This is a genomic window from Pantoea sp. YU22, from assembly GCF_003970755.1.
GTDB lineage: Bacteria > Pseudomonadota > Gammaproteobacteria > Enterobacterales > Enterobacteriaceae > Pantoea > Pantoea piersonii.
Genome location: NZ_RYDU01000008.1, coordinates 1 through 56,146 on the forward strand (window position 1 = coordinate 1; position 56,146 = coordinate 56,146).

Sequence of the window (56,146 nt, forward strand, 5' to 3'; positions counted from 1 at the left end):
ATGCGGGCGGTTGCCCGGCATCCAACGCCATTCATGGCCATATCAATGATTTTCTGGTGCGTACCGGGTTGAGAGGCTGTGTATGTGAACTGTAACTGCCATGTTTTACGGCAGTGAGAGCAGAGATAGCGCTGATGTCCGGCAGTACTTTTACCGTTACGCACCACCCCGTCTGTAGCTGAACAGGAGGGACAACTGATAGAAACAGAAGCCACTGGAGCACCTCAAAAACACCATCATACACTAAATCAGTAAGTTGGCAGCATCACCCAGGTTATCTATCATGTGGTGCGCTTAACCGATAATGTGACGTCGGGCATCTATGTCAATGTGAGATAGTCAGTCAGCGAAAGAACCGGCCAGCCAGGCCGGTTTTTTTTTCTGCCATTTTTGCGAGCCAGATCGCACTCCCTCCCCTCACCCTTTTCCTTTCTCTGCCGATGTTAGTCTCATAACCCCGACATGAGATCAAGGATATGAACACCTCACTAACGTCTTCTACGCCGTTCAAGGCTGGCCTGTGGCGCAACCTGCGCCTGGTGCCGCTCTTTAGTATGATTTTCGGCGGTATTCTGCTGCTGTTCGCCCTCTGTATCGCTCTTGCCAGTTACTTTCTGGTACAGAGTAACCAGTCGCTGCGGGACGCCACCGATGAGATCCAGGTACGCATGGGGATCTCCAACAGTTCAAACCATCTGCGCACCGCACGACTGACGATTATTCAGGCAGGCGCCGCCGCCCGCATCGGCGAAATGGATGAGTTCAAAGCCAGCATCGCCGCTACCGAGAAGCGCATTCAGCAGGCGCAGGAAGGCTTCAAGGTTTATCAGAATCGCAAAGTCAAAACGCCTGAGGATATCGCGCTCGACGGGCCGTTGACGGCGCGTTTCAACGACTATGTTGAGAAAGGCCTGAAGCCGATGATTAACGCCGGCAAGCAGGGCAGTTTTGAAGGCATCATTGCGCAGGAGACCGATGTTACGCGCAAACTCGACAATGCCTATAACGAGGTGCTGCTGCAGGCAATCAAGCTCCGTACCCAACGCGCTGATGCCATTAATGCTGCGGCAGAACACCAGTCGCGCCTCGGCTTTATTGCCATGGCGGTCGCCTTCGTCGCCGCCTTGCTGCTGACGCTGGTGACTTTCATCTTCCTGCGTCGCGTCGTGATCAATCCGCTGCGTCAGTCGGTAACGCGCATCGAGCGCATCGCTCAGGGCGATCTCACCGCGCCGCCAGAACCGCACGGCCGCAGCGAAATCGGTACGCTGCTGCATAATCTGCAGCTGATGCAGGATTCGCTGGTGAAAACGGTTGGTACGGTGCGCGAAGGCGCGGTAGCGATCTATCAGGGCTCCGGCGAGATCTCAGCCGGCAATACCGACCTCTCCTCCCGTACCGAGCAACAGGCCGCCGCGCTGGAGCAAACCGCCGCCAGCATGGAGCAGCTGACCGCGACGGTGAAGCAGAACGCCGAGAACGCCCACCACGCCAGCCAGCTGGCGGCAGACGCCTCTGGCAAGGCGCACAGCGGCGGCGAACTGGTGAACGGCGTGGTTAAAACCATGACCAATATCTCCGGCAGCTCGAAGAAGATCGCCGAAATCACCAACGTCATTAACAGTATCGCCTTCCAGACCAATATTCTGGCGCTGAACGCCGCGGTGGAAGCGGCGCGCGCCGGTGAGCAGGGTCGCGGCTTCGCGGTAGTGGCCAGCGAAGTGCGCAGTCTGGCGCAGCGCAGCGCCCAGGCGGCTAAAGAGATTGAGTCGCTGATTGCGGAGTCGGTCAATTTGATCAAAGACGGTTCGCATCAGGTGGGTGAAGCAGGTGAAACCATGGGCGAGATCGTCGAGGCGGTACGCCGCGTCACAGATATTATGTCGGAGATCGCCGCCGCCTCAGATGAGCAGAGCCGTGGCATTCAGCAGGTAAGCCAGGCCGTCACCGAGATGGATAACGTCACGCAGCAGAACGCCTCGCTGGTGGAAGAAGCCTCGGCAGCGGCCGCGTCTCTGGAGGATCAGGCAGGCAAACTGACCAAAGCGGTCGCCGCCTTCCGCCTGCAGGATACGCCTGCGAGTCCAGCCGCGTCGTCCGGCGCTGCCCTGCCCGCGTTAAAATCACCGCTCGCTACTCCGCGTCCGGCGCTGGCAACCGCAGGCAATGACAACTGGGAAACATTCTGACGCTGATAAGCAATAAGGATGCGTTTTAGTAAAGTAGATTAAGCATTAAATAAGGCGCCCGATGGGCGCCTTATTATTTGCAGTAAACAGGAGAGACAGGCGTAAATAGCGCGTTTACTTCTCCAGATAAGGCTCAACAAATATCCCTTCCGGATGGTCGCCCTCATTAAAAAACCAGATGCCTAACGGATAATCTTCCAGCGCCACCAGATACATGACGCCTTCATTAAACGGCTCTACGGCGAGGATAGTGCCGAGGCGGCGCGGGCCGCCATCGGTTTTCACGGTGACGCGGTCATTGACCTTCATGCACGTTGCTCCTGATGATTTTCCTGGCATCAGTGTAAACGAAGAGGCTCGCCTCAGCGACGCGCAATTACCCAAACCGCATGGACAATACCGGGAATATAGCCGCACAGCGTCAGTAAAATATTGAGCCAGAACGCGCCGCCAAAACCAACCTGCATAAATACGCCCAGCGGCGGCAAAATAATGGCGATAATGATGCGTAACAAATCCATGGTCTCTCCTTGTCGCGTCAGGTTTTAACTTCGCTGCTAACTATAGACGATGTGGCTGATTAGAAAGGAAAAATCAGGTAAATTTAAGTAAGTGCGCACTTTTTCGCTTTCTTTACGTTTCGCAACAAGACTTCTGACACGGCTACCTTTTACACTTTCCGCACTGCCCCACCCCAAAGGGGCAGTCAACCTAAAAGTAACAAGGATTTTGCCCGCGCAGCGCGGGCTTTTTTTTACCCGCCTTTCTCTCTTTCACAGATTCATTCGCCAGCCTCGCCCGCCAGCTATACTTAATCGATCCGCCGCAATTTGTGGTCGGAGAAAGCCTGTAAATCCTTTTGTTAAAAAGGAGAGCGATAATGGCACAGACAAACAAAAGCGGTACCGATCTTCAGCACGATGAAACACCTGACGTGGACTCGCTGCTGGAAAGCCTGCCGGGCAGCAGGCAGGACTCCCCCAAATCGCTTCCAGAGGCGGATAACAGCCGTCATCTCAGCACCGGCGGCCGAGCCTGGGGAAGCAGTATTGAGCTGGCAGATGAGTATGAACTGGATATTCGCGACTGCACCTGCAATGAAATGAATCGCTAACCGCGCGGCAAAAAAATACCCGGCAGGGAGCGCCGGGTAAACAACCACTTAATTCGTTACACCAGGAAATTCTTGACACCTCAGCAGAGTACGCTTGCCCTGCGTTAAGACAAGCGCTCCCTGTGCACAAGCCTGCTGCTTTTCCCGCCAAAGTCGCGCTTAAGTTACCGGGAACAGCCTGAATCCAGCGGCTTTCGTCCATGCACTCTTTGTGCATCCCGCCTCGCTTAACCGTTGCGTTTTAAGAATTATCCTGGAAGTGCTGCGCGACAGGCGAAAAGAAGGCGCAATCGTTCATCAACTATAATACTGAAAATCCGCCAGTTAATGTCGCAAGGAGCCTGCTATGCCCAGTTTGCAACAGCCGCTGTTAGTCATCACCGATCTGGATGGTTCCCTGCTCGATCACCATACCTACCGCTGGGACGCCGCCGCAGAGTGGCTGGCCGAACTGCAGCGTTACCAGGTGCCGGTCGTGCTCTGCTCCAGTAAAACCGCCGCTGAAATCGTGCCGCTGCAAAAGCGTATTGGCCTGACAGGTATTCCCTTTATTGCTGAAAATGGCGCGCTGGTGCAGATGTCAGCGCAACGATGCGTGCGCATTCCCCCTGAAAGCCCCGGCTACGACGCGATCTGTCAGACGCTCAGCACGCTGCAGCTACGCTTTCGCTTTCAGGGTTTCTGCAACTTCAGCCATGCTGAGGTGGCGGCAATGACCGGCCTTACCGAAGGCGAAGCCACGCTGGCGCGTCAGCGAGAGGCCTCAGAAGTGATTGTCTGGCGCGATGACGAAGAGAAGCTGGAGGCGTTTCGCGCCGCGCTGGCACAGCATCAGCTGCAGCTGACGCAGGGCGGCCGCTTCTGGCATGTGATGCCGACAGGCAGCGGCAAAGGCGAAGCGCTGCGCTGGCTGCTCGGCCAGTACGACCATGCCCCCACCACTATCGGCCTCGGCGATGGCCCCAACGATGCACCCATGCTGGATGCGGTTGACTACGCCGTCGTGATCAAAGGCTACAGCAAAACGCCAGTCTCGCTGACCAGGCAAGATACGCAGCAGATCTACCATACGGCGCATTACGGCCCCGAAGGCTGGAAAGAAGGCCTTGACTATTTTCTGAGCCAGCCAGATTAAGCCGCACCCACTGTTTATCAAAAGGATAGCGCGATGAGTGATTTTTATCAGAATGGCGTGATTACCAATTTCCATAATCTGACCGACCGCAGCGTAGAGTCGCTGGAAAAAGAGATGGTGCGCTTTGCGCGCAAACGCAAAATGGGGCTGATTCTGCCATCGCTCTTCTCAGAACTGGAAGGGCCGGCGCTGGGAAATATCGTCGATGAGCTGGCGAAAGTGCCCTATCTCGACGAGATCGTGATTGGCCTCGATCGCGCCGACCGCGATCAGTTTCTCTACGCGCGCGAATTTTTCTCGCGCCTGCCGCAGCGCCACCGTATTTTATGGAATGACGGCCCGCGCCTGAAGGCGATTGATGCCGAGCTGGATAAAGAGGGGCTGTCACCCTCCCAGCCGGGCAAAGGACGCAACGTCTGGTTCTGTACCGGGTTTACGCTCGCGTCGGATCGCACCCAGTGCGTGGCGCTGCACGACTGCGATATTGTCACTTATGAACGCGGTATGCTGGCGCGCCTGCTCTATCCGCTGGCGAATCCGGCGTTCCAGTATGAGTTCTGCAAAGGCTTTTACGCGCGCGTCGCCGACGGCAAGCTTAATGGCCGCGTAGGACGCTTGCTGGTGGGTCCGCTGCTGCGCTCGCTGCAGAAGGTCTATGGCCACTCCGAGTATCTCGACTATCTCGCCAGCTTCCGCTATCCGCTCTCGGGCGAGTTCGCCATGCGCACCCATGTGCTTAACGGCATTAAAATTCCCGGCGACTGGGGGCTGGAGATTGGCGTGCTGTCGGAAATTTACCGCAACTACACCACGCGCCAGACCTGCCAGGTGGAGATCGCCGACAACTATGACCACAAACATCAGCCGCTGGCTGAAGATGACGGCACCGGCGGCCTGAAGCGTATGAGCAGCGATATCGTGCAGTCGCTGCTGCGCAAACTGGCGACGATGGGCGTACCGCTCACCAGCGACTCCTTTCGCGTGCTAAAGGCGACCTACTACCGCAACGCGCTCGATATGATGGAGATCTACAACCATGAGGCAGCGATGAACGGCCTGAAGTTCGATCAGCACACCGAAGAGGCGGCGGTGGAAATGTTTACCCAGTCGATTCTGGAAGCGGGACAGGCGTTTATTGAACGCCCTAACGACAAGCCGTTTATTCCCAGCTGGAGCCGGGTCCAGTCCGCCTTCCCCGATATTCTGCAGCGTATCTATCAGGCGGTGGAAGAGGACAACGACGGCAAGGTTTAACCGTCAGCTACCACGCGGTTGCGGCCCTGACTCTTCGCCAGGTAGAGTCGGCGGTCCGCTTCCGCCTGTAAGCGCGTCGCCTGGTAATCCCCCTGCTCTTCGCTGCTGGCGACACCTGCGGAGAGCGTCACGCTAAAGCAGCGGCTGGCATTCACCAGAATGGTTTTGGCCGCCAGCCGCTGACGCATACGCTCCGCCACCTTTTGCGCATCTGCCAGCCCGGTATCAGGCAGCACGACGCAGAACTCCTCGCCGCCTACGCGCCCGGCCAGATCCTCTTTACGCAACGCCTGAGCGATAATCGCGGCGACGCGCATCAGCGCCTGGTCGCCAGCCTGATGGCCCCAGGTGTCATTGACAGATTTAAAGTGATCGATATCGAGCTGAATCACCGACAGCGGCGCATTGAGCTGCTGACAGCGCGCTGTCTCAGCCTCAAAGCGCTCAAAAAAGGCGCTGCGGTTGAGCAGACGCGTCAGGCCGTCATAGCTGGCGCGCCACTCCAGACGGGCAGAGAGCTGGCTCAACCGCCGCACCAGACGAACGATAACCTGATGCGTCACCAGCAGCAGCAGAATGAACAGCAGCCACATCGCGAGCATAAAAAGCATGGCGCGCCCCAAATCCTGCCGTAGCCCCTGCGCCAGCGTTTGCTGATTCAGCAGGTAGCCGTCCACGTTTTTCAGCCTGCGCCAGCTGATAAACTGACTCTCCAGCCGCAGCGCGCCCTGCGGCTGACGCGCCATTTGTGCGTAGAGCCGCCGTCGCGCGCCGTCGCTCAGCGCTTTACCGTCCGATGCATTGAGCGCCGCCAGGGGCTGTTGCGCTTTGTCCAGCAGCACCACGCTGCCCTGCAGCGCGCTGTGGCGCATACTGTTCAATAACCTGGCGATACGCTGCCGGGTAAAATCCATCGACAGCACGCCATACCAGTAGCCGTCGCTAAACACAGGTGTGCTGACCGTAAGCATCGCGCCCTCATCGTTCGCGCCCTGATAAACGCCGGACCAGCGTAGCTGCTGAGAAGAAGCCAGAGCCGAGATCGCACGGAACCAGGGACGCGATACGATGGTGGCATAGCTGGCGGAAATCGCCGACAGGCTCTGCGGCGGACGCGAACTGATAAAAAAACCGGCGCGCGAGGTGTACCAGAAGCGCGAATGGAAATCGGCCTCCGCATCGCTGAACTGCATAATAAAGCTGAACTCCAGCGCCGCGAGCAGCTCGCCGTCAAGGCGTGCCGGATCGCGTTGCAGCAGGTTATCCTGCGCCAGCCCGCTGTCGCCGACGCCGTTTATCGGCATGCTGCGCGGCATATTGAGCCGCAGCTGCCAGGCGGGCTGACGGCGCAGCTGATGAAACTCCGCCAGCGCGCGCCGGCCGTGATCGGCATCAAGCGGATGCGACAGCGCGTAAGTGAACATGCGGCGATAATAGATCAGCCCGTCGATGCTCTCCTGAAACTGGCTTTCCAGCCCGTTCTGCATATCTACCAGCGCGGCACGCTGCCGATCTTCATAGTTCGCATGCAGTGTATAGAGCTCGCGCAGAGTCAGAAAAAAGGAGAAAAGAAAGACCGCTAAAAACAAGAGGTGAACACGCAGCTCGGGGCGTAACGTTCGGACGGAGAGCGGCAAAACAGCCATCAGCAACGATGCTCCGAATAACAAAGATCAGGCGATTATAGCAGGCGTGGTGGATCAGAAAATGCGGGAAGTCACGGGGGATGAACAAAGCATCCCCGTTGGATGGGGCTTAGCTGACGAGCTGTGATTCAGGAACAGAGTGGCTAAGCTCGTCCTGATGAAAGGCTTCGCGGCGCACGGCATAGCCGTCATACCAGCGGCACTCTACCATTCCGCTGGCATAGCCAGTCACAACCATAGCGGGGCCGCCCTCTTTATGCTGAACTTCATCGCTAATCGTAAAGCTCATTTTGCATTCTCCTTTTGACCGTTAACAGAACCTTTCTATCTATAGCAGCCATCCGGACATCCTGCCTGTTAAGGCATGCAAAAAAGCGTAAATTCAGAATAAAGCAGTAAGATATGTTGAAAATAAAAAAAGCGGATAAAAATTATTATCCGCTTTTAACATCTGAAGGAGCTGAAATCAGATTTTGCAGCCTTCGCAATCCGCTTCGTCGCCTGCATCGTCCGGCACTTCATTGACCTTTTCCGCCGCTCTGGCTTCAGCCTGCTCCAGCTGGGCATCAATATCAAATTCAAACATATCGTCGTTCATCGCGTCTCCTCTTCAGACTACACATCATATGGCAGTGCGCTTTATACCGATTTACCGCGCAGTTTAGCAATCAGATTCACCGCCAACAGCACGATCGACCCAACGATAAAGCCGAGCACCAGGTTAGCGCCGTTGCTGAGCAGGCTGGCAACCAGCCCGTTCATATCGCCGGTGATCGCCTCGATCAGATGATGCAGCGGCTCCAGGCCATGTACGATAATGCCGCCGCCGACCAGAAACATCGCCAGGGTGCCGACCACCGTGAGAATTTTCATCAGCCAGGGGGCGAACCCCAGCAGAAAACGACCGATGCCCTGCGCGACCGCCGAAGATTTCTCATTCAGCCAGTAGCCGAGATCGTCGATTTTCACGATAGCGGCGACGATGCCGTACACGCCGATGGTCACCAGAATGGCGATGCCGGCGAGGATCAATACCTGATTCAGCAACGGAGCGTCAGAAACGATGCCGAGCGTAATGGCGACGATCTCCGCGGAAAGAATAAAGTCAGTGCGCACAGCGCCTTTGACCTTGTTCTTTTCAAATTCGCGCGGGTCCTGCTGCGCCAGCTTATCGAGCCGCTGCTGGCGCGCCTCCGGGCTTTTCTCCTGCTTATCATGCTGCAAACTGTGCAGCACTTTTTCCACCCCTTCATAGCAGAGGTAGGCGCCGCCTATCATCAACAGCGGCGTAATAAGCCAGGGCGCGAAAGCGGAAATCAGCAGCGCCAGCGGCACCAGGATCAGTTTATTAAGAAACGAGCCCTTCGCGACGCCCCACACGACCGGCAGTTCGCGATTGGCCTTTACGCCCGTTACCTGCTGCGCGTTTAACGACAGATCGTCTCCCAGCACGCCAACGGTCTTTTTCGCCGCCACTTTGCCCATGACGGAAATATCATCCAGAAGTGTTGCAATATCATCTAATAAAGTCAGTAAGCTGGATCCTGCCAAAATCTCTTCCTTATTCCGGTTCGTTATGTTGACAACAGGGACAGCGCTCCAGCGTCGCGGCGGTTATCTCAGCGATGCCGTCGCACTCCCACTCTACGCGGACCGCGCCTGACAGCTCGCCTGCATGCAGGTATTTGCTGACCGGGCTTTCCGTCATGCCGGTAATCTCCTCCGTCGCGACCAGCGTGTCGCCGACATAGACGCGCGCCGTCGCATGAGCATTGACCATGCGCTCGTCGCGCAGCTGATAGAGGCGTTTTACCGTCAGTTTAATACTGCTCATCCAGAACTCCTGCTCGCGGGGGAAGGCGAAATCTAACCCGGCGAAGTCGACAAGGCAAGGCGGCCTCAACGCGGGCGATAGTGCTGAATACCGTTGTGATCGATCTCCGCGCTCTGGTCCATCGCCAGCAGCCACTCCTCCAGTCGCTCCTGCAGATCGCTGTCGCTCAGCCGCAGCTTATTGCGCAGCGCGCACTCCCAGATAATCAGCACTTTCCAGCCGCTCTCCTGCAGCTGCCGCACATAGCGGTTATCGCGCTCTACGTTGCTGTTGATTTTGCCGACCCAAAATTCCGTGCGCGTCGCCGGCACCTTAAAGAGATAGCAGTTATGGTGATGCCAGAAACAGCCGTGCACAAAGATAATCGCCTGCTGCTCAAGCAGAACGAAATCGGGACGGCCGGGCAGGTTTTTATCCTGAACGCGGTAAGCAAAACCGCGATCCTTTAACAGCTGCGCCACCCGTAGTTCGATGGCGGTGTCCTGCTGGCGTATCGCACGCATATTTTTGCTGCGGGTCGTGCTGGAGTGTACATCGGCCATGGCGTCTCCTTTTTGCCCTATCTATCAACTTTAGTCGGACTCAATAAAAGCGAAAGCTTCCGCTGCGGTTAACGAGGCGGCGACCGGCGGGTAAAATCCCGACGATGCGTCATGCAGCCGGCCGTTAGGCATCGACCGCCAATTTCTTCGAAGCCAGAGGAGTGTTAGCATAGCCCGTTCACAGTTAAGGAAAAACGCATGCTTGCCGATGACGCCACCGCAATGACGGAACCCGCTTCTCCCCTGCTCTCTCCCGATAGCGAAACCGCTGACCTGATGCGCCAGGTGCTGGCGATTTATGCCGCGCGCGATTTAGCGGCGAAATTCCATCAGGCGGGCTTCCGCGACTGGACGCCGCAGCAGCTGACGCGGCTGCGGCAAAACAAAAGCGCGTTGCCGCCGCTGAGCGAAGGCGAATTAACGCTGTTGCGCAGCCTGCTGCCTGCGCGTCCCGCCCATTATGACAACCCGCAGTTTCGCTTCATCGACCTCTTTGCGGGCATTGGCGGCATCCGGCGCGGTTTCGATGCCATCGGCGGAAAATGCGTCTTTACCAGCGAGTGGAATAAAGAGGCAGTGCGCACCTACAAGGCGAATCACTACAGCGATCCGCAGGAGCACCGCTTCAATACCGATATTCGGCACATCACCCAGCCCGCAGGTCTGCGCGACGAGGCGGCCATCTATCGCCATATCGACGCGGAGATCCCCGATCATCAGGTGCTGCTGGCCGGTTTTCCCTGCCAGCCCTTTTCGCTGGCAGGCGTCAGCAAAAAGAATGCGCTGGGCCGCGCGCACGGCTTTGAGTGCGAAGCCCAGGGTACGCTGTTTTTCGACGTGGCGCGCATTATCGCCGCTAAAAAGCCGCCGATCTTCGTGCTGGAGAACGTTAAAAACCTGAAAAGCCATGATCAAGGCCGCACCTTTGCCGTCATTATGGCGACGCTGGATGAGCTGGGTTACGACGTGGCAGACGCCGATGCCGACGCGCCGGACGCGAAGATTATCGACGCGCGCCACTTCCTGCCCCAGCACCGAGAGCGCATCGTGCTGGTCGGCATCCGCCGTGACTATCCGTTCAGCAAAGCGCTGTCGCTGCGTCAGATCCAGCAGCACTATCCAGCCGCGGTGCCGAGCCTGCAAAGCCTGCTGGAACCCGAGCCGGAGGAGAAATATATTCTTTCCGCGCAGCTGTGGCGTTACCTCTACGACTACGCCAGAAAACACAAAGCGAAAGGCAACGGCTTTGGCTTCGGGCTGAACGATCCGCGTAAAGCTGACGTCTGCGTACGTACCCTGTCGGCTCGCTATTATAAAGATGGTTCGGAAATCCTCATCGATCGCGGCTGGGATCAGGCGCTGGGCGAAGCGGATTTCAGCAATGCGGAAAATATGGCGCGTCGGCCGCGTCGCCTCTCGCCGCGCGAATGCGCGCGCCTGATGGGCTTCGAAGCGCCAGGCGAGCACCAGTTCCGCATTCCGGTTTCCGATACGCAGGCCTATAAGCAGTTCGGCAACTCGGTTGTGGTGCCGGTTTTCGCCGCCGTGGCACAGCTGCTGCTGCCTATTATCAGGCAGTTAAATAACGCGTAACAGGACCAGAGTTTAGCTTAGTAACGCGCATTATGCTGTTTTTTCAGCAATGCGCCCTCTGTCACAAAGTTGTCACGCAACCGGCGAATACTCGCTTTTATTTTCGGGTTGCGCTATGTCCTCCATCACTCTTCTTAAACGCCGTTTTCGTCTGCGTAAGCCGGGGCTTCCCGGCTGGCTCAGCAGTCTGCGCGGCAACTTCACCCTGTTTGTTATCCTGTTCTGCCTGCTGCAGGCGCTGGGCGTTACGCTGCTCACCGCGCAGGTTAATCATACACAAAGCGCGCTGGTAGAGACCGCGTCGCTACGGGAAAGGCTGGCCCTGCTTGATAAAGCGCGTATTGAACTGCTGACCGCCAGCGACGACAGCCATCGCGCCGGTATCTATCTGATGCAGGACCAGCAGAGCGGCTCGGTAGACAGCTGGAAAAGTCTGGCCGACAGCGCCAGCGCGTCGCTGCAGCAGGCGAAAACGCTTTTCGCTGGCTATCACGCTGCGGACAACAGCCCGCTGGCGCAGGGCTTTACCCTGCTGGCGCAAGGGCTGGAAGAACAGCTGAAAGGATTAAAGGATAATCAGATCGACGCCTTTTTTATGGTGCCGATGCAGGCCTATCAGCAACAGTTCAATGACGCCTGGTTCGCTGAAATCGACGCGGCAAACAAAGAGCTCGGCGCGGTTAACCACAGCACGCTGGAGAGCATGACGCACAGCCGCAACCTGTCGCTCATCGTCAGCGCGCTGCTCTTCTCGCTGCTTATTACTGGCGGTGTGCTGCTGGCGCGCGGCGTGATTACGCCGCTGCGTCACGCCAGCCACCAGCTACAGCAAATTGCAACCGGCGATCTGCTGTCGCCGCCCGCCGCCGGACGCTTACAGGCGCGAGAAACGCAGCAGTTGTTCAGCGCCATGGCGGAGATGCGTCAGGGGTTACGCCATATCGTGCATGAGATTAATACCATTGCTGCCAGCGTGGCGGCAGGCGCGGGCGAGATGCAGCAGCATAACGCGCGCGTCAGCGAGCAGCATCAGGCGCAGAACGCCAGTTTCACCCATCTGTCGCAGCGGCTGCGTCGCGTCGCGGAAGAGGTGGAAACCAGCGCGCAGGTATCGCAGCAGGCGACGCAGCAGGCGTACGATGCCGATACGCTGATGCAGCAGTGCGTTTCGCGGGTGGATGAGATGGAGACGCAGATGCGTCAGATTGTCGACGCCTCAGGAGATATCGCCGGTATCGTGGAGATGCTGGAGAGTCTGTCGCTGCAAACGCGCCTGCTGGCGCTTAATGCGGCGATTGAATCCGCGCACGCCGGGGTTTACGGCCGCAGCTTTTCCGTGGTGGCGAAAGAGATCGGCATGCTCTCCAGCCAGAGCAGCGGTTCGACGCAGCGCATCGACGGGTTGATCCAGCATACGCAACAGCATGTCACGCAGGGTTTTAACAAGGTTAAGGTGCTGGAGAAGCTGTTTCAGACCATCAGCGGCGCCGTGGCCGCTATCGCCGGGCAGCTTCAGGCGCTTCAGCAGAACGCAACGGCGCAAAGCAAGCGGGTCAGCCATATCGCCGCCGAGATCCATAAGCTGGATGAGACGCTGCAGGCCAGCGCCGGACTCAGCACGCAGCAGCAGCGCGCGGCTGATACGCTTCAGCAGCAGGCAGCGCGGCTGGCGCAGAGCGTACAGCAGTTCCGCATCTGATATGCCCAATTAACGCCCATAAAAAAACCCGTCTTGCGACGGGTCTTATTTATTTCTTCTTCTTGCTCTGTTTCTTCAGTAGAGCACGCAGCTGCTTAACCTCATCCGCGGAAAACGCGTTTGACGCGGTCTCTTCCGTATCCTGGTTATCTACCGCCGATGCGGTGGGCGGCAACAGGCTCTCCTGTAGACGCTGAACAATCTCCTGACTCATTGAGATCTGATTTTCCAGCGCCAGCTGTTTAATCTGCTCCTTCAGCGCCGGATCAATCTTAATCGTCAAATTTACCGTATCAGTCATTCCGTTACTCCCTTCGTTATTTATCCACAACGTAGCGGAAGTCACTAACGTTTAACAGACTGTCATAAAAATTTAATATTAGGCGCGTATAGGGCTAAAATCGCGCAGCACCGATTCGTCGATGCTGGTGAGGTTGCCCTGCAGCTCCGCGCACAGCTTGGCCATATAGCGCACCAGGAAATCCGCATTATGCTGCGCCAGCGCCCTGCCCGCTTCGGTTTGCATCGTATCCGGCAGCCGCAGCAGCTTCTTCTGGAAGTGATCGAGCGTCCAGTTTACATCGTTAAGCTCGCGCATTTTGCCGAGCGGATCGTCACTGTCAAACAGCGGACGATTAAGCGCGCCGGCCGTGTAGAACACGCGCGCCAGGCCAATGGCACCCAGCGATTCGAGACGATCGGCATCCTGAACGATCTTCGCCTCCAGGGTTTCCGGCGCAATGGCGGCGCTAAAGCTGTGTGCTTTAACCGCATGGCTTACCGCCGGGATCAGCGCGGCGGGAAAATCGGGGAAATCCTGCGTCAGGATGCGTGCGGTCTCTTCTGCAGCATAAGTAGAAGCCAGATGGCGTTCGGGATGATTTTTCGGCAGGTTTACCACGTCATGAAAGTAGCAGGCGGTCAGAACCACCAGCGGGCTGGCGTCGCTACCTGCCATAATGCGTTGGGCGCTCATCCAGACGCGGCGCAAATGGGCGATATCATGCGCCTTGTCATCATGAACCCAGTTAATCTGAAACCAGCTTTCGAAGCGCGTTTGCCAGAGTGAGAGCGACATGGCTTATCTCCCTGTTAATGTTTGGGTATCGGTCTTTACATCAGACCGTACGCAGTGGGACGTCATCTTACCGAGTAGCTGATGACAAATTTTTGACACAGGGTGGTTTAAATTCGCTGTGATAAAACCGGTTTCGAAAAAAAATGAGACCGGGATCGAGTTATAGCGCTAATTCAAGCACTATCCCAGTTTTTAACAAACTTTCAGCATTAACCCATATCAATTATCTTAAGCAAATCTTATTAATATTAGGCGAAACGGCCTCGCTGAGTTCGTTTCTACATGTACAACCAGCGGCAGTATCGTCCAGGATGAATCAGTATATCTGCGCTTTGTGAAGGTTAAAGAATCTGAAAAGGTTTCAAAAACGCCCGATATAACGTACTGTATTCGGGTTATACCAGGTAAGGGACCACTTAGTAGACTCGGTCTGGTGCGTTTTTTGCATTTTCGCTTTTTCCTAAAGGCAAATCGTTGTGTTGCCGTTACTGTAAGGCGACAAATTGTTAAGCAGATTGATGTAAAGTCATCACGGCTGAGCGCAGGCGCAAGACAGCGATTGAATGTGTGTCAACCGGGTTCTATTTATATTCAGAGGTAATCAATGAAAGAACGGCCGATTCTTTTTTCCGAACAGCGGGTTCGCGCCCTGTTGGTTGGCCAGCAAACCCAGACCCGGCGCATCATGAAAACGCAGACTTTCGGACCAGGTCAGGATCATCATGAAGGCGTACACGCTTTCGACGTTAACGCTAACCATCTGCACGGCTACAAGCTTATGTCGATGGCCGATATCAGCCAGCACTGCCCTTATGGCAAGCCGGGCGATATTTTGTGGGTGCGCGAGACCTGGCGTGGACCTATCGTGCCTGAAAGCGATCTGGCAGAGTATGAACGCGATCCGTCGCCGTTCCGCCTGCCCGCGTTTTGCCAGTACCGCGCCGATAACAACGAGCTGGGGCATCATAGCCAGGGCGGACCGGAAGCCGATCAGTTCGGCTGGCAGACCGCCATCCATATGCCGCGCTGGGCCAGCCGCATCAACCTGCAAATCACCGCTGTACGTGCGGAGAAGATCCAGGATATCAGCGAAGATGACATTATGGCTGAAGGCGTGCAGACCGATTCGCACTTCCTGAATAACTTCTTCACCATGAATATGAATGCGGAATCGCCTAAAGAGGCCTACCGCAAAGCGTGGCAGAAGCAGTACGGCGCCACCAGCTGGGAAGTCAACCCCTGGGTCTGGGTGATTGAATTTGCGCGCGTCGAGCGCAATTAACATCGCTTTGCGGGCTGAATCACAGACAAATTGCATGCTAAGCGGTTGAATAGACAGCTTTCATCCCTGCAGCCAGATCAAGGTGCCAGCGACCGCTTCGGATGCTGGCATTTTTTCTGGCGCGTCAGGGTCGCGAGGGGAATCCGTCAGCGAGTACTGCGATGTTTAAATGGCCGTGGAAAAACGATAACCGCGCTTCCTTTGTCGAGCTGCCCTGGCAACAGGGGCTGGCGCAGCCGGTATTTAGCTGGCTGGACGAGGATGAGCAGCAGGCGCTGATCGCCATGGCGCAGCGTTTCCTGCAGCAAAAGAGACTGGTGCCGCTGCAGAATGTCGAGCTTGATGAATTGCGCAGCGCGCGCATCGCTCTGCTCTTCTGCCTGCCGGTGCTGAAGCTGGGGCTGGAGTGGCTCGACGGCTTTCACGACGTGCTGATCTATCCAGAACCTTTTGAAGTCGCCGACAGCTGGGAAGATGAACAGGGCCTGGTGCATCACGCCGCCGCCGTCCATGCCGGACAGAGCTGGACGCAGGGTCCGATTGTGCTCAACTGGCTCGACCTTCAGGATGCGTTCGATCTCTCTGGCTATAACCTGGTGATCCACGAAGTGGCGCACAAGCTGGATGCACGCGGCCGCGGCTACACCAGCGGCATACCGGTGATGGCGCTGCGTGATGTTGCGCTGTGGGAAAAAGATCTGCGCGCCGCCATGGAAGAAATCGAAAATGAGGTTGAGCTGGTCGGCGAACAGGCCGCGACTATCGATCCTTATGCCGCCAGCGATCCCGCCGAGTGTTTTGCCGTGCTGTCCGAATACTTTTTTACCGCGCCGGCGCTGCTGTTTGAGCGCTTCCCGGCGATGTACCGCCACCTGAGCCAGTTCTATCGCCAGCATCCGCTACCGCGTTTTGCGCAAAATTCGCCGCATTCCGCTTAATCCGCGATCGCTTTGCTGCAAAGCTAGCCAGTTGAATGCTAATGTGTTTTTCGCTGTTGACACGCCGGAGCGCGGCCATTAATATGCGCCCCATCGAAACGATTCCTCTGTAGTTCAGTCGGTAGAACGGCGGACTGTTAATCCGTATGTCACTGGTTCGAGTCCAGTCAGAGGAGCCATATTAAAGAAGCCCGCTCAGGGAAACCTGAGCGGGCTTTTTGCTGTGGTGACTTTGCCGCTAACAGACTCAGAGTTCGCGGCGCGCAAACGCCAGCATCCGCTCCGCCAGCGCTTGCGGAGTTTGCATTGGCAGCAGATGGCCGGCGCCGTCGATAATCTCCAGCTCGCCCTGCGGCAGATGGGTGCGCATCACTTCCCGCTGCGTCTCAACGCCCGGCACGTTGCCGTCTTCGCTGCCCAGCACCATCATGGCGGGCAGCTCAAGGCGGCCGATTTGCTCGCGCAGATCTTCCCGGCTGCCGTGCAGCGCCCAGGCGTGAAAGGCGGCAGGCGCGGCGCTTTGCGCATCGGCAATCGCCACCTCGCGCAGCACATCCGGCAGAGGCGCGGAGCAGGCACCGTCGACAAAGCTTTCCGCCTGCTGACGCGTTCCCTGATATTCCGCCTGCGTCTGGCGATCCTGTTCACTCATCGGCTGCGGGCCAGGCGGCGATGGCGCCACCAGCACCAGCCGTTGCAGATAATCAGGCTGTCGGGCGGCAAGCGCCATTGCCACCTTCCCCGTCATGGAGTGACCGACAAGGATCACCTTTTTCAGCTGCAGCTGGCGGAGGGTTTCATCGACCTGGTTCGCCATTGAGGCCACATCATAATCTTTGATGTCAGTTGCGTCGCCAAAGCCCGGCATATCTAACGCCACGCAGCGGGAAGCGCGATCGAGATAAGGCAGTGCTGGAAACCAGGTGCGGTGCGAGCCGCCCAGATAGTGCATCAGTACAAATGTTGTTTCGCCCTCTCCCTGTAAGCTGTATGGCAGCATAAAACCTCCTATATCAGGGTGCCGTTGATGTCGCCCAGCTGCGCTATGGCTGTCTCGCTATAGCCCGCCTGCCGCAGCGGCGCGACAACGTCGCGCGTCAGATCGGGCACATAGCCTATCAGCAGCTCGCCAGCGCCGTGCAGCGTCACCTCCTCCAGCGCAGCAGGCAGCAGCAGCGACTCGGCGCGGCCCAGCGTCACGCTGACGCCGTTCGCTTCCACCGTTAGCGGCTCGCCAGTGTTGGAAACAATACGCGCGCGGCTGAAGCTGAAACGCTGCGACTCGCTAAAGCGCCAGCGTTCCAGCGCAAAATAGGGGCCGGCGCAGCAGAAAAGCCGCGTCAGACCGCCCTTCTCAAGCGTCAGCCCCGGCTGCGGCGTGCAGCGCAGCTCCGGCCGCAGCTCCTCCAGCAGCGCATCGATATTTTTTTCCCACTCTTGCTGAGAGAGGCGCGCGCCATCCTCCATCTGCCACGGCATCGCATGCTGCTGGATATTGGAGGTCTGCTCAATTTCATAAATCAGCGTGTCGGGACCAAAGCTGTGCAGCATGCCGCCTGGCACGTAAAAAGTATCGCCCGCTTTTACCGGCACCCGGTGCATCACCGCATCATAATCCTGCGCCAGCAGCGCCGCCTTGAGTCGGGCGCTGTCCACACCGTCGCGTACGCCCAGCAGGCAGGTCGCATCTGGCGCGGCCCACAGAATATGCCAGGCTTCGGTTTTGCCGTTCGGCTGCTGCTCCAGCTTTTGCGCCAGCGCGTCGTTAGCGTGCAGGTGAACCGGCAACATGCCGGTTCCGTCGATAAATTTGCTCAGCAGCGGGAAGTGCGGGCCGCGCCAGCCAGGCGCGACCATTTCGTCGGGGTAGCGTTCGGTGAGCTGGCGCAGCGTCTGACCCGCCAGCTCGCCGTTGGTGACGCTGGCGATCATACCGTCAACGTCGCTGATTTCCCAGCTTTCCGCAATGCGCGTCTCAGGCAGACCCGCTTTTCCCAACTGCTCTCTGATACGTTGCCCGCCAAAAATATGGGTGGCGAGCGGCGTAGTCAGCTTTAAAGGATAAGCGTTCATATTTCTCCCTTACGCAGGTTTAGATAACCGCGACACCGCCTGTGACCGCAATGGTTGCGCCAGAAATGTAGCTCGCTTCGTCGCTGGCCAGCATAACGTAAGCAGGTGCCAGCTCGGCAGGCTGTCCCATGCGCTGCAGCGGAACTTCGCCACCGAAGCTTTCCACCTGTTCAGGCGGCATGGTTGACGGGATCAGCGGCGTCCAGATAGGACCGGGCGCAACGGCGTTGGCGCGAATGCCTTTCTCCGCCAGCAACGCTGCGAGGCTGCCAGAGAAGTTAACAATGGCGGCTTTGGTCGCAGAGTAGGCGATCAGCTTCGGTTTTGGCTGGTCGGCGTTGATCGAAGCCGTATTGATAATGGCGCCGCCAGAAGGCATATGCGGCACCGCCGCCTTGCAGATATAGAACATGGCGTAGAGATTGGTTTTCATCGTGCGATCAAATTCTTCATCGCTAATCTCATCCAGCGACATACGCGTCATCTGGAAAGCCGCGTTATTCACCACGATATCGATCTTGCCGAAACGCTCGGCCGTCTGCGCCACAATGCTGCGGCAATGCTCCGCTTCGGTGACGTCGCCTGCGATCAGCAGCGCCTGCTGGCCCGCCTCTTCCACCAGTTTCGCCGTATCTTTTGCGTCTTCATGCTCGTCCAGGTAGGAGATCACGACATCCGCGCCTTCCCGAGCGTAGGCGATGGCGACGGCACGACCGATGCCGGAATCGCCGCCGGTAATAATGGCGGTTTTGCCTTTCAGGCGGCCAGAACCCTGATAGCTGGTCTCACCATGATCGGGTTTTGGATCCATTTTAAGGATGCTGCCGGGCCATTCCTGCTGCTGCGCCTGCTGAGGATGTTGTGGACGATCTGTCATACGTTCTCTCCTTTTAGTGACTCTTTCACTGTCGTTAATGGAGCTGAATCGTTATCAGCCTCGAGCCCTAAGTGTAGCAGCCATCACAGAATCGCAAGGAGAAGTGCTAAGCGTAACGGGTTGAAGGTACAACGAATTTGCCTGAAAAGAAGTGAAAAAAGCCCGCGTAAAGCGGGCTGTGCGGGCTTGCAGGACGCAACAGGCGCGTCGGCTACAGCAAATCTTCCCACGTCGTAATCAGCTTTGCCGGCAGCGGCTGCGCCAGCAGCGATTCATCCGGTTTCCAGCTTTCCCAGTCGCGAAAAGCGGCGAAGTTCAGGCCGGTCAGTTTCTCCAGCGCGCTGACCGTAACGCGGTACTCATCGACATTGGGCCGGGGCGCATCCTGCGCATGCGGCAGGACGCGACGCGGCTCATCCAGCAGATCCGCCTGGCTGACCAGCAGAGCCGTCGCCTGCGGCTTGCCCGCCGTGTTAATGCGCAGCACCACCTTCCAGAACATCAAGGGCACCTGCCATTCAGCATACTGTCGCCACTGGTCATTCAGCACCGGCCCGGTCAGCACGCTGACCTTACGCTTCGACTCCAGCACGCCCGACTCAAGGATATAGCGCTCCACGCCCTGCCAGTACTGCAGGCTCTGGTTGAAGCGAAAATGCTGCGGCGAACAGTTGGTGAAATGAAAAGTATCTTTATTCGCGCGCACCGCTTCTTCCGCCGTACCCCAAGTGGGATCGCTGCGACGCGTAAGATGTCCGCGATCGAACCAGCGGCTGTATTCGCTGTAAAAGGCCTGACCGGTGGTGTAGCGGCTGTCAATGCGGCTGTCTTCGTACCAGCGGTCCCCCTCTTCCAGCAGCGACGGCTGGCCGTTGCCGCGATCGATGGAGATATAGCGCGCGCCGTCAATATTGGTGGCGGTAAAAAAGGCGAGTCGCCGCTCGGCGCTCATCAGCAGCGAAAAATGCTGATAATCAAGTTTCGCTTCTGCACCCTGCCGACCGTCGCGCAGCGGTGCCACTTCAGCGGCGCGCGGCGCGATAATGGCGGCCAGATCGATCGCCTCGCCGTCGAGGAAACCGGGCTGGAAACCGTCGCGATTGCCGTAGTTGGTCTCCGGCGCGGCAGCGGAGGCGATCGGCGGAGCCGCGTTTTCACTGACGGTCAGCGCCTGCATCAGCTGTGCCTGTTGCGCCGCGGGCAGCTGCGGCAGCTCGCCCTTCAGCCAGTCGATAATGGCGCTGATGCGGATCCCTTCATTCACCCAGCCGTCATCGCTCTCAACGCCGCCGTGGTGTAGCGCGACCAGCTGCCACGCGTCGTTAAACACCGGCGCGCCGGAAGAGCCGCTATCGGTATCGGCCGCATAGTGCAGCAGCTGCTCGTGACGCGCCAGCAGCGCGTTATTACGCAGCGTAATCTGCTGCGGCGCGCCACCGGGATGATGGATAAGGTTAAGGCTGATGCCCAGCGCATGTTTATCATTGCGATCGTTCAGCGCCAGCGGCTGCGGCGCCTCGCCGCCGCCAGCCACTATCTCGCCGAGCGCAATAAGGGTGCAGTCCAGCTCATCGGTCGGGCTGGTAAGAAAAAAACGCTCCGCATCGGCGACATAAGTTACGCCGTCGACCAGTTCGCCCGTTTCTGTTCGCCGCCAGCCAAACTGCAGCGTGACGCGCCCCTGCGCGGGCGGCTGCGGCAGCAGATGATGATTAGTGATAAAGAGCCCGCCGTGCGTCATAAAACCGCAGCCCCTGGGAATGCCGTCTTCTCGCAGCAGCGCCACGGCGCGGGCGCAGGTTAACCCCTGCTCTAAGAAGGCGATCGGCAACAGATCGTTGCTTTCGCCGGTGATAACGCCCTGACGCAGATGTTGCTGAAAGGCGTAGCGCTGCGCGCGCGCGCGATCCGGCTCTGCCGGTTCACCCGCTGCCAGCGCGGTTCGGGTCTGCGTACGCCGCTGCGCAGTCAATGCCAGCCGCGCGCTAATCAGCGCGGCGCTCTCTTTATCGTTCATTCGCTCCTCCAGGTTAAAAGGCGTGCTGCTCTTTTAACCATAGCCGCTGCGGCTGAACGATCCTTTTTCTTATGCTTCGATTCCGCCGCGCGACAGATTGCTCGCCGCCGCTCTGGCCTGTTGCTGCGCAGCCTTTTGTAAAAATCCATTGCAGCAGGCGAAAAAAAGCCCGCTTAGCGAGAGCGGGCTTTACCGGAGAGCATAAACGGGCGCGGCTACTTTTCATGGTAGCGATGCACCGCAGGATAATATTCGAAGCCATAGAGCTGGCTGACGGGGATAAGCAGCTCAAGCTCCAGACTGGCTTCGCTTTCGTCACGTTCGTCGCGCCGACGGTCGGCATTAGCCTCGAAACGGTTTTTCCACAGCTGCAGCAATCTTTTCATCTGGTTCGCCCTTATCAAGTCAGAGCCTTAGTAAAGCCCGATTGCTGGCGTAGCTGAACCATCAATTTCTGCAGTTTATTGCTGAAAAACAGCTAACCACGGCGTGCGAGCCGGCATGGCGCTACTGCTGCTTCGCCACCATTTTCCGGTAATTATCCAGCCACTTGCCGCTCTTCAGCCGCCACCAGAAGCAGGCGCCGCGCACCGCCCAGTCCAGGAACATGCCGAGCCAGACGCCCACCACGCCCATGCCGAGCATAATCCCCAGCACATAGCCCACCACTACGCGCGCGCCCCACATGCTGAACATAGAGACGTACATGGTGTAACGCGCGTCGCGCGCGCCTTTCAGGCCCGCCGGCAGCACCCAGGAGGCCGCCCAGATCGGCATAAAGGCGGCGTTAAGCCAGATAAGATGCTGCGTTACGCTGATAACGTCAGGGTCGCGCGTATAGAAACGCGCCAGCAGGCCGGAGAGCGGCACGGTAAGAAACGCCAGCGCACACAGACAGAGGCTCGCCAGCCAGAAAACATGCCGGATTTGCCGCTCCGCCTGATAGACCTGGTTACGCCCCAGCCGGGTGCCGGTAATAATGGTGGAAGCCGATCCCAGCGCGTTGCCCGGCAGGTTAATCAGCGAGGCGATGGAAAAGGCGATAAAGTTGCCCGCAATGGCGTCGGTGCCCATGCCTGCGACAAACACCTGAGTCAGCAGTTTGCCGCCGTTAAACAGCACCGATTCAATGCTCGCCGGCACGCCGATGCCCAGCACCTCCATCAGGATTTTGAAATCCCAGCGGCGGAAATAGCTCGGCAGGCTGATCTTCAGCGAGGCATTAAAGCCGATCATCAGCACGTAAATCACGCCGATTGCGCCGATATAGCGCGAGATGGTTAGCCCCAGCCCGGCGCCGACAAATCCCAGCCCCTCCCAGGAGAAGGCGCCGTAGATTAATACGCTACTGATAACGATATTCAGGATATTCATCCCGCCGTTGATCAGCATCGGGATTTTGGTGTTCCCTGCCCCGCGCAGCGCGCCGCTGCCGATAAGCGCGATCGCCGCTGCCGGATAGCTCCACGCCGAGGTTTGCAGATAGCTCAGCGCCAGCTCTTTGACTTTGGGTTCCGCGCCGCCGGCGATGAGATCGATAATCAGATGTCCCCACAGCTCAATGGCGAACACCAGCACCAGCGACAGCACCGTCATCAGCGCCAGCGACTGGCGCGTGGCGGCACGGGCTCGCTTACCGTTGCGCTTCGCCAGGCTGAAGGCGACCACCACCGTGGTGCCGAGATCGATAGCGGCGAAAAAAGAGATGATGATAATGTTGAAGCTGTCTGCCAGCCCCACGCCCGCCATCGCCTCTTTGCCCAGCCAGCTCACCAGAAAAGTGCTTAATACGCCCATCAGCATTACGCACAGGTTTTCGATAAAGATGGGCACCGCCAGTGGCGTGATCTCACGCCAGAACAGCGTGCGATAAAAGCGGCGTTTGGGATACCACGCCGTGCGCTTTATCGCCTGCATCACTGCTACGCCAGGATTTTGCAAGGGAATAACCAAATCAGAACAGATTGGACAGGAGTTATAATGATGGGTCCGCTTAACTATTTATGCAAAGCGTTTCCCTGACTTTTCAATCATTATTACAATCTTTTATCGCCTTTCACCGCAGCGGCTGCCGTACCGCCCAGATAGGCGCTGCGCACCTCTTCATTATCAAGCAGCTCCCGGCCGCTGCCGCTGAGACGGATCTCGCCGTTCGCCATCACATAGCCGCGATCGGCGATTGCCAGCGCATGACGGGCGTTTTGCTCGACGAGAAACAGCGTCATGCCCTGCTGCGTCAGCTCACGCAGGATGGCGAAAATCTGCTTCACCACAAGCGGCGCCAGCCCGAGGCTCGGCTCGTCGAGCAGCAGCAGCCTGGGACGACTCATCAGCGCGCGAGCGATCGCCAGCATCTGCTGCTCGCCGCCGGAAAGGGTCATCGCCCGCTGTTTGCGCCGCTCAAGCAGACGCGGAAAAAGCACATACATCCGCGCCAGATCGTCTTTCTGATGCGCGCTGCCGATGGCGATGGTGCCCATTTGCAAATTCTCTTCAACCGTCATATCGGCAAAGATTCGCCTGCCTTCCGGCGCCTGAGCGATGCCGCTGGCGGCGATAAAATGCGTTGAACGCTGACTGATGGGCTCTCCCTGAAAGTAGATTTCGCCCTGCGCGATACGCGGCTGACCAAAAATCGACATCAGCAGCGTCGATTTTCCCGCGCCGTTAGCGCCGATCAGCGCCACGGTTTCCCCGGTCTGCACGCTCAGCGACACCTTTTTCAGCGCCTGCACCGGACCGTAATAGAGATCCACCGCGTCAAACTTCAGCATAGGCTCAGCCATGAAGATCCTCCTCCTCTGCGCCAAGGTAGGCGGCGATAACGCGCGGGTCCTGCTGAATCTGACGCGGCGCGCCCTGGGCGATAACGTCGCCGTGATCGAGCACCACGATATGGTCGGAAATCGCCATCACCATCGGCATATCGTGTTCAATCAGCAACACGCTGATACGGTGATCGGCGCGCAGGCGATGCAGAATCGCGCTCAGCGTCTCGGTTTCCACGGGATTGAGGCCCGCCGCCGGTTCATCAAGGCAGATAAGCTCCGGCTGGGTGCACATGGCGCGCGCAATCTCCAGCCGCCGTTGCTGACCATAGGAGAGCGTACCGGCCAGCCGGTTAGCAGCGGGCACAAGATCCACCGTCTCCAGCCAGTAAAAGGCGCGATCGAGCGCGCGGCTCTCCGCCTCGCGATAGCCGCGCGTATTGAAAATGCCCGCCAGCAGATTGCGGTTCGCCAGCATATGCTGCGCCACCAGCAGGTTCTCAATCACCGACATGTCGCGGAACAGCCGGATATTCTGAAAGGTGCGCGCCAGGCCAGCGCGATTCACCAGGTGCGCGCCGCCGAACATTTTGTACCAGAGGCGCGATCCCAGCCGCGCTGGCCGCAGCCAGTCCTGCGGCTGGATTTTTTGTCCAAGGATTTGAATCACATCCGTGCTGCGCGCCTGCGCATTGAGCAGAATGCGTCCGCCGCTGGCGCGGTAGAAGCCGGTCAGGCAGTTAAACACCGTGGTTTTTCCCGCGCCGTTGGGGCCGATAAGCGAGGTGACCGAGCCGCGCTGTACGCGCAGGCTGACGTCGTTAAGCGCTCTGATGCCGCCGAAGCGCATCATCAGATGGTCAACCTGCAGGATAGCGTCACTCATGGCGGACTCCTTTACGCGGCATTACCCCGACGCGGCTGGTGCGCACCAGCCCGCGCGGCCGCCAGATCATCATCACCACCATCAGCATTCCGAACAGCAGCACGCGGTATTCGGCGAAACTGCGCAGCAACTCCGGCGCGACCGTCAGCACAAAAGCTGCCAGCACGACGCCGAGGGTCGATCCCATTCCTCCCAGTACCACTATGGCGAGGATCAGCGCCGACTCGAAAAAGGTAAACGAGGTGGGATTGACGAACCCCTGATAGCTGGCGAAAAACACGCCCGCGATGCCTGCCGTCGAGGCGCCGAGCATAAAGGCTGAAAGTTTTACCAGCACATGGTTTAACCCCATCGCGCGGCAGGCGATCTCATCTTCGCGCAGCGCTTCCCAGGCGCGCCCGACCGGCATGCGCGTCAGGCGGTGTTTGATAAACAGCACCAGCGCCACCACCAGAACCAGCACCACATAGAGAAAGATAAACTTCATATTGGGGTTGTAGTCGAGGTGGAAGAACTCATGATAAGGCACGCCGCCTTCACGCGCGCGTCGGCCGAACTCCAGCCCGAGAAAGGTCGGCGACGGCACGGAAACGCCGTTTGGTCCGCCGGTGAAGCTCAGCCAGTTGGTCAGCACCAGCCGGATAATCTCGCCGAAACCGAGCGTAACAATCGCCAGATAGTCGCCGTGCATGCGCAGCACCGGAAAGCCAAGCAGCGCCCCGGCGAAGGCGGCCAGCAGCGCGGCCAGCGGCAGCATGCTCCAGAATCCCAGGCCGAGATACTGATAGCCGAGCGCCAGCCCATAAGCGCCAATGGCGTAAAACGCCACGTAACCGAGATCGAGCAGCCCCGCCAGCCCCACCACAATATTCAGCCCCAGTCCCAGCAGCACATAGATCAGCCCCAGGATCGCCACGGTCAGCAGATATTTGCTGGCGAGAAAGGGGAACAGCAACGCCACCGCCAGCAGCAGCGGCAGGATCCAGCGCAGCCGCGAGCGGTAGCCCGGCTCACGCACGTAGACGCCGTCGTCCGCGCCCTCGAAGCGGCGCAGCAGCGCCCGTCCGCGCCCGGTTTGCAAAAAGAGGCTGAGCAGCAGCCGTCCCGCCATCACTACAGCCACCAGCAGCGCCACGCGCGCTGGCGCCAGGTCAAAGGCATAGCCCTTCAGCACCACGCCGACGATCGGCCCGAAAACCACCAGCGCAACCAGCCCGGCCAGCAGGGTATCGCGCAGCGCATGGCGCACATTTATCGCGTTATTCATCATCACGCCCTCACACTTTCGCAACCAGCGGACGGCCAAGCAGTCCCTGCGGGCGGAAGATAAGGATCACCACCAGCAGCGCGAATGAGAAAACGTCTTTGTAGTCGGAATTTACCAGCCCGGCGAACTGCGCTTCCGCCACGCCGAGCAGTAGCCCGCCCAGCATGGCACCGGGCAGCGACCCGATACCGCCCAGCACCGCAGCGGTAAACGCCTTGATGCCGATGATAAACCCGGCGTAAAAATCGAAAGTGCCGTAGTTCATCGTGACCAGCACGCCTGCCAGTCCGGCCATCGCCGCGCCGATCACAAAGACCAGCGATATCACGCGGTCGGTATTAATGCCGAGGATCGCCGCCATTCGCCGGTCCTGCTGCACCGCGCGACAGATACGGCCAAGGCGCGTGTACTGAATAATCCAGGTGAGCAGCGCCATGCCGCAGAAGGCGGCAGCGAGGATAAAGACCTTAGTCCAGGTGATCTGCACCAGCCCGCCGTCAAACTCGACGCGCAGCACGCCGGTAAGCAGCGTCGGCACGCCCTGCTGATTGGGTCCCTGGCTCAGCTGGACATAGTTCTGTAAAATTAGCGACATGCCGATGGCGGAGATCAGCGGCGCCAGCCGCGTCGAGTGGCGCAGCGGCCGATAGGCGATGCGCTCAATGGTCCAGCCGTATACCGCCGTCACCACAACGGTGAACAGCAAGGTACCGAAAATCAGCAGCGGGAAAGAGTGCACGCCGAAAAACGAAAGCAGCGCCAGGCCGATAGCGCAGAGGTAGGCGGAGATCATATAAACCTCGCCGTGCGCGAAATTAATCATGCCGATAATGCCGTACACCATGGTGTAGCCGATCGCGATCAGGCCATATACTGCGCCCAGCGTCAGCCCGTTAATCAGTTGCTGAAGTAAGAAGGCGTCCATAACGAAGTCTCTGCGCAAAGCGGGCCGCGCAACCGGGCGACCCGGACAGGAAACGCCCTGCGACATGCAGGGCGGGCTCAGGCTTACAGCTGGTGGTATTTGCCTTTATCGTCCCACTGATAGATGACGTAATCGGACACTTTTAAATCGCCCTTGCCGTCCCAGGCTTTTTTACCCATCACGGTGGGAACATCGTGTGATTTCAGCCATTCGCTGGCCTTCGCATTATCTTTTCCGGCACCCTGGTAGGCGGCGGCCAGCGCCTGAATAGAGGCGTAGGCGTAGAGGGTATAGCCTTCCGGTTCGAAACCGCCTTTGCGGAATTTATCAATCACCGCTTTACCGTCGGGGATCTGACGTGGGTCATTGCCAAAGGTCATATAGATGCCGTTGGTATACTGCGGCCCGCCCGCAGCGGTAACCAGTTCTTCTGTAACGATGCAGTCGCCGGAGAAGAAGTTAGCTTTTACGCCCTGCTCGCGCATCTGGCGCACCAGCGGGCCCGCTTCCGGATGGCAGCCGCCGAAATAGACGACATCGGGATTCGCCTGGGCGATCTTCGTTACCAGGGCATTAAAATCTTTCTCGCCGCGCGACAGGCCTTCATACATCACCTCTTTTACGCCGCGCTTCTCCAGCGCCGCTTTGGTGGCGTCCGCCAGCCCCTGACCGTAGGTATCTTTATCGTGGATTACCGCGACCTTTTTCGCCTTCAGCTTATCGATCATAAAGTTGGCGGCGATGGCTCCCTGCTGATCATCGCGTCCGCACATGCGGAACAGGGTTTTCATGCCGCGTTCGGTAATTTGCGGGTTGGTGGAGCCTGGGGTGATTGACAGGACACCCGCGTCGTCATAGACCTCCGATGCGGGCATGGTGCTGGAAGAGCAAAAATGGCCGACGACCGCCATTACTTTATCCTGATCGACAAGGCGGTTCGCTACGGCGACCGCCTGTTTGGGTTCGCAGGCGTCGTCGCCCTGCACCAGCACGATCTTCTCGCCGTTAACGCCCCCCGCCGCGTTAATATCTTCCGCCGCCTGCGACGCCCCTTTCCAGTACTGCGCGCCGTAGGTGGCGTTGGGGCCAGAGAACGGCCCGGCGACGCCGATTTTTATATCTGCCTGCGCACTGAGCGCAGCGCTGAAACAGCCTGCAATCACGACGTTTAATGACAACTTGATCAGTTTCTGAGACATGCTGTCTATCCTCAACACAGTTAGTTTGCGTTTGCCAGACCACGATGCAGGAGTGGTGAAGGTGTTTATCAGGTTCAGGAAGCTATGCGCGGCGATAAGAGCCGCTATCTGTTGCAAGCAAGAATCTCGCCAGAAAAACCGATAGCGAGGTTTTGCCAAAAGGAAGGTGGCAACGCCAGCGACAGCGCACGACGTCACCTTCTGATTCATTAAACGTAGGCGGGGATTGGCAACACGCCAGCACCCTGTTGGTGCATAATGCGTTCGATCACAGATTCTTGCTTTGCGGCGGCGGTAAACCCGCTAAGCTGTGGGGAAAGATCGCTTATTATCAGGAGAGCTTATGCCTACACAACGGAACGGCCTTACCCGCCAGCAGGCGCTGGATGAACTGGAGCGTCTGTATGAGGGTGCGGTGAACGCGCTGCGCGCTGCGATAAAAACCTATACGGAACAGGGTACGCTGCCCGAGAAGGAAGCGCGTCGCCAGGGACTGTTTGTCTATCCTGAACTGCGCATCACCTGGCGCGGTGAAGGTCCGCAGCAAAACCGCACGCGAGCCTGGGGCCGCTTTACCCATACGGGCAGCTACAGCACCACCATCACGCGTCCGGCGCTGCTGCGCCACTATCTCAGCGAACAGCTGGCGATGCTGGAAAAAGAGTATGAGGTGGAGATCCAGGTCGGTCCATCCAGCCAGGAGATCCCCTATCCTTACGTGATTGATGGCTCCGATCTGTCGCTGGATCGCACCATGAGCGCCAGCATCGCCCGCCATTTTCCCACCACCGAGCTGTCGCAGATTGGCGATGAAACCGCCGACGGCCTGTTTAACCCGGACGCTATTTTCCCCCTCTCGCACTTCGACGCATTACGCACCGACTTCTCGCTGGCGCGCCTGCGCCACTACACCGGCACCTCGGTCGAGCATTTCCAGCCTTTTGTGCTGTTTACTAACTACACGCGCTATGTGGATGAGTTTGTGCGCTGGGCTACGGAGCAGGTGCGCGATCCCGCCAGCGACTATGACAGTCTGGCCTGCGCAGGCGGCGCGATTATCACTGCCGATACGGCGGACAGCGACGCGGCGATGCTGGATCTGGCGTGGAAAAAACACCAGATGCCAGCCTGGCATCTCACCTCTCCTAACCGACGCGGCATTACGCTGGTTAATATCGGCGTCGGCCCGTCAAATGCTAAAACCATCTGCGATCACCTGGCCGTAATGCGGCCGCATGCCTGGCTGATGATCGGCCATTGCGGCGGTCTGCGTGAAAGTCAGAGCATTGGCGATTATGTGCTGGCGCACGCCTATCTGCGCGACGACCATGTGCTCGACAGCGTCCTGCCGCCCGATATTCCCGTTCCGAGCATTGCGGAAGTTCAGCGCGCGCTCTATGACGCCACCAAAGCAGTAAGCAATATGCCAGGAGAAGAGGTCAAGCAGCGCCTGCGTACCGGCACCGTCGTCACCACGGACGATCGCAACTGGGAGTTACGTTACTCCGCTTCGGCGCTGCGCTTTAACCTGAGCCGCGCAGTGGCGGTGGATATGGAGAGCGCCACCATTGCCGCACAGGGCTATCGTTTCCGTGTACCTTACGGCACGCTACTCTGCGTATCGGACAAGCCGCTGCACGGCGAAATTAAACTGCCGGGCCAGGCGAACCGTTTTTATGAAGGGGCGATTTCAGAGCATTTGCAGATCGGTATTTGCGCGGTAGAGCTGCTGCGCGCCGAAGGAGATAAGCTGCACTCACGTAAACTGCGAACCTTTAACGAGCCGCCGTTCCGCTAAAAACAAATAAAGCACGGGGGAATGCCCCGTGCTGTTTAACCCTGTTATGACATCTTTACCAGAACTTCTTTCGCCAGCCAGCCGAGCACGGCTAATGTGGCTGGCACCATCAGTGTCCAGGTAATTCGATCGTTGAGACGATCGAACTTTTCGTCCACGCGTTCAAACTTCATATCAATCCGTTCAAACTTCTCATCCATTCGTTCGAACTTGTCATCCATTCGGTCAAACCTTTCATCGATTCGGTCAAACCTTTCATCGATTCGCTCGAACCTTTCATCGATTCGCTCAAACCTTTCATCGATTCGGCCAAACCTTTCATCGATTCGCACAAACTTCTCATCAATACGGGCAAAGTGGGCGGTTGTCTGGGCGAAGCCGTCGTGCATTTCACAGCGCAGCTTAAGCTGTTCGGCACGCAAACCTTCCACATCCGTTCTGGTGGCGAAATTCTGCGAGCGTTCGGTCAATACCGCCAGGTCGGTTTTTATCTGGTGTGTATCCAGTTCAAGCCGCTCGACGCGTTGGGTTAATCGCTCCATAGGGTGTCCTCCTGGCTGTCGAAGAGGGATAAGAGGCCGGGGAAAGGTGTGCGAAAGCGGGCTTAACGGGAATTCCATGATGTTCTCTCCTCTCCTTGTGATCTCTTCCGGATATGCCGCTGGCGCTTCCCCTTGCTGTTGGGTATTTAACCAGATCGCCGACCAGTAAACATTCCCTGTTCCGCTAATTCAGTCAAAAATAGCGAGCGATAAGCGCCTTGATTCAGCGCTGGCAGGGTAGCTCTGCGTCAGGATAATTAACACCCTTTCTGGCGCGCTCTGGAAGCCACTACGCAAATCGGTATCAATGGAGCAGAAGAAAATGCGCGGCGGGCACAAGCCGCTATCCGCGCATTAAAAGAGGAAGGAGCGTTACCGCGCCAGCGTGTCGCAGGCGCGGCTAGTGCAATCAGGCGCTGAGCCAGCCCAGCTTGATAACGAACAGCAAAGAGAGGATCACCAGCGCCGCGTTCACCTCTTTGAAACGGCCGCTCAGCACTTTTATCACCGTCCATGTGATAAAGCCGAAGGCGATGCCGTTAGCGATAGAGTAGGTCAGCGGCATCGTCAGCGCGGTTACGGTCACCGGCGCTGCCGTCGTGACGTCTTTCCAGTCGATCTCCGCCAGGCCGGACGCCATCAGCACCGCCACAAACAGCAACGCGGGTGCCGTCGCATAGACCGGCACGCTGCCTGCCAGCGGCGAGAAGAAAAGCGCCAGCAGGAACAGAATGGCGACCACTACCGCCGTTAAGCCGGTGCGTCCGCCCGCGCTCACGCCAGCCGCGGACTCCACGTAACTGGTCGTGGTCGAGGTGCCAAGCAGCGAACCAAACAGCGCTGCGGCGCTGTCAGCTACCAGCGCACGTCCCATTTTCGGGATATTGCCCTGCTCGTCCGCCAGACCAGCGCGTTTGGTCACGCCCAGCAGCGTACCGGTATTATCGAACACGTCGACAAACAGAAAGGCGAAAATCACGCTGACCAGGCCGACGTTAAACGCCCCAGCGATATCCAGCTGCATAAAGGTCGGCGCGATCGAGGGCGGCGCGGAGAAGACGCCGGCGAAAGGCGACAGACCGATCCCCATTGAAATAAAGGTAATCAGCAGAATGCCGATCAGCACCGCACCGGTAACGCGACGCGCCTCCAGCACCACGATCACGATAAAGCCAAGCAGCGCCAGCAGCGGACCCGGCTTCGTCAGATCGCCCAGCCCGACCAGGGTCGCCGGGTTATCTACCACGATACCCGCGCCTTCCAGCGCGATAAGCGCGAGGAACAGCCCGATGCCCGCCGCAATCCCGGCGCGCAGCGGCAGCGGAATGCTGGCGATAATCCACTCGCGGATTTTGAAAATCGACAGCGCGAAGAAGATCACCGCCGACAAAAATACCGCGCCCAGCGCGATCTGCCAGGTGTAACCCATATGCAGCACGACGGTATAAGTAAAGAAGGCGTTCAGCCCCATGCCCGGCGCCAGCGCGATCGGGTAGTTGGCGATCAGGCCCATCAGTACCGAGCCGATTGCCGCCGCCAGACAGGTGGCGACGAAAACCGCCCCTTTATCCATCCCGGTGGCACCCAGAATGCTGGGGTTAACAAACAGGATATAAGCCATCGCCAGGAAGGTGGTGATCCCGGCGATCACGTCGGTGCGAACCGTCGTGTTATGCGCTTTTAGCTTGAACAGTTTTTCTAACATCATCATCTCTCAAGAGCGGAGACGGCACGAATGCGCGTTCTCACTTGCCAGTGTGGGTTACATGCTGATTTTTGTGATACCGCACGACGCGCCGCTGCATGCTGACGGCTGCTGTCGTCACGCCCTGAATCTCCATAAGGCCTGAAGTCATAGCAATCGCTATGCCAGCTGCAAACGCAATCGTTTACCTTGCCAGGCCTGGCATTTTCTAAGAGAAATCTGAACCAAAAGAAGGCGCGATTATGGTGCATTGCCCCGCTGCTACGCAATCGTTTTCATCGCCGCCTTCAGGCTGCCGAAAAATTCTGCGCTAACGCACGCTTCAGCAAACTCAATGGCGATATCGCTCACGTTTCCATCGCTTGTCAGCGCGGCGCAAAACGCGCCGTGTACACTCTTGTTAACCTTTTTATAACCTTGAGGTCGAGCTGCATGAAGCCCGCCATTCTGGTTGTCGATGATGATAAAGCCGTCTGCGAACTGCTGCAGGATGTGCTGAATGAACAACAGATTAGCGTTTACTGCTGCCATTACGGTCGGGATGCGTCAGCGTTGCTGGCGCAGCATAACGATATCGCGCTGGTGATGCTGGATATGATGCTGCCAGATACAAATGGCCTGCTGGTGCTGCAGCAGCTGCAGCGTCAGCGTCCGGATCTGCTGGTTATTATGCTGACCGGCATGGGTTCTGAAGCGGAAATGGTGGTAGGGCTGGAGATGGGCGCGGATGACTATATCGCCAAGCCCTTTAACCCGCGTGTGGTGGTGGCCAGAGCACGCGCGGCGCTGCGGCGCGGCGGTCGTCTCGCACCGCCAGAAACGGCGGAGTGCGGCTGGCGTTTTAACGGCTGGCAGCTTGATGAGTCGCGCTGTCAGCTGCTTAACCCGCAGCGCGAGTCAGTTCCGCTGACGCAGGGCGAGTATGCGCTGCTGCGCGCACTGGTGCGTCACGCGCGCAAGGTGCTGACGCGCGATCAGCTGCTGGAGCTGACGCACGGTGAAAGTCTTGACGTGTTTGATCGCACCATCGACGTGCTGATTATGCGTCTGCGGCGCAAAATCGAAACTAACCCGCATCAGCCCAGCCTGATCCGCACCATTCGCGGCCTCGGCTATGTTTTTTCCGCCGATGTCGCGCGTCCGGAAGCGGTCCGGCTGAGCGCCTGACCAGGCAAACAGCCGGAACCGCGTCGTCTGGCGCTATTTTACCGTCCAGCCCTTGTAGCTGCCGACGTTGTTGCGATCGATCAGGGTAACCGGGATCAATACCGGCTTATCGGGCGCCGGTTTACCCTGCAGAATGTCGTAGCCGATCTCCACTGCTTTCGCCGCCATCACCTGCGGATCCTGTGCCGGGGTAGCGACGAACAGCGAATTCTTACGCTTCAGCGCTTCTTCCCCATCGGGCGATCCATCGACGCCGACAATAAAGAATTCATTGCGCTGCGCCTGTTTCGCCGCCAGATCGGCGCCGATCGCCGTAGGATCGTTAATAGCGAACACCGCATCCACCTTCGGATTGGCCGACAGCAGGCCGGTCATCACCTCAAGTCCCCCTTCGCGGCTCCCTTTGGCATTCTGGTTCCACGAGAGCAGTTTGATATCGGGGTGACGCTTCAGCTCGGTCATGCAACCCTCAACGCGGTTCTGCACGGCGGAAACCGGCGGCCCGTTGATGATCAGCACGTTGCCCTTCGCTTTCAGACGGTCGGAAATATACTTACAGGCCATCTCTCCCGCCTGGGTGTTGTCCGAAGTGATGGTGGCATTGGCGCCGTCGGCCGCAACGTCGACCGCCACCACCACGATCCCGGCGTCGCGGGCGCGTTTCACCGCAGGCGCGATGCCTTTAGAGTCGGCGGCGTTGAGGATGATCATGTCGACTTTCGCCGCGATAAAGTTATCGATCTGCGCCACCTGCTGGCCCAGATCGTAGCCGCTGGAAACCAGCGTTACGTTGACTTTGTCGCCCGCCAGCTGCCGCGCTTTCAGCTCCGCGCCTTTGGTGATCTGCACGAAAAACGGGTTAGCGAGATCGCCAACGGTGACGCCGATGGATTTGAGATCTTTCGCCTGGGCGACAGAGGCGCTGAACAGCGTTGCCGCCAGCAGCCCGGTTACGATCGGATTAAAACGCATAGACCTTCTCCTGCTGTTATTAGAATCGCCAACGGCTGAATGGCGGAGGGTAAAAAAGCGCTTATGAAACGTGGTGCCGGGTGCGGTATTTGTCGATCATCACCGCGATAATAATCACCGCGCCCTTGATCACCAGCTGCCAGAAATAGGAGACGCCCATTAGCGTCATGCCATTATTCAGCGTGGCGATAATCAGCGCGCCGACCAGCGTGCCGGTAATGGTGCCGATGCCGCCGACGAAGCTGGTACCGCCGAGGATCACCGCAGCGATGGCGTCCAGCTCATAGCCGACGCCAAGGTTGCCGTTAGCGCTATAGAGACGCGACGCAGACATCAGCCCGCCTAGCCCGGAAAGCAGCCCGCTCATGGCGTAGACAAACACCAGCACCGCGCTGACCTTAATGCCGGTCAGCCGCGCCGCCTGCATATTGCCGCCGACCGCGTAGATATGAACACCCAGCGTGGTGCGGCGCAGAATAAACCAGCAGAGAGCAATCACGGCGAAGGCGATAACGATCAGCCAGGGCACCGGCCCGAGATAGCCGTTGCCTATCCATTCAAAGCTGATATCGGAGTTGATCACCGTGGTGCCGTTCGCCAGCAGATAGGCGGCGCCGCGCAGCGCCGTATAGGTGCCGAGGGTGACGATAAAAGGCGGCAGCCCGGCCCAGGCGACCAGAATGCCGTTGAACAGTCCCATCACCAGACCCGCGCCCAGCGCCATCGGAATCGTCATGCTGGCGAGCATCGGATCGAGCGAAGCCACCATCGCCACTACCGCCGTGGTGCCGAGCATCGAGCCAACCGAGAGATCGATCCCGCCGGTTAAGATCACAAAGGTCATACCGGCCGCCAGCACAATATTAATTGAGGCCTGACGGGTAATATTGAGCAGATTGGCCTCGGTGAAAAAGTTCGGCGCGACAAAGCCGAACACCACCACAATCAGCACGAGGATCGGCAGGATGCCGACGGTTTGCAGCAGGTCGCCCATCAGCGCCCGTTTAACGGTGGGCGCTTTCGCACGCGTGGTTTCTGTCATCGCTCTGTTCTCCTTATATTTCTATCGGCGACGCCGTGTGCGCCCCGGTGGCCAGCGTCATAATGTTTTCCTGGCTGATATGCTCTCTGTCCAGCTCGCCCGCGATGGCGCCTTCGCGCATCACGTAAACGCGATCGCTCATGCCGACCACTTCCGGCAGCTCGCTGGAGATCATCAGAATCGCCACGCCCTGCTGTGCCATCTGATTCATCATGCGGTAGATCTCGCTTTTGGCGCCGACATCAACGCCGCGCGTCGGCTCATCCAGGATCAGGATGCGCGGTCCGATCGACACCCAGCGCGAAATCAGCAGCTTCTGCTGATTGCCGCCAGACAGGCCGCCCGCCCTCACCTGCGCGTGCGGCACGCGGATATTGAGCGTGGCGATGGCGTCGCTGGCGATCTGCTCTCCTTTGCGCCGGTTAAGCAGTCCGTAGCTGGCGTCGCGCTCGAGCGTCGCCATCACAATGTTCTCCTGCGCCGCCATCTCCAGAAACAGTCCCTGCTCTTTGCGGTTTTCGGTGAGAAAACCGATGCCGCGAGCAATGGCGTCGCGCGGCGAATGGATCTTTACCTCCTGCCCGTCAATCCAGATCTCGCCGCCGCTGGGTTTATGCACGCCGAAGATAAGCTGCGCCAGTTCGCTGCGCCCGGCGCCCACCAGTCCGGCCAGTCCGACGATCTCGCCGGCGCGTACCGCCAGACTGCTCGGTCGCACCTTGCCGCCATCGGTCAGATGGTTGACCGCCAGCCGAATCTCGCCGAAGGGAATGGTGTGATCTTTATTAAAGAGGTCGCTCAGCGGACGGCCGACCATCATGCGCACCAGTTCGCTGGCGTTGAGGCTGTCGCGAGTCAGGCTGCCGACATACTGTCCGTCGCGCAGCACGCTGACGCGATCGGAAAGCTCATAGACCTCCGCCATCCGGTGGCTGATATAGATGATTGCCATGCCTTCCGCGCGCAGGCGCTTAATCAGCGCGAAAAGCTGCTCGGTTTCACGGTTGCTTAGCGCGGCAGTGGGTTCGTCCATCACCAGAATGCGGCTGTTGCGGTAGAGCGCGCGGGCGATCTCCACCTGCTGCTGTTCAGCGATGCTGAGTCGGCTGACGCGGTCGGTGGCTTTAAACTGCGCGCCGAGCCGGTCGATAACCTGCTGCGCCTCTTCGGCCATCTGGCGTCGGCGGATGAGCCCGCCGCGTGTGATTTCGCTGCCGAGAAAAATGTTCTCCGCTACCGTCAGGTTAGGCGCGAGGTTGATCTCCTGATAAATCAGCGTGATGCCTGCCGCCAGCGCCTCCTTTGGCCCCTTAAGGGCGTAGGGTCGGCCGTCGATCAGGATCTCGCCGCTGGTGGCGCTGTAGGCGCCCGCCAGGATCTTCATCAGCGTGCTCTTGCCCGCGCCGTTTTCGCCCATCAGCGCGTGAATTTCACCGGCATAAACAGTGAGATCCACGCCCTTCAGCGCATAAAACTGGCCGAAGCGCCGCGTGATTTCGCGCATCTGCAGAATCGGTGTGGCTGTCATGGGCCGCTCCAGATAACCGTGGTTACGGCTGAGTAAAGCAACGCCAGATAAATGGAAAATGTCAGCGGCCGTTCATATTTGTCATAAACGGCGTCAGGGCGCGTCCTATACTCGCCTCAGTCACGGCGGACGCGGAGGCGCGATATGCGGCATGAACATCCCTGGCAGGCGGGCGCGCGTGGCCGCCTGCTGTTGTTTAATCTGCTGGTGGTGTGCGTCACGCTGATGGTGAGCGTGGTCGCGATACTCGGCTTCCGCCATGCCGGACGTATTCAGGAGCAGGCGCAGGCGCAAACCCTGAACGATATGAGCGCCAGCCTGGCGCTGGCGCGTGATACCGCCAGCGTCGCCACGGCGGCGGTACGCTTGTCACAGGTGGTAGGCGCGCTGGAGTATCAGAGCGAATCACAGCGGCTGCAGCAGAACCAGCAGGCGCTGCAGCATTCGCTGACGCTGCTCGCCTCGGCGCCGCTCGCGACGCGTCAGCCCGCGCGGGTAGCGCGCATCCGCGCGCGCAGCCTGATGCTGGAGCAGACCATCACACAGCTGCTAATCAACGGCCATCAGCGCCACCTGCAACGCAATGCCCTGCTCAGCGGCCTGTGGCAGTCGCAGCTGCTGCTGGACCATATCGATCAGCTCGCCGCCCGGGTGCAGCGCGGGCCAGCGGCGTCGCTGCGTGAGCAGACTGAACGCCTGCTCGCGGTGGCGATTCGCACCCCCTCGCCTGGAGCGGTAGTCGATCAGCTGCAGCAGGTGATGACGGCGTGGCAGCCCGCCTCCGGCGATGCGGTGCTGGATGAAAAAATCGCGCGTCTGATTGCGACCCAGCAGTCGCTGCGCCCGCTGGCGGACCGGCTCGCCGAGAACGATCTGGCTATCGCTTACTCAACCTACCGCATCAAGGCGCTGGTGGCAGCGCTGAACGACGATATTACCGCCTGCGTGCAGCAGGTGGCGCAGCAGAGCGAAATGCGCAGCGCGGAGACCCACCGCGAACTTAACTCGGTGATCCTGTTTATCGCGCTGTTCGCCCTGCTGGCGCTGGCGATCACCGGCTATGCCGGGGTCTATATCTACCGCAACCTTGGTTCCAGCCTGACCGCCATTGCAGAGGCGATGACCCGCCTGGCGCAGGGGGAAAAACACGTCTCCGTGCCCGGCCTGCAGCGGCGCGACGAGCTGGGCGATCTGGCGCGCGCCTTCAACGTTTTCGCGCGCAATACCGCGTCGCTGGCGCATACCTCGCGCCTGCTGAAGGAGAAAAGCAGCCAGCTCGAGTCTACTTTTCTCGCCATGCGCGACGGCTTTGCGCTGTTCGACAACGACGGCCAGCTGGTGGTATGGAACGCTCAGTATCCGCAGCTGCTGGGGCTGCCCGACCATGCGCTGCGTCGCGGCCTGCACTATCGCCAGCTGTTGCAGCGTGCGGGCGTGGATCTGCCGCATCCGGGCGAGCCGCAGGAGGTGCGGCTGGCGGATGGCCGCACGCTGGAGCTGCGCTTCAGCCCGGTACCGCATCGCGGCATTGTCAACACGGTGCTGGAGCGCACCACACGCAAAGCGCTGGAAGAGGCGCTGGTGCACAGCCAGAAAATGAAAGCGGTTGGCCAGCTTACTGGCGGCATCGCGCACGACTTCAATAACCTGCTGGCGGTCATTATCGGCAGCCTGGCGCTGACCCAGGGCCAGCTGCCGCCGGGAAGTGTGGCAAGCCGCGTCGAACGCGCCCGCCAGGCGGCGGATCGCGCCGCGCTGCTCACTCAGCGTCTGCTGGCCTTTTCCCGCAAGCAGGCTCTGCATCCGCGCGCCGTCTCGGTGGTGCAGCTGGTGGATGAGCTGCAAAGCCTGCTGCAGCACTCGCTGCTGCCCGCCCAGCGTCTGGTTATTGAGGCGCAGCAGCCCGGCTGGCTCGCCTGGATTGACGCCAGCCAGCTGGAGAATGCGCTGATGAATCTGGTGGTGAATGCACGTGATGCCATGCAGCAGAGGAGCGGCGAAATCCGCCTGCGCATCTGTAATCAACAGCGGGAGAAAGGTGAGCGTGTGGTAATTGAGGTGACTGACCAGGGCTGCGGCATGACGGCAGAGGTGCGGGAACAGGTATTCGAACCTTTTTTCACCACGAAAGAGACCGGCAGCGGCAGCGGGCTGGGCCTGTCGATGGTGTATGGTTTTGTGCGCCAGTCAGGCGGCCAGATAGAGATTGACACCGCTCCCGGCCAGGGAACCACCGTACGTCTGCTGCTGCCGCGCGCGCCCGAAAGCGCGGCGGCATTAATGCCGGTAAGGCCCGTCACACCACCGCCGCCGCGCGATAAGCTGGTGCTGGTGCTGGATGACGAACCGGCGGTACGCCAGACGCTCTGCGAGCATCTGCATCAGCTTGGCTACGTGACGCTGGAGTGCGACAGCGGCGAAGAGGCGCTGGCGCTGCTGCGCCAGACACCCGATATCGATCTGTTGATCAGCGACCTGATGCTGCCCGGCGCGCTGAACGGCGCCGAGGTGATCCGCCAGGCGCAGCAGCTGTGGCCGCAGCTGGCAACGCTGCTGATCAGCGGTCAGGATCTGCGCCTGCAGCCGGTCGCGCTGCCGCTGTGCGAGCGGCTGGCGAAACCCTGGCAGAGCGGGCAGCTGGCGCAGGCGCTGACGCGCGCCTGGCAACGCAGCGAGCGGCTCAGTCGCGCCCGGCAGGCTGCCAGAGCGGCACCGGTTTCCCGCTGATATAGCGCTTACGCAGCTGGCTGGAGAGTGCATCCATGATCATGACCACCGCCACGAGGATGATGGTCAGGAACATCACCACATCCCAGTTCCACAGACGCATATTTTCGGCGTAGACCAGCCCGACGCCGCCCGCGCCGACAAACCCCAGCACGGCCGCCGAGCGGGTATTGGATTCGATCTGATAAAGGCTGAGCGCAAGAAACTGGGGGAATGACTGGGTGAAAATACCGAAGCGATGTTTTTGCAGGCTGTTGGCGCCCACCGCCCTCAGGCCACGGCTCGGCGAACGCTCTACCGCCTCGTGCCCTTCCGAGTAGAGCTTGCCCAGCAGCCCCACATCCTGCATCACAATCGCCAGCACGCCCGCCAGCGGCCCCATGCCGACGGCGCGAACGAAAATCAGCCCCCATATCGCCATATCGACGCCGCGCAGCAGATCGAGCAGGCGACGCACCGCCCAGGCGATCGGACGCATCGCGCGGTCGTGCATCACATTGCGCGCGGCAAAAAACGAGAGCGGCAGCGCGATAATCGACGCGGTAATGGTTCCGGCAAACACAATCGCCAGGGTAATGCCGATTTGCGAAAAGTAGTAGCCGAACGGCCAGTTGAGAAAATCCTGCCAGACGAACATGCGCAGAAAATAACGGCCCAGCTGCTGCGCGCCCATCACGGCGCGGCTCCACTCAATGCCGTAAAATTCAAAGAAGAAAATATAATAAAGCAGCGCCGCGATGGCCATAAGCGCGATACGACGCAGATAGCGCCTCTGCGCGGCGAACAGCGCCGGGTGTTCCTGCTTCAGTTTGCCGATATCCGGTGCCAGCGTAATCATGACGATCCCTCCACCACGCGGCGGCGCAGCTGGCCGGAAAAAGTATCCAGCAGCGATACCACCACAATGATCAGCAGCAGCGTGATGCTGACCTGATCGTAACGATCGAGTTTGATATTGGTCATCAGCTCCTGGCCGATGCCGCCCGCCCCTACCAGCCCCAGAATGGTCGAAGAGCGAAAGTTAATCTCCAGACGCATAAAGCTGTAGGAGAGAAAGAGTGGCTTAACCTGCGGCCAGAAGGCAAAGCGCATACGCTGCAGCTTGCTGGCGCCGCAGGCGGCCAGTCCGCGCACCGGCTTATCGGAGGCGCTTTCGATCGCCTCGTAGAAGAGTTTGGTCAGGCTGCCGATGGTATGCAGCGCCAGCGCGAGAAAACCAGGGATAGCGCCGATGCCGAACGCCATAACAAACATCACCGCCCAGGCGAGTTCTGGCATGGTGCGCAGAAAAGCGACAGAGGCGCGAATGGCGAAGCGCAGCCCCGCCGGCGTTTTGGTATTGTCGGCGGCGAAGAACGCCAGCACCGCGGCAATGCCGACCGCCACGATGGTGGAGGCCAGCGCCAGCTGCAGCGTCTCCCAGATAAGCGGCAGCTGGAAATGGAGGCGGTAGCCCCAGTAAGCGAGCGATCCTTCCGTTTTCACGCTGTCGAACAGCGTGGAAAAGTGCAGTACCGGCAGCGTTTCCCACAGGTAGTCGAAGAAGTGCGGCATCGACGCCCAGAGCGTCGTCAGGCTGAATTCCGACATCCTGCCCGCAACGAGGTAGAGCGTGACCAGCACCAGCGACCAGATAAGCGTGTCGCGTTTCTGCTGGCGACGGATGCGTTGGTAGTAGCGTTCGAAGTCAGTCAAAAGAGATTCCTGCATGAAGTGATAAAACGCAGAGACGCTTAACCCACAAGTAACCTGTCTCTCTGTCACCCGCGTCGGCTTCGGGCATCTCTTTCCGCAGAAGAGAGATGCCCGGTCAACCTTAGCCGCGCTGGCCTTTCGCCAGATCGCGCTTCATATCGATAATATTCTGGTAGTCGGCGACCTTTGCCGGGCCGATATGCTGAGCGCCGCCGACTGCCTTCACAAAGCAGGCGTGCTGCTCTTTATCCAGCTTCTGGATGGTATCGACCACTTTCTGTTTGAAATCGGCCGGGAGTTTGTTGCTTACCAGCAGCGGGCCGTTCGGGATAAGCGGCGACTGCCAGATAATGCGGATCTGCTTCATCAGATCGGGGTGATCCATGCGGATCAGACGGCCAAAGGCGCCGGAGCTGTAGCCGCTGTTGTAGTCACCTACCAGCGAAGTCCATGTGACCGCGCCGTCAAACTGGTTGTTCAGCACGCCGAGGATATCCTGCTCGTGGCCGCCGGAAAACGTCACGCTGGAGAAGAAGCCGTTGTACTTGTCATCCACGCTGCCGCCAAACTCCTTTTTAAAGGCCTGGTTCGGCATCAGGAAGCCAGAGGTGGAATCGGGGTCGGCCATACCGAACGATTTGCCCTTCAGATCTTCCAGCTTCTTATAAGGGCTGTCGTTTTTAACGATCACCACCGAGTGGTAGCCTTTCGAGCCATCTTTGTCGTCAACCAGAATGCCGACGATATCCACGGCTTTCGGATCCTGCAGATAGACAGAGGCGTAAGAGGCGGGCGACATGCTCAGCACCATATCGATTTTTCCACCCAGCAGACCCTGGATAACGCCCGCATAGTCAGAGGAGTTACGCAGCTTAGTGTCTACCTTAAGCTCTTTATCAAAAAAGTCCTTCACGCACTGGTTATCGCCAATCTGCTGGGTGGCGTTCTGGCCGCCGAGAATGCCCAGATTCAGCTCTTTCGGCGCATCCGCTGCGTTCACGCCAAAGGTCATTACGCCGGTCAGTAACGCTAATAAAGTCAGTTTCATTCGAGGTTTTTCTCTTGCCGTGGGAGTTAGTGAAGCTGATTAATTTCATCGCCGTACAGCTGTTGCAACAGGCTGTCGGTGAGGTGCGCCGGATGGCCGTCGAACAGCACCCTGCCGCGCTGAATGCCGATTACGCGCGTACAGTAGCTTTTCACCAGTTCAACCGAGTGCAGGTTCACCATCACGCTGATGCCCTGCTCGCTGACCTGGCGCAGAACATCCATGATGCGGGTGGTATTTTTTGGATCGAGCGACGCCACCGGCTCATCGGCCAGCAGAATCTTCGGGTTCTGCATCAGGGCGCGGCAGATCGCCACGCGCTGCATCTGTCCGCCCGACAGGTTCTCGGCGCGCTGCAGCGCCTGCGGCAGCATATTCATCCACTGCAGCAGTTCGATGGCGTGGGCGCGGTCGCTGTCCGAGAAGACTTTAAAAAAGGATTTCAGCGTCGAGGTCTGGCTCAGGCGGCCCAGCAGCACATTGGTCAGCACGTCGAGGCGCGGCACCAGGCAGAAGTCCTGAAAAATCATGCCACACTCGCTGCGCCACTGGCGCAGCTGGCGGCTGTTGAGCGTCAGCAGGTTACGCTCGGCTTCGCCGTCGCGCAGGCTGTATACCGCACCTTCAGAGGCGTCTATCGTGCCGTTAAGCATATGCAACAGCGTCGATTTGCCTGCGCCTGAGCGGCCGATTACGGCGACCATTTCTCCCGCATGCAGATCAAAACTGACATTGTCCAGCACGCGGTTCTCGCCCCAGCTCTTGCCCAGGCCCTGCACCGACAATACTTTCTGCCCAGTCTGGCGAAGCGGCGTGCTGCTGTTGTCCACCACTGTTCTTAACAGTGCCTGTGCCATGATTCACTCCGTATTCGTTGACAAGTCGTAAGTTGACGCCTATTACGGCCCGACGCGATGACTCTCTGATGACAGTCAGGTGATCAAACGGTGACAGGGTCGCCCGCGCCCAGTGACAGGGTTAAACCGTCAGCGGCAACCTGGACAGACTCAGGCAACCTGTTGTTTGATAACCAGTTATCCATATGGTGTGAAAGATGATTCAGCCAGGCGCGACGCGGCGCGAGCCGATCGATAATCGCCAGCGCGCGCGTCAGATCGTTATGGTTGCGCGCGGTGGTCGCTGGCGGATCGTTGCAGTCGATCACCAGCTCATCAATGCGCTGGCCCGAAAGAAAATCGTCGGTGTCGGGCGGCAAACCGCAGGTGTCGCACAGCCAGGCGAGCCGCGCACCGTGCCAGTCGAACAGGTAGCCGTGCGTCAGCTTCGAGTGCTGTAGCGGCAGCGGCGTGACCTGCAGCGCGCCGAAGAGATGCGGCACAAAGGGCGTCAGCGACGGCCGAAAATCGAGCAGGCCAGGATGCTTAAAAAGATCGTCGCAGCCCTTTTCGTCCGGCGGCCCCCAGACGGGGATCGTCTCGCCCAGCCCCCAGCGCAGCGCAAACAGCCCCTGCACGTGGTCCATGTGGTAGTGCGTTAACAGAATGCGCGACAGCTCGCCGGGGGCGAAGCGCTCCGCCAGCAGCGGCAGACCCGCGTCCAGCAGGATGCGCTCGCTGCCCGCCTCGATCAGCGCGCTGCAGGGCGCACGCCGCCGTTTAACGTCATTGCGCGCCCGCAGGCAGGCGGCGCAGCCGCAGCCGAAAAGCGGCGCGGCGGTCACCCCGCCGGTGCCGAGAAAGGTCAGCTTCATGGTAGCGGCTCCAGCAGCTGGCGCAGCTGCAGCAGGGTCTGCGACAGCGCGCCATTATTATTCAGCAGGCGGCAGCCCGGCGGCGGCAGCTGCGCGGCGCGATCCAGCCGACGCGCAATCTCCGTCTCGCTCTCCCGCCCGCGCTGACGCAGACGCGCCGCCAGCACCTCCGGCGATACCGTCAGGCAGAGCGGCAGCAGCCGTACGCCGTAGCGTGCCTGCGCCTGCGGCAGATGCTGACGCGAGCCGTTGACCAGCACGTCATGCCCGCGATCCAGCCAGAGATCCAGCTCGAGCCCAAGTCCGTAGTGCAGGCCGTGCGCCGTCCAGCGCAGGGCGAACAGCCCCTGCGCCGCGCGGCGCGCGAACTCGCTCTCGGTCAGGGCGATATGGTTCTCGCCGCCCGCATCGGCCGCGCGCGTAATATAGCGATGGGCGATCAGCATGTTCGGCGGCGGCGCTTCGCGCAGCGCGTTAAGCAGGCTGTCTTTGCCCGAGCCTGACGGCCCGATAAGCCAGATCAGGCGCGCCATTAGTAGACCTGCCTGCCCTGCGTCCAGACATGACGAATGTGCGGGTGGCCGTGGTCAGTATGCGCCAGTACCAGATCGGCGCGTCGGCCTTCGGCAATGACGCCGCGATCCTCAAGGCCGAGCGCCCGTGCCGGATTGCGCGTCACCAGCGCCACCGCCTGCGGTAGCGCCAGCGCGTTGCGCTCGTCGGTGGCGAGGCGGAATGCCGCGTCCAGCAGCGCCGCCGGATAGTAGTCGGAGGAGAGAATATCGAGCAGCCCTTCCGCCGCCAGCGCCCAGGCGGCGACGTTGCCGGAGTGGGAGCCGCCGCGCACGATGTTGGGCGCGCCCATCAGGATCTGCATTCCCTTCGCGCGTGAGGCGCGTGCCGCTTCCAGCGTGGTAGGAAACTCGGCGATAGCGCTGCCGACGCCGTGCGACTCCTCGACGTGTGCCTCGGTGGCATCGTCGTGGCTGGCGATAGCGATGTTACGCGCGCGGCAGAGCGCGGCGATCGCCTGTCGGTTCGGCTGCGACCACTGCGCCGCCAGCGTCAGCTGCTCATGCTCGAAGGCATCCATCTGCTGGTCGTTGAGCGCATACTTGCCCTGGTAATATTCGCGGTACTTCTCCAGCGAGGCGTACTGGCGCTGGCCCGGTGAGTGGTCCATCAGCGACACCAGCGACAGTTCCGGCGTGCTCATCAGCGCCTCGAACAGCGAGAGCGTGGCGTGGTGCGGCAGCTCGCAGCGCAGATGCAGCCGGTGTTCGGCGCGGTTCAGCCCCTTGCGGTTGCTGTCGCGGATGGCGTCGATCATTTTGCTCAGGTTGTCGAGGCGATGACCGCCATCGCGCACGTCGCCGACGCCGATGGCGTCAAGCACCGTGGTAATGCCGCTGGCGACCATCAGCGCGTCGTGGCTGCTCATCGCTGAGTGGGCGGGCCAGTCCACTTTTGGACGCGGAGAGAAGAATTTATCGAGGTTATCGGTGTGCAGCTCGACCAGACCCGGCAGCAGATACGCGCCCTCACCGTCCAGCGCGCCGGGCTGACGGCTCGGCGTTTCGCTGAAGCTGGCGATCAGGCCGTCGCGCATCTCCAGCGATCCGGTTACCAGCTCGTTTTCCAGAATCAGAGTGACATTATTGACGATCATGCTTCCGCTCCGCTGTTGATCGGTTGCATAACGTGCAGGCGATCCGCCACCCGTTCGCGCACCGCTTCATCGTGAAAAATGCCGACTATGGCCGCGCCGCGCGCGCGCGCCTGTTCAATCAGCTCCACCACCGCCGCGCTGTTGGCTTTATCCAGCGAGGCGGTCGGCTCATCCAGCAGCAGCACCGGATAGTCGGCGATAAAGCCGCGCGCGATATTGACGCGCTGCTGCTCGCCACCGGAGAAGGTGGAAGGCGCCAGCGACCAGAGACGCTGCGGTACGTTCAGCCGCGTCAGCAGCTCTCTGGCGCGCTTCTCGCAAAAGGCGCGCGCCACCCCACGCTCCAGCAGCGGCTGCATCACAATTTCCAGCGTCGGCACGCGCGGGATCACGCGCAGAAACTGGCTGACCCAGCCGAGGGTATCGCGACGCATCGCCAGGATCTGGCGCGCCGGGGCGTTCGCCATATCGACCCATTCGTCATGATGACGCAGCCAGATATGGCCGCTGTTGGCCTGATAGTTGCCGTAGAGCGCGCGCAGCAGCGTCGATTTACCGCTGCCGGAGCGGCCATGCAGCACCACCACCTCGCCCTCTGCCACCTCAAGCGAGGCGTTTTGCAAAACCGGCAGTTCAGCGCCGCCCTGATTGTGCAGCACAAAGGTTTTGCACAAATTCTCGACGCGCAGTTGTATGTTCATGCGTTTATCCGTCATTAGTTGAGCACCGATGAAACCAGCAGCTGGGTGTAGGGATGGTGTGGATCGTCCAGCACGCGGTCGGTCAGGCCGCTCTCCACTACGCGGCCCTGCTTCATCACCAGCAGCCGGTGCGCCAGCAGGCGCGCCACGCCGAGATCGTGCGTAACGATAATCACCGCCAGGTTAAGCTCGCGCACCAGAGTACGCAGCAGATCGAGCAGCCTCGCCTGTACCGATACGTCTAGGCCGCCGGTCGGCTCGTCCATAAACACCAGCTTCGGCTGGGTAACGAGGTTGCGGGCAATCTGCAGGCGCTGCTGCATACCGCCCGAAAAGGTGGTGGGCAGATCGTCGATGCGGTTGGGCGCGATCTCCACTTCCTGCAGCCAGCGGCTCGCCTGGGCGCGGATATCGCCATAGTGGCGGTTGCCCACCGCCATCAGCCGCTCGCCGATATTGCCGCCCGCGGTGACCTGCGCGCGCAGCCCGTCGAGCGGATGCTGATGCACCACGCCCCATTCGGTGCGCAGCAGACGGCGACGGTCGCTCTCCGACAGCGCGTAGAGATCGCGCTGACTGTAGAGAATGTTGCCCTGCTGCGGCGTCAGGCGCGCCGACAGGCTGCGCAGCAGCGTGGTTTTGCCGGAGCCGGATTCGCCGACGATGCCGAGCACCTCGCCGGGATAGAGATCGAAGCTCACCTCTTCGAAACCTTTGCCCGGCGCATAGAGGTGCGTCAGGTTATTGACCGCAAGCAGCGGCTGTTCACTGTGCATGTTTCTGTTCCTGCTGCTGGTGGCAAAAATCGGTGTCGGAGCAGACGAAAAGGCGCGTGCCCTGGTCATCCATCACCACCTCGTCGAGATAGCTGTGGCGCGAGCCGCACAGCGCGCAGGGTTCATCCCACTGCTGCACGGTAAAGGGGTGATCCTCAAAGTTGAGGCTCTCAACTTTGGTAAAGGGCGGCAGCGCATAAATACGCTTTTCGCGGCCTGCGCCGAACAGCTGCAGCGCGGGCATCATATGCATCTTCGGGTTATCGAATTTCGGGATTGGCGACGGATCCATAACGTAGCGATCGTTAACCTTTACCGGGTAGGCGTAGGTGGTGGCGATATGCCCGTAGCGCGCGATATCTTCATAGAGCTTCACCTGCATCACGCCATACTCCTCCAGCGCGTGCATGGTGCGGGTTTCCGTTTCGCGCGGCTCGATAAAACGCAGCGGTTCCGGGATCGGCACCTGGAAAATCAGGATTTGATCCTCCTCCAGCGGCGTCTCCGGGATGCGGTGACGCGTCTGGATCAGCGTGGCGTCGGTGGTGCGTTCGGTAATCGCCGCGCCGCTGACGCGCTGGAAAAAGCGGCGGATCGATACCGCATTGGTCGTATCGTCCGCGCCCTGGTCAATCACCTTCAGCACATCGGCGTCGCCAATCACGCTGGCGGTGATCTGAATGCCGCCGGTGCCCCAGCCGTAGGGCATCGGCATCTCGCGCCCGGCGAACGGCACCTGATAGCCAGGAATCGCCACCGCTTTCAGAATGGCGCGACGGATGGCGCGCTTGGTCTGCTCGTCGAGATAGCCAGGGTTATAGCCGGTCAGCTCAGCCATGATTGCGCTCCTGATGATCTTGACGCAGGCGCTTCAGCAGCTCCAGCTCCGCCTGGAAATCGACGTAGTGCGGCAGTTTTAAGTGGGAGACGAAGCCAGCGGCCTCGACATTGTCGGCGTGCGCCAGCACGAACTCTTCATCCTGCGCCGGGCTGGTGATGCGTTCGTCATGCTCGCGGGTTTGCAGGGCGCGATCCACCAGCGCCATCGCCATCGCTTTACGCTCGGCGCGGCCGAACACCAGACCATAGCCGCGGGTAAAGTGCGGCGCTTCTTCGCCGCGGGTGGTGAAGCCGTTAACCATCTCGCATTCGGTCAGCAGCACTTCGCCGATCTCCAGCTCAAAGCCGAGCTCTTCCGGGCAGATGCTGACGCTCAGGTAGCCGGTGCGGATCTCGCCAGCGAAAGGATGGGTACGGCCATAGCCGCGCTGGGTGGAGTAGCCGAGCGCCAGCAGAAAGCCTTCGTCGCCGCGCACCAGCTGTTGCAGGCGCGCCGCGCGGGTGGCCGGAAATTCCATCGGCTCGCGGGTAATATCCACAGGCTCGCTGCCGTCATCCGTTTCCCGCGCCGCCAGCCCCTCGTCGCTCATCATGGCGAACATATGGGGGCAGCGCGCGGCCAGCGCCTCGTCGTCGCGCGGCGCGGCAGGCGCTTCGCCGTTAGCCAGCAGAGTAAAGTCGAGCAGGCGGTGGCTGTAGTCATAGGTCGGGCCCAGCACCTGGCCGCCCGGCAGATCCTTATAGACCGCGGAAATACGGCGCTCAAGGCGCATCTCGCCGGTCGCCAGCGGGACGCTGTCGGCGAGCCGTGGCAGCGTGGTGCGGTAGGCGCGCAGCAGGAAGATCGCTTCCACCAGATCGCCGCTTGCCTGCTTGATCGCCAGCGCCGCCAGTTCGGGATCGTAGATACCGCCTTCGGTCATGACGCGATCGACCGCCAGACCCAGCTGTTGCGCGACCTGATCGCAGCCCAGCTCCGCCACCTCGCGCGCGCCGCGCCGCAGATCCGCCTGTAGCTGATGGGCGTTGGCGATCGCCTTCTCGCCCCCTTTAACGGCTACGTACATCAGCACACCTCCACGTCGGTGGTGCGCGGCAGCGCCATCATCGCTTCGCCGCAGGTAAAAATCAGATCGACGCCCTGCGGGAAGGGATGCGGACGGTTGCGCAGATACTCCAGCACGCTCTCCGGCAGCTGCGGCGCGATGGCACGCGATTCGCGCAGTCCTGGCCCTGAAAGGCGCAGCGTCAGCCCGCCGTTGAGCGACGGCACCTCAATAATCAGCGTGGTGCTCTTTTCCGGCGCGAGGTTGTCTCCTGCGGCGAAATCCGCCGGGCGAGGACTGCTGGCGGCATGGCTCAGCGCGAAAGGCGCATCGCAGCGTTCGCTCAGCGGCACGCCGGTATGGAAGCGCAGGTTGCTGCGCAGAATATCGTTATCCACCTGCGGATCGATCCACAGCGGGCTTTCCTGATCCACCAGCGTCAGCAATACCGCGGTCGCGGCGGGCGACAGCGTGCCCCAGCCCTGCGCCAGCGGCAGCGATACCATCACGCCCGGTTCGCTCATCGCTTTCAGAATGCGACGGAACGCGCGCTGCGCATCGGCCACCGGATGGTTAAAACTAGCCAGTAAAGTCATCAGTTGTCTCCGCGTACCAGCGTAAAGAAATCTACTTTTGAGCTGGCGATTTCCCGCGCGCGCAGCTGGCGCTGCTCCTCGCGCAGGGCCGCCAGCGGCGTTATCACTTTTTCCGTCAGCAGCGCATGGGTCTGCGGCTGCTGCAACAGCGCGTCAATCAGGGCGCAGCGCTCGGCGTGCGCCTTGTCGCGCCCCAGCACGTAGCTGTAGCCGAGCGTGCCATCCTCCAGCCGCACCACGGCGCGCGTGACGGTGGCGTCCCCCATGACAAAGCGCTTGCCGCTGGCGCCCATGCGCGCCATCAGGCGCGTCAGGCCGATTTCCGCCGGGCGGATCAGCGAGAAGCGCGGCGCGAGATGCAGCGCCTGCCAGTGCTCGGCCAGCGCCGACGCGCTGCTGTGCGCCAGTACCGAAAGCCACTGCTGTCGTTGCGTTAAGCTTTCCATCAATGCTCCAGAGTCAGTTCGATCATGTCGCCGCGCGTCAGGCTGACGGAATATTCCGCCAGCGCGCCGTCGCGGGTTTTGTTCAGGGTGCGCACGCAGAGCAGCGGCGCGTGCAGCGCAATCTCCAGCAAATGGCACTCTTTGGCCTGGGCGCGGCGCGTGCTGATGCGGGTCTGGCTGCGCACCAGCTGATGGCCGCCCTGCTGTAGCAGAAAGTCGTGCAGCGAGCCGCTGCTGAAGCGCTGCAGCGACGGCCACCAGTTCAGGTCAGGCAGAAAGTGGTTAATCACGCAGACCGGCACGCCGTTAACCCGGCGCAGGGTCCGCAGATGAATAACGCTGTCGCCTTCGACGACCCCCAGCGCGCTGGCGACGTCGGCGCTGGCCGGACGCACCACCGCCAGCAGCCGCTCGCTGGTGGGATGGCTGCCCTGCTCCATCAGGTTCTGACTGAAGCGCGCCTGCGCATGCAGCGGATAGTCGTAAGGACGCATCAGCACCAGGATGCCAACGCCATGACGGCGCTGCAGCAGCCCTTTATTGACCAGTTCGTCCACCGCGCGGCGCAGCGTGTGGCGGTTGACCTCATAGCGTTCGGCCAGCTGCTGTTCGGAAGGCAGATAGTCGCCGCTGCGGTAGTTCTCCCGCAGCGCCTGCTCAAGCTGCGCGGCGACGGCCTGGTAAACAGTGGTCGGATGTCTGGATATCTCCATCTTGAACAGATCCTCAACCTTGACTGAGTGGGGAAAGCAGCGGTAAGCCCGGCTGCGTGTTGGGCATTACCTTGACCTGCGCAGATGACAGGATGGTGACTGTGCAGTGACGCGACGATGAATTCGCCCGCAGCCGTGAAAAGGGTCAGCTGTTTGATAAGAAGCATTAAACTTTTTACTCAGCGAAACGGCGCAGAGATTTTATTGTTTTTTCAATAACAAACTGTGAGACCAGCGGTCGTGCAGGCTGAGGGATTTCTGCTAGTTTATTAACTGATACATCCTTGTTACGTGAAAAATGAAAATGATTAACAGCGCCAAACTTTCCGCGGGTTTTCGCGGCAGTTTTATTCGTGAAGTGTTATTGCCGCTGGCGGCGATCCTGCTCCTGACGCTAACGGGCGCCGGAACCGGCCTCTTTCTCAGTACCTCCATCACTAATCAGAAAGCGCAGGCGCAACAGCAGAGGATGATCCAGGCCTCATTTACGCAGAGCCTGGCGGAACATCAGCGCCAGCTGCACAGCCTGTCGCGCTGGACACCGCTGGAAGAGCATCTTGAAGCGGTTCAGCCCGACCAGCGCTGGCTGGATGATAATGTCGGCCGCTGGCTCTATGAGATGTTCGGCCACCAGCTGATTATGGTGCTGGACGATGCCCGTCGGCCGGTGCAGGCGTGGCGCGACGGCGCGCTTTTGTCGTCGCCGGAGCGCGATCCCAGAGTACAGGCGATTCTGGCCAACAGGCTGCTGCGCGCCGACCCCCGGCAGGAGGTGGCGGATTTCGCCCGTATTGACGGCCGCGTGGCGGCGCTGGCGATCGACGACATCCGCCGCGATATGCAGTCGGCGCCCCGCTACCGGCTGGTCAGCCTGAAGTTTCTGGACGACGGCTACCTCGCCGCCCTGGCGGAGCGGAGCCAGTTAAAAGGGCTGAGTTTTTCCGACACCGGCGCGCCGCCCACCGCTCCGGCGCGCTTTATGCTGACGTCGCAGGCGGGAAGCGGGGTCGGCTACATCAACTGGGATCCGGTGCGGCCCGGCGCGGAGATGCTGCGCTCCGTCGGCCCCTCGACCGGTATCGCCGTGCTGGTGGTAACGCTGCTTTGCCTCTATATGGTGCGCCGCCTCTGGATCTCTTCCCTTAATTTGTCGCAATCGATGCTGAAGCTCGGTGCCAGCGAAGCGCAGGCGCTGCACCTGGCGTTTCATGATGTGCTGACCGGCCTGCCGAATCGCGCGCTGGTAGAGGAACGGCTGACCCAGGCGCTGGCGCAGGCGACGCGACAGGAGCAGCGCGTGGCGCTGATGCTGATCGACCTCGACCGGTTTAAAAATATCAATGACACCTATGGCCATCACGCTGGCGACGAGCTGATTATTGCCGTGGCCCAGCGCCTTTCCGGGCTGGTACGCGCCAGCGATACGGTGGGACGCATCGGCGGCGACGAATTTATCCTGGTAATGCCGGAAGTTGAAAACATCGGGCAGGTACAGGCGCTGGCGCAGCGTATTCTCGACGCGCTCAGTCAGCCTTTTCCGCTGTTTGGCGGCGAGGTATGGAGCGGCGCCAGCATCGGGCTGGTGCTGGCACCGGAAGATGGTCTGGATCGCCAGGAGCTGGTACGCAAAGCGGATATTGCGCTCTACGAAGCCAAAAGCAGCGGGCGCGGCAAATATCGCCAGTTTGAAAGGGAGATGGATGAGTCGATACGCACGCGGCAGAGCATAGCTGCCGACCTGCGCGCCGCGCTGCAAAGCTATCAGGGGCTGGCGGTCTGGTATCAGCCGCTGATGGATATCGACGGCAAAAATATGGTGGGCGTCGAAGCGCTGCTGCGCTGGGATCATCCAACGCGCGGCGCTATTCCGCCAGGGGATTTTATCGCTATCGCCGAAGAGACCGGGTTGATTATTCCGCTGGGCGAGTGGGTGCTGCGCCAGGCCTGCCTGACCCAGCAGCGTTTCCCCGATTTAATGGTGGCGGTGAATGTGTCGCCGGTGCAGTTCCGCGCCACAGGGTTTGTGGCGCGCATGGTCGATATCGTGCGCGAAAGCGGCGGCGATCCCCAGCGTATTGAGCTGGAGATCACCGAAGGGGTGCTGATTGAAAACGAGCATGAGGCGCGCGCCATTATCATCGCGCTGCGCGACGCGGGCTTCCGCATCGCGCTGGACGACTTCGGCACCGGCTACTCCAGCCTGAACTATCTCAGCACCTTTCCGGTGGATAAGATCAAGATCGATCGCTCCTTTACCCAGTCGCTGGGCGTGGCGGAGAATTCCGTGGCGATTATCGAGTCGGTGGTGAAGCTGGGGCATGCGATGGGGTTGACCGTCACCGCTGAGGGGGTTGAAACGCCGGGACAGATGAGCGCGCTGGCCGATGCGGGATGCAATCAGCTGCAGGGCTATCTGTTCAGCAAAGCGGTTCCGCTTGAGCGGCTGGGCGACTGGATGAGCTAGCGGAAAAGCGCGCGCTGACGGAGCGCGCGCGCACACGATTATTCCGGGAAGTCGGTCTCGATGGAGGTCTGCTTCCAGGCTTCAATCTGCGCCAGACGCTCTTTCAGCTTCGCCGTGACCGCCTCATAACCCCATTCGCCCATCACCAGATGACGCGGCGGATTAGCCTGTTCGGTGATGGCGATCATCGCCCGCGCCGCCCGCGCCGGATCGCCTTTCTGCGTGCCGCTGTATTCTGCGGTCGCCTTCATGCGCGCCGCAGCGGTCTCCGCATACTCCGGCAGCGTGCTCGGCGTCTGATGCAGCGAACGGCCCGCCCAGTCGGTACGGAACGGGCCCGGCTCAACGCAGGTGACGTGAATGCCAAGCGACGCGGTTTCCGCCGCCAGCGAGTCCGACCAGCCTTCAACCGCGTGTTTACTGGCAGAGTAGTAGCCGGAGCTGGCGAAGCCGATAAAGCCCGCTACCGAGGTAATATTGATGACGTGACCGCGACGCTGCTGGCGCATGGTGGGCAGCACGGCGCGCGTGAGGGCGAAAAGGCCGAAAACGTTCGCTTCGAACTGGTCGCGGATCGCCTGATCTTCGCCCTCTTCCACCGAGCTCTGATAGCCGTAGCCAGCGTTATTCACCAGCACGTCTATGGTGCCGAACTTTTCCAGCGCCGCGTTCACCGCGCTGTCGATGCTGTCAGCGCGCGTGACGTCGAGCCTTACCGCCAGCGCGTTGCTGCGGCCATCAACCAGATCGGCCACTTTGGAAGTGTCGCGCGCCGTTACCACCACGTTAAAGCCGCGCGCAATGGCCTGTTGCGCCAGTTCGCGGCCAAAACCTGTCGAGCATCCCGAAATAAACCACACCGGATTTTTATCTGTAGCCATGAGTGACTCCCAAATGGATTGTGGCGAATCGCCTGTGCCCCGACGCGAATGGCCAGGGGAAAGAGAGAGGCTAAGAGTAGCGGCCCACGACGGGGCCGCTTAACGCTTTGTGCCTCTTACTTTTTATGCAGTAACTGGCTGGCGGTATCGCTGATGATCTGCGCTGCGCCGCGATCGCCTTTCGCCATTGAACTCATAAAGGCTTTCGCCTGCTTGAAGGTGATATGGGGCGGCAATGGCGCCACCTCCGGATCGGTTTTCACCTCCAGCACGACCGGACGATCGGCGCTCAACGCACGGCGCCACGCATCTTCCAGCTCATCCGGGTTATCGACGAAGATACCCTGCAGACCAAGCGTTTCCGCAAACTGGGCGTAGCGCACGTCTGGCAGCTGCTGCGTCGCCTCGAAGCGCGCGTTGCCCTCCATGACCCGCTGCTCCCAGGTGACCTGATTAAGATCCTGGTTATTAAAGACGCACACGATAAGGCGCGGATCGCTCCACTGCTGCCAGTATTTTTGAATGGTGATCAGCTCCGCCATATTGTTCATCTGCATCGCGCCGTCGCCCACCAGCGCGACCACTGGCTTATCGGGATGGGCGAATTTCGCAGCGATAGCATACGGCACCGCCGCGCCCATACAGGCCAGGCCGCCAGAGAGCGAAGCGCGCTGGCCCTGCTTGACGCGATAGTCGCGGGCGAACCAGTTGGCGCAGGAGCCGGAATCAGAGGTGACGATGGCGTTATCAGGCAGCTGCGGCGACATTTCCCACACCACGCGCTGCGGGTTAACCGGGTTGGCGGGCGCGTGGGCGCGATCTTCCATCACCTTCCACCAGTCGCGCACCTGTACCGCGATCTCCTCCTGCCAGCTGCGGTCCTCTTTATGTTCCAGCAGCGGCAGCAGCGCGCGCAGGGTTTCCGCCGCATCACCGTGCAGGTTGACTTCGCAGGGGTAACGCAGGCCGAGCATCGCCGGGTCGATATCGATCTGAACCGCGCGCGCCTTGCCCTCTTCCGGCAGGAACTCGGTCCAGGGGAAGCCGCTGCCGATCATCAGCAGCGTGTCGCAGTTCTGCATCAGCTCCCACGACGGTTTGGTGCCGAGCAGGCCAATAGAGCCGGTGACGAAAGGCGCGTCGTCCGGCAGCACATCCTTGCCGAGTAGCGCCTTGGCGACGCCTGCCGCCAGCACGTTAGCGGTCTGCACCACCTCCACCGCCGCGCCACGCGCGCCCGCGCCAATCAGAATGGCAACCTTTTTACCGGCGTTAAGCACCTCGGCAGCGCGCTGCAAATCCGCCTCGTAAGGCACGACTTTAGGGCGCTGATAGCCGGGGCCGGAGTGGGTAAAGCCGTGCAGATGTTTCGGCGCTTCCCAGGGTTCGTCCTGAATATCCTTCGGCACAATCACGACCGCCACGCCGTTTTGTGCTTTGGCGATGCGCACGCCGCGATCGATCAGATGACGCACCTGCGCGGGCGCGGCGGCTTCCTGCACGAAGTTAGCTACGTCGGCGAAGACGCGATCCAGATTCATCTCCTGCTGATAGCTGGCGCCGCGCGCCGTCACTTCCGCCTGGCCAGCAATCGCCAGCACCGGCGCGTGATCCATTTTTGCGTCGTAGAGGCCGGTGAGCAGATGGGTCGCGCCCGGTCCGCCGGTTGAGAGGCAGACACCCATCTCACCGGTAAATTTGGCGTGACCGGCCGCCATAAAGGCCGCCATCTCTTCGTGCCGCACCTGAATAAATTCAATGCC

55 protein-coding genes, 1 tRNA gene and 1 pseudogene (1 of these 57 cut by a window edge) are annotated in these 56,146 nt (G+C 59.9%); 14 read left to right on the forward strand and 43 right to left on the reverse strand.

All coding sequences use genetic code 11. The features are described from left to right. The coding region (locus EKL29_RS12805) for an IS1 family transposase (protein ID WP_000179205.1) at positions 1-215 on the reverse strand (215 nt) is incomplete at its 3' end. A 55-nt stretch (positions 216-270) separates the two neighbouring features. Between EKL29_RS12805 and EKL29_RS12810 the strand changes: the two are divergent. Both EKL29_RS12810 and EKL29_RS12815 read left to right on the forward strand, forming a co-directional pair. Then, a pseudogene (locus tag EKL29_RS12810) lies at positions 271-339 on the forward strand (transcriptional regulator RcsA); the annotation flags it as partial. Positions 340-476: 137 nt separating this feature from the next. Continuing rightward, entirely contained in the window at positions 477-2,189 is a 1,713-nt protein-coding gene (locus EKL29_RS12815) for a methyl-accepting chemotaxis protein (protein WP_126689873.1), read from the forward strand. A 114-nt stretch (positions 2,190-2,303) separates the two neighbouring features. Here EKL29_RS12815 and dsrB read toward each other — a convergent pair whose 3' ends face one another. Together dsrB and EKL29_RS12825 are read right to left on the reverse strand one after the other, a co-directional pair. Next, positions 2,304-2,498: a protein DsrB gene (dsrB, locus tag EKL29_RS23300; protein WP_179256392.1), complete on the reverse strand. Its 195-nt coding sequence runs from the start codon at positions 2,496-2,498 to the stop codon at positions 2,304-2,306. A 53-nt stretch (positions 2,499-2,551) separates the two neighbouring features. Beyond that, positions 2,552-2,710, reverse strand: coding sequence for a YqaE/Pmp3 family membrane protein (locus tag EKL29_RS12825; RefSeq protein WP_120453564.1), 159 nt, complete (start codon positions 2,708-2,710; stop codon positions 2,552-2,554). A gap of 359 nt (positions 2,711-3,069) precedes the next feature. Here EKL29_RS12825 and EKL29_RS12830 point away from each other — a divergent pair, with 359 nt between their 5' ends. The 3 genes from EKL29_RS12830 to EKL29_RS12840 all read left to right on the forward strand — a co-directional run bounded on the left by EKL29_RS12830 (position 3,070) and on the right by EKL29_RS12840 (position 5,692). Then, on the forward strand, positions 3,070-3,303 hold the full coding sequence (locus EKL29_RS12830; RefSeq protein WP_126689874.1) for a DUF2525 domain-containing protein: 234 nt from the start codon (positions 3,070-3,072) through the stop codon (positions 3,301-3,303). Positions 3,304-3,649: 346 nt separating this feature from the next. Next, positions 3,650-4,438, forward strand: a complete 789-nt coding sequence (locus EKL29_RS12835; protein WP_126689875.1) for a mannosyl-3-phosphoglycerate phosphatase-related protein — start codon at positions 3,650-3,652, stop codon at positions 4,436-4,438. Positions 4,439-4,471: 33 nt separating this feature from the next. Next, positions 4,472-5,692 carry a glycosyl transferase gene (locus EKL29_RS12840; RefSeq protein WP_120453558.1) on the forward strand — a complete coding sequence of 407 codons (1,221 nt, stop codon included), beginning with the start codon at positions 4,472-4,474 and terminating at the stop codon, positions 5,690-5,692. On the opposite strand, the gene dgcQ is transcribed toward EKL29_RS12840, so the two are convergent. From dgcQ to EKL29_RS12865, 6 genes are all read right to left on the reverse strand, one after another. Beyond that, positions 5,689-7,338, reverse strand: coding sequence for a cellulose biosynthesis regulator diguanylate cyclase DgcQ (dgcQ, locus tag EKL29_RS12845; RefSeq protein ID WP_126689876.1), 1,650 nt, complete (start codon positions 7,336-7,338; stop codon positions 5,689-5,691). The two genes, EKL29_RS12840 and dgcQ, sit on opposite strands and share 4 nt — an antisense overlap. A gap of 109 nt (positions 7,339-7,447) precedes the next feature. After that, positions 7,448-7,627 (reverse strand): YodC family protein, encoded by a 180-nt coding sequence (locus EKL29_RS12850; RefSeq protein ID WP_126689877.1) that lies wholly within the window; start codon positions 7,625-7,627, stop codon positions 7,448-7,450. Positions 7,628-7,804: 177 nt separating this feature from the next. Continuing rightward, on the reverse strand, positions 7,805-7,936 hold the full coding sequence (locus EKL29_RS23305) for a hypothetical protein (protein WP_257025846.1): 132 nt from the start codon (positions 7,934-7,936) through the stop codon (positions 7,805-7,807). 41 nt (positions 7,937-7,977) lie between these two features. Continuing rightward, positions 7,978-8,889, reverse strand: a complete 912-nt coding sequence (locus tag EKL29_RS12855) for a DUF808 domain-containing protein (RefSeq protein ID WP_126689878.1) — start codon at positions 8,887-8,889, stop codon at positions 7,978-7,980. Positions 8,890-8,899: 10 nt separating this feature from the next. Beyond that, a complete protein-coding gene (locus EKL29_RS12860; protein ID WP_126689879.1) occupies positions 8,900-9,172 on the reverse strand; it encodes a hypothetical protein in 273 nt (90 codons plus the stop codon). 65 nt (positions 9,173-9,237) lie between these two features. Then, on the reverse strand, positions 9,238-9,714 hold the full coding sequence (locus EKL29_RS12865) for a very short patch repair endonuclease (protein WP_120453548.1): 477 nt from the start codon (positions 9,712-9,714) through the stop codon (positions 9,238-9,240). A 198-nt stretch (positions 9,715-9,912) separates the two neighbouring features. On the opposite strand from EKL29_RS12865, the gene dcm reads away from it, so the two are divergent. Continuing rightward, positions 9,913-11,307: a DNA (cytosine-5-)-methyltransferase gene (gene dcm, locus EKL29_RS12870; RefSeq protein ID WP_126689880.1), complete on the forward strand. Its 1,395-nt coding sequence runs from the start codon at positions 9,913-9,915 to the stop codon at positions 11,305-11,307. 115 nt (positions 11,308-11,422) lie between these two features. Beyond that, on the forward strand, positions 11,423-13,006 hold the full coding sequence (locus EKL29_RS12875; protein ID WP_120453544.1) for a methyl-accepting chemotaxis protein: 1,584 nt from the start codon (positions 11,423-11,425) through the stop codon (positions 13,004-13,006). Positions 13,007-13,055: 49 nt separating this feature from the next. On the opposite strand, the gene EKL29_RS12880 is transcribed toward EKL29_RS12875, so the two are convergent. Both EKL29_RS12880 and EKL29_RS12885 read right to left on the reverse strand, forming a co-directional pair. Then, entirely contained in the window at positions 13,056-13,307 is a 252-nt protein-coding gene (locus tag EKL29_RS12880) for an Arc family DNA-binding protein (RefSeq protein ID WP_120453542.1), read from the reverse strand. Positions 13,308-13,385: 78 nt separating this feature from the next. Next, positions 13,386-14,084: a phosphohydrolase gene (locus EKL29_RS12885; protein ID WP_120453540.1), complete on the reverse strand. Its 699-nt coding sequence runs from the start codon at positions 14,082-14,084 to the stop codon at positions 13,386-13,388. Between the two features lie 604 nt (positions 14,085-14,688). Here EKL29_RS12885 and EKL29_RS12890 point away from each other — a divergent pair. The 3 genes from EKL29_RS12890 (at position 14,689) to EKL29_RS12900 (ending at position 16,483) form a co-directional block, all read left to right on the forward strand. Next, positions 14,689-15,366 (forward strand): hypothetical protein, encoded by a 678-nt coding sequence (locus tag EKL29_RS12890; protein WP_120453538.1) that lies wholly within the window; start codon positions 14,689-14,691, stop codon positions 15,364-15,366. Positions 15,367-15,527: 161 nt separating this feature from the next. Next, the gene (gene mtfA, locus EKL29_RS12895) at positions 15,528-16,304 is read left to right on the forward strand and encodes a DgsA anti-repressor MtfA (RefSeq protein ID WP_126689881.1); all 777 of its coding nucleotides are present in this window, start codon (positions 15,528-15,530) and stop codon (positions 16,302-16,304) included. A gap of 103 nt (positions 16,305-16,407) precedes the next feature. Next, positions 16,408-16,483, forward strand: a tRNA-Asn gene (locus EKL29_RS12900). A gap of 68 nt (positions 16,484-16,551) precedes the next feature. Here EKL29_RS12900 and EKL29_RS12905 read toward each other — a convergent pair. The 11 genes from EKL29_RS12905 to EKL29_RS12950 all read right to left on the reverse strand — a co-directional run bounded on the left by EKL29_RS12905 (position 16,552) and on the right by EKL29_RS12950 (position 28,316). Beyond that, positions 16,552-17,304 carry an alpha/beta fold hydrolase gene (locus EKL29_RS12905; RefSeq protein ID WP_126689882.1) on the reverse strand — a complete coding sequence of 251 codons (753 nt, stop codon included), beginning with the start codon at positions 17,302-17,304 and terminating at the stop codon, positions 16,552-16,554. Positions 17,305-17,312: 8 nt separating this feature from the next. After that, positions 17,313-18,377, reverse strand: coding sequence for a class I mannose-6-phosphate isomerase (locus EKL29_RS12910; protein ID WP_126689883.1), 1,065 nt, complete (start codon positions 18,375-18,377; stop codon positions 17,313-17,315). 19 nt (positions 18,378-18,396) lie between these two features. Further along, positions 18,397-19,254 (reverse strand): glucose 1-dehydrogenase, encoded by an 858-nt coding sequence (locus EKL29_RS12915; protein ID WP_126689884.1) that lies wholly within the window; start codon positions 19,252-19,254, stop codon positions 18,397-18,399. Positions 19,255-19,465: 211 nt separating this feature from the next. Next, positions 19,466-21,271, reverse strand: a complete 1,806-nt coding sequence (locus tag EKL29_RS12920) for a DNA/RNA non-specific endonuclease (protein WP_126689885.1) — start codon at positions 21,269-21,271, stop codon at positions 19,466-19,468. Between the two features lie 215 nt (positions 21,272-21,486). Further along, on the reverse strand, positions 21,487-21,657 hold the full coding sequence (locus tag EKL29_RS23310) for a hypothetical protein (protein WP_167456957.1): 171 nt from the start codon (positions 21,655-21,657) through the stop codon (positions 21,487-21,489). Positions 21,658-21,778: 121 nt separating this feature from the next. After that, positions 21,779-23,188: an EmmdR/YeeO family multidrug/toxin efflux MATE transporter gene (locus EKL29_RS12925; protein ID WP_120453529.1), complete on the reverse strand. Its 1,410-nt coding sequence runs from the start codon at positions 23,186-23,188 to the stop codon at positions 21,779-21,781. A gap of 119 nt (positions 23,189-23,307) precedes the next feature. Next, positions 23,308-24,057 carry an ABC transporter ATP-binding protein gene (locus EKL29_RS12930; protein ID WP_120453528.1) on the reverse strand — a complete coding sequence of 250 codons (750 nt, stop codon included), beginning with the start codon at positions 24,055-24,057 and terminating at the stop codon, positions 23,308-23,310. After that, positions 24,050-24,925 (reverse strand): ABC transporter ATP-binding protein, encoded by an 876-nt coding sequence (locus EKL29_RS12935; RefSeq protein ID WP_120453526.1) that lies wholly within the window; start codon positions 24,923-24,925, stop codon positions 24,050-24,052. The genes EKL29_RS12930 and EKL29_RS12935 overlap by 8 nt, the downstream gene beginning before the upstream one ends. Beyond that, positions 24,918-26,195 (reverse strand): high-affinity branched-chain amino acid ABC transporter permease LivM, encoded by a 1,278-nt coding sequence (gene livM / locus EKL29_RS12940; protein ID WP_126689973.1) that lies wholly within the window; start codon positions 26,193-26,195, stop codon positions 24,918-24,920. Before livM ends, EKL29_RS12935 begins: the two co-directional genes overlap by 8 nt. A 7-nt stretch (positions 26,196-26,202) precedes the next feature. Beyond that, positions 26,203-27,117, reverse strand: coding sequence for an ABC transporter permease subunit (locus EKL29_RS12945; protein WP_120453522.1), 915 nt, complete (start codon positions 27,115-27,117; stop codon positions 26,203-26,205). Between the two features lie 83 nt (positions 27,118-27,200). Then, positions 27,201-28,316 carry a branched-chain amino acid ABC transporter substrate-binding protein gene (locus tag EKL29_RS12950; protein WP_126689886.1) on the reverse strand — a complete coding sequence of 372 codons (1,116 nt, stop codon included), beginning with the start codon at positions 28,314-28,316 and terminating at the stop codon, positions 27,201-27,203. A 343-nt stretch (positions 28,317-28,659) separates the two neighbouring features. Here EKL29_RS12950 and EKL29_RS12955 point away from each other — a divergent pair, with 343 nt between their 5' ends. Next, on the forward strand, positions 28,660-30,114 hold the full coding sequence (locus EKL29_RS12955; protein WP_120453518.1) for an AMP nucleosidase: 1,455 nt from the start codon (positions 28,660-28,662) through the stop codon (positions 30,112-30,114). A gap of 44 nt (positions 30,115-30,158) precedes the next feature. Here EKL29_RS12955 and EKL29_RS12960 read toward each other — a convergent pair whose 3' ends face one another. Together EKL29_RS12960 and EKL29_RS12965 are read right to left on the reverse strand one after the other, a co-directional pair. After that, a complete protein-coding gene (locus EKL29_RS12960) occupies positions 30,159-30,656 on the reverse strand; it encodes a hypothetical protein (protein ID WP_126689887.1) in 498 nt (165 codons plus the stop codon). A gap of 409 nt (positions 30,657-31,065) precedes the next feature. After that, entirely contained in the window at positions 31,066-32,364 is a 1,299-nt protein-coding gene (locus EKL29_RS12965) for an NCS2 family permease (RefSeq protein WP_311779018.1), read from the reverse strand. Between the two features lie 429 nt (positions 32,365-32,793). Between EKL29_RS12965 and EKL29_RS12970 the strand changes: the two genes are divergently transcribed. Further along, positions 32,794-33,528 carry a response regulator gene (locus EKL29_RS12970; RefSeq protein ID WP_126689888.1) on the forward strand — a complete coding sequence of 245 codons (735 nt, stop codon included), beginning with the start codon at positions 32,794-32,796 and terminating at the stop codon, positions 33,526-33,528. 33 nt (positions 33,529-33,561) lie between these two features. Here EKL29_RS12970 and EKL29_RS12975 read toward each other — a convergent pair whose 3' ends face one another. The 3 genes from EKL29_RS12975 to EKL29_RS12985 all read right to left on the reverse strand — a co-directional run bounded on the left by EKL29_RS12975 (position 33,562) and on the right by EKL29_RS12985 (position 37,070). Continuing rightward, a complete protein-coding gene (locus EKL29_RS12975) occupies positions 33,562-34,500 on the reverse strand; it encodes an ABC transporter substrate-binding protein (RefSeq protein ID WP_120453512.1) in 939 nt (312 codons plus the stop codon). A gap of 61 nt (positions 34,501-34,561) precedes the next feature. Further along, on the reverse strand, positions 34,562-35,542 hold the full coding sequence (locus tag EKL29_RS12980) for an ABC transporter permease subunit (protein WP_120453510.1): 981 nt from the start codon (positions 35,540-35,542) through the stop codon (positions 34,562-34,564). A gap of 13 nt (positions 35,543-35,555) precedes the next feature. Next, entirely contained in the window at positions 35,556-37,070 is a 1,515-nt protein-coding gene (locus EKL29_RS12985) for a sugar ABC transporter ATP-binding protein (RefSeq protein WP_120453508.1), read from the reverse strand. 144 nt (positions 37,071-37,214) lie between these two features. Here EKL29_RS12985 and EKL29_RS12990 point away from each other — a divergent pair, with 144 nt between their 5' ends. After that, positions 37,215-39,797 carry an ATP-binding protein gene (locus tag EKL29_RS12990; RefSeq protein WP_126689889.1) on the forward strand — a complete coding sequence of 861 codons (2,583 nt, stop codon included), beginning with the start codon at positions 37,215-37,217 and terminating at the stop codon, positions 39,795-39,797. Here the strand turns inward: EKL29_RS12990 and phnE (EKL29_RS12995) are convergent. From phnE (EKL29_RS12995) to phnF, 14 genes are all read right to left on the reverse strand, one after another. Next, positions 39,751-40,635, reverse strand: a complete 885-nt coding sequence (phnE, locus tag EKL29_RS12995) for a phosphonate ABC transporter, permease protein PhnE (protein WP_126689890.1) — start codon at positions 40,633-40,635, stop codon at positions 39,751-39,753. The genes EKL29_RS12990 and phnE (EKL29_RS12995) overlap by 47 nt on opposite strands. Then, positions 40,632-41,492 carry a phosphonate ABC transporter, permease protein PhnE gene (gene phnE / locus EKL29_RS13000; protein ID WP_126689891.1) on the reverse strand — a complete coding sequence of 287 codons (861 nt, stop codon included), beginning with the start codon at positions 41,490-41,492 and terminating at the stop codon, positions 40,632-40,634. Before phnE (EKL29_RS13000) ends, phnE (EKL29_RS12995) begins: the two co-directional genes overlap by 4 nt. Positions 41,493-41,613: 121 nt before the next feature. Beyond that, positions 41,614-42,540 (reverse strand): phosphonate ABC transporter substrate-binding protein, encoded by a 927-nt coding sequence (gene phnD, locus EKL29_RS13005; RefSeq protein ID WP_120453500.1) that lies wholly within the window; start codon positions 42,538-42,540, stop codon positions 41,614-41,616. Positions 42,541-42,566: 26 nt separating this feature from the next. After that, positions 42,567-43,397, reverse strand: coding sequence for a phosphonate ABC transporter ATP-binding protein (gene phnC, locus EKL29_RS13010; RefSeq protein WP_120453498.1), 831 nt, complete (start codon positions 43,395-43,397; stop codon positions 42,567-42,569). An 83-nt stretch (positions 43,398-43,480) separates the two neighbouring features. After that, positions 43,481-44,251 carry a phosphonate metabolism protein PhnP gene (phnP, locus tag EKL29_RS13015; RefSeq protein WP_126689892.1) on the reverse strand — a complete coding sequence of 257 codons (771 nt, stop codon included), beginning with the start codon at positions 44,249-44,251 and terminating at the stop codon, positions 43,481-43,483. Continuing rightward, positions 44,248-44,784 carry a ribose 1,5-bisphosphokinase gene (gene phnN, locus EKL29_RS13020; RefSeq protein WP_120453494.1) on the reverse strand — a complete coding sequence of 179 codons (537 nt, stop codon included), beginning with the start codon at positions 44,782-44,784 and terminating at the stop codon, positions 44,248-44,250. Before phnN ends, phnP begins: the two co-directional genes overlap by 4 nt. Further along, entirely contained in the window at positions 44,784-45,920 is a 1,137-nt protein-coding gene (gene phnM, locus EKL29_RS13025; RefSeq protein WP_126689893.1) for an alpha-D-ribose 1-methylphosphonate 5-triphosphate diphosphatase, read from the reverse strand. Before phnM ends, phnN begins: the two co-directional genes overlap by 1 nt. Further along, positions 45,917-46,621 carry a phosphonate C-P lyase system protein PhnL gene (gene phnL, locus EKL29_RS13030; protein WP_120453490.1) on the reverse strand — a complete coding sequence of 235 codons (705 nt, stop codon included), beginning with the start codon at positions 46,619-46,621 and terminating at the stop codon, positions 45,917-45,919. The genes phnM and phnL overlap by 4 nt, the downstream gene beginning before the upstream one ends. A 14-nt stretch (positions 46,622-46,635) precedes the next feature. Further along, positions 46,636-47,397, reverse strand: a complete 762-nt coding sequence (gene phnK, locus EKL29_RS13035; RefSeq protein ID WP_120453488.1) for a phosphonate C-P lyase system protein PhnK — start codon at positions 47,395-47,397, stop codon at positions 46,636-46,638. Next, positions 47,387-48,235 (reverse strand): alpha-D-ribose 1-methylphosphonate 5-phosphate C-P-lyase PhnJ, encoded by an 849-nt coding sequence (locus EKL29_RS13040; protein ID WP_126689894.1) that lies wholly within the window; start codon positions 48,233-48,235, stop codon positions 47,387-47,389. The genes phnK and EKL29_RS13040 overlap by 11 nt, the downstream gene beginning before the upstream one ends. After that, positions 48,228-49,304, reverse strand: a complete 1,077-nt coding sequence (locus tag EKL29_RS13045; protein ID WP_126689895.1) for a carbon-phosphorus lyase complex subunit PhnI — start codon at positions 49,302-49,304, stop codon at positions 48,228-48,230. Before EKL29_RS13045 ends, EKL29_RS13040 begins: the two co-directional genes overlap by 8 nt. Next, complete coding sequence (phnH, locus tag EKL29_RS13050) at positions 49,304-49,879, reverse strand: phosphonate C-P lyase system protein PhnH (protein ID WP_120453482.1); 576 nt, start codon at positions 49,877-49,879, stop codon at positions 49,304-49,306. The genes EKL29_RS13045 and phnH overlap by 1 nt, the downstream gene beginning before the upstream one ends. Next, complete coding sequence (gene phnG, locus EKL29_RS13055; protein ID WP_120453474.1) at positions 49,879-50,325, reverse strand: phosphonate C-P lyase system protein PhnG; 447 nt, start codon at positions 50,323-50,325, stop codon at positions 49,879-49,881. The genes phnH and phnG overlap by 1 nt, the downstream gene beginning before the upstream one ends. Next, positions 50,325-51,038: a phosphonate metabolism transcriptional regulator PhnF gene (phnF, locus tag EKL29_RS13060; RefSeq protein WP_126689896.1), complete on the reverse strand. Its 714-nt coding sequence runs from the start codon at positions 51,036-51,038 to the stop codon at positions 50,325-50,327. The genes phnG and phnF overlap by 1 nt, the downstream gene beginning before the upstream one ends. Positions 51,039-51,342: 304 nt before the next feature. Between phnF and EKL29_RS13065 the strand changes: the two genes are divergently transcribed. Next, entirely contained in the window at positions 51,343-53,502 is a 2,160-nt protein-coding gene (locus EKL29_RS13065; protein ID WP_126689975.1) for a bifunctional diguanylate cyclase/phosphodiesterase, read from the forward strand. 38 nt (positions 53,503-53,540) lie between these two features. On the opposite strand, the gene EKL29_RS13070 is transcribed toward EKL29_RS13065, so the two are convergent. Continuing rightward, a complete protein-coding gene (locus EKL29_RS13070; RefSeq protein ID WP_126689897.1) occupies positions 53,541-54,383 on the reverse strand; it encodes an oxidoreductase in 843 nt (280 codons plus the stop codon). Positions 54,384-54,499: 116 nt separating this feature from the next. Further along, positions 54,500-56,146: the 3' portion of a thiamine pyrophosphate-requiring protein gene (locus EKL29_RS13075; protein WP_126689898.1), read on the reverse strand. The gene runs 132 nt beyond the window's last position; only the last 1,647 of its 1,779 coding nucleotides appear in the window; its start codon lies off the right edge, out of view — the gene reads right to left on this strand; the stop codon is at positions 54,500-54,502.

Coding starts and splice junctions, on each gene's coding strand:
- EKL29_RS12815 (WP_126689873.1), top strand. CDS start 477: ATGAACACCTCACTAACGTCTTCTACGCCGTTCAAGGCTGGCCTGTGG.
- mtfA (WP_126689881.1), top strand. CDS start 15,528: ATGTTTAAATGGCCGTGGAAAAACGATAACCGCGCTTCCTTTGTCGAG.
- phnG (WP_120453474.1), bottom strand. CDS start 50,325: ATGGAAAGCTTAACGCAACGACAGCAGTGGCTTTCGGTACTGGCGCAC.
- EKL29_RS12955 (WP_120453518.1), top strand. CDS start 28,660: ATGCCTACACAACGGAACGGCCTTACCCGCCAGCAGGCGCTGGATGAA.
- EKL29_RS12890 (WP_120453538.1), top strand. CDS start 14,689: ATGAAAGAACGGCCGATTCTTTTTTCCGAACAGCGGGTTCGCGCCCTG.
- phnH (WP_120453482.1), bottom strand. CDS start 49,879: ATGACTTTACTGGCTAGTTTTAACCATCCGGTGGCCGATGCGCAGCGC.
- phnC (WP_120453498.1), bottom strand. CDS start 43,397: ATGGCACAGGCACTGTTAAGAACAGTGGTGGACAACAGCAGCACGCCG.
- EKL29_RS12865 (WP_120453548.1), bottom strand. CDS start 9,714: ATGGCCGATGTACACTCCAGCACGACCCGCAGCAAAAATATGCGTGCG.
- EKL29_RS13040 (WP_126689894.1), bottom strand. CDS start 48,235: ATGGCTGAGCTGACCGGCTATAACCCTGGCTATCTCGACGAGCAGACC.
- phnK (WP_120453488.1), bottom strand. CDS start 47,397: ATGCACAGTGAACAGCCGCTGCTTGCGGTCAATAACCTGACGCACCTC.
- EKL29_RS12880 (WP_120453542.1), bottom strand. CDS start 13,307: ATGACTGATACGGTAAATTTGACGATTAAGATTGATCCGGCGCTGAAG.
- EKL29_RS12930 (WP_120453528.1), bottom strand. CDS start 24,057: ATGGCTGAGCCTATGCTGAAGTTTGACGCGGTGGATCTCTATTACGGT.
- EKL29_RS12850 (WP_126689877.1), bottom strand. CDS start 7,627: ATGAGCTTTACGATTAGCGATGAAGTTCAGCATAAAGAGGGCGGCCCC.
- EKL29_RS12835 (WP_126689875.1), top strand. CDS start 3,650: ATGCCCAGTTTGCAACAGCCGCTGTTAGTCATCACCGATCTGGATGGT.
- EKL29_RS12910 (WP_126689883.1), bottom strand. CDS start 18,377: ATGAACGCTTATCCTTTAAAGCTGACTACGCCGCTCGCCACCCATATT.
- phnD (WP_120453500.1), bottom strand. CDS start 42,540: ATGAAACTGACTTTATTAGCGTTACTGACCGGCGTAATGACCTTTGGC.
- EKL29_RS13070 (WP_126689897.1), bottom strand. CDS start 54,383: ATGGCTACAGATAAAAATCCGGTGTGGTTTATTTCGGGATGCTCGACA.
- EKL29_RS12960 (WP_126689887.1), bottom strand. CDS start 30,656: ATGGAGCGATTAACCCAACGCGTCGAGCGGCTTGAACTGGATACACAC.
- EKL29_RS12905 (WP_126689882.1), bottom strand. CDS start 17,304: ATGCTGCCATACAGCTTACAGGGAGAGGGCGAAACAACATTTGTACTG.
- EKL29_RS12965 (WP_311779018.1), bottom strand. CDS start 32,364: ATGATGTTAGAAAAACTGTTCAAGCTAAAAGCGCATAACACGACGGTT.
- EKL29_RS12830 (WP_126689874.1), top strand. CDS start 3,070: ATGGCACAGACAAACAAAAGCGGTACCGATCTTCAGCACGATGAAACA.
- EKL29_RS23305 (WP_257025846.1), bottom strand. CDS start 7,936: ATGAACGACGATATGTTTGAATTTGATATTGATGCCCAGCTGGAGCAG.
- phnN (WP_120453494.1), bottom strand. CDS start 44,784: ATGGCGCGCCTGATCTGGCTTATCGGGCCGTCAGGCTCGGGCAAAGAC.
- EKL29_RS12915 (WP_126689884.1), bottom strand. CDS start 19,254: ATGACAGATCGTCCACAACATCCTCAGCAGGCGCAGCAGCAGGAATGG.
- EKL29_RS12920 (WP_126689885.1), bottom strand. CDS start 21,271: ATGAACGATAAAGAGAGCGCCGCGCTGATTAGCGCGCGGCTGGCATTG.
- EKL29_RS12970 (WP_126689888.1), top strand. CDS start 32,794: ATGAAGCCCGCCATTCTGGTTGTCGATGATGATAAAGCCGTCTGCGAA.
- EKL29_RS12990 (WP_126689889.1), top strand. CDS start 37,215: ATGCGGCATGAACATCCCTGGCAGGCGGGCGCGCGTGGCCGCCTGCTG.
- EKL29_RS23310 (WP_167456957.1), bottom strand. CDS start 21,657: ATGAAAAGATTGCTGCAGCTGTGGAAAAACCGTTTCGAGGCTAATGCC.
- dsrB (WP_179256392.1), bottom strand. CDS start 2,498: ATGAAGGTCAATGACCGCGTCACCGTGAAAACCGATGGCGGCCCGCGC.
- EKL29_RS12950 (WP_126689886.1), bottom strand. CDS start 28,316: ATGTCTCAGAAACTGATCAAGTTGTCATTAAACGTCGTGATTGCAGGC.
- EKL29_RS12875 (WP_120453544.1), top strand. CDS start 11,423: ATGTCCTCCATCACTCTTCTTAAACGCCGTTTTCGTCTGCGTAAGCCG.
- EKL29_RS13065 (WP_126689975.1), top strand. CDS start 51,343: ATGATTAACAGCGCCAAACTTTCCGCGGGTTTTCGCGGCAGTTTTATT.
- dgcQ (WP_126689876.1), bottom strand. CDS start 7,338: ATGGCTGTTTTGCCGCTCTCCGTCCGAACGTTACGCCCCGAGCTGCGT.
- EKL29_RS12975 (WP_120453512.1), bottom strand. CDS start 34,500: ATGCGTTTTAATCCGATCGTAACCGGGCTGCTGGCGGCAACGCTGTTC.
- phnP (WP_126689892.1), bottom strand. CDS start 44,251: ATGAAGCTGACCTTTCTCGGCACCGGCGGGGTGACCGCCGCGCCGCTT.
- livM (WP_126689973.1), bottom strand. CDS start 26,195: ATGATGAATAACGCGATAAATGTGCGCCATGCGCTGCGCGATACCCTG.
- EKL29_RS12925 (WP_120453529.1), bottom strand. CDS start 23,188: ATGCAGGCGATAAAGCGCACGGCGTGGTATCCCAAACGCCGCTTTTAT.
- EKL29_RS12825 (WP_120453564.1), bottom strand. CDS start 2,710: ATGGATTTGTTACGCATCATTATCGCCATTATTTTGCCGCCGCTGGGC.
- EKL29_RS12860 (WP_126689879.1), bottom strand. CDS start 9,172: ATGAGCAGTATTAAACTGACGGTAAAACGCCTCTATCAGCTGCGCGAC.
- phnM (WP_126689893.1), bottom strand. CDS start 45,920: ATGATCGTCAATAATGTCACTCTGATTCTGGAAAACGAGCTGGTAACC.
- EKL29_RS12945 (WP_120453522.1), bottom strand. CDS start 27,117: ATGGACGCCTTCTTACTTCAGCAACTGATTAACGGGCTGACGCTGGGC.
- phnF (WP_126689896.1), bottom strand. CDS start 51,038: ATGGAGATATCCAGACATCCGACCACTGTTTACCAGGCCGTCGCCGCG.
- EKL29_RS12885 (WP_120453540.1), bottom strand. CDS start 14,084: ATGTCGCTCTCACTCTGGCAAACGCGCTTCGAAAGCTGGTTTCAGATT.
- EKL29_RS12935 (WP_120453526.1), bottom strand. CDS start 24,925: ATGAGTGACGCTATCCTGCAGGTTGACCATCTGATGATGCGCTTCGGC.
- dcm (WP_126689880.1), top strand. CDS start 9,913: ATGCTTGCCGATGACGCCACCGCAATGACGGAACCCGCTTCTCCCCTG.
- EKL29_RS13045 (WP_126689895.1), bottom strand. CDS start 49,304: ATGTACGTAGCCGTTAAAGGGGGCGAGAAGGCGATCGCCAACGCCCAT.
- phnL (WP_120453490.1), bottom strand. CDS start 46,621: ATGAACATACAACTGCGCGTCGAGAATTTGTGCAAAACCTTTGTGCTG.
- EKL29_RS12840 (WP_120453558.1), top strand. CDS start 4,472: ATGAGTGATTTTTATCAGAATGGCGTGATTACCAATTTCCATAATCTG.
- phnE (WP_126689890.1), bottom strand. CDS start 40,635: ATGATTACGCTGGCACCGGATATCGGCAAACTGAAGCAGGAACACCCG.
- EKL29_RS12980 (WP_120453510.1), bottom strand. CDS start 35,542: ATGACAGAAACCACGCGTGCGAAAGCGCCCACCGTTAAACGGGCGCTG.
- EKL29_RS12985 (WP_120453508.1), bottom strand. CDS start 37,070: ATGACAGCCACACCGATTCTGCAGATGCGCGAAATCACGCGGCGCTTC.